The following is a 57,671-nucleotide window of genomic DNA, read 5'->3' on the forward strand; positions in this document are numbered from 1 at the left end:
GCCTGCACCCATCCCGAACGGGTGATCGGCCTGCATTTCTTCTCCCCGGCTCATGTGATGAAATTGCTCGAAGTCGTCCGCACCCGGTTGGCAAGCTCCGTGACACTGGCAACGGCCCTCGCCTTCGCCAAACGCCTTGGCAAGATCGCAGTCCCTTGCGGGGTGTGTGATGGCTTCATCGGCAACCGGATCATGTCGGCCTATCGCAAACATTGCGAATACATGCTCGAAGACGGATCTCTCCCGTCTGACATTGACCGCGCCATGACCAATTTCGGCTTCCCCATGGGCCTGTTTGCCATGCAGGACATGGCCGGGCTCGAAATCTCATGGGCCACCCGCAAACGCCTGGCACCCACCCGCGACCCGAATGAACGCTATGTCGCGCTTGGGGATTACCTCTGTGAAATGGGGCGTTTCGGGCGCAAGAATGGCCTTGGGTGGTATCGCTATGATGAACATGGCAAAGCTTTCCTTGATCCTGTTGTCGATGAACTGGTGATCGCTGAATCGGCGAAAAAGGGCATCAAACGCCGCCCGTTTTCCGATGCCGAAATCATCGAAACCATCCTGTCTGCCATGCAGGCAGAAGGCGAAAAAATCCTCGCTGAGGGCATCGCGCACAGCTCTGACGCCATCGATGTCGTGATGGTCAACGGCTACGGCTTCCCCCGCCACAAGGGCGGGCCGATGCACCTTAAAAACACCGCCTGAACACCTGAAATCCGGGGCTTTCACGGCCCCGGAAAGGTGCCCGAACCCGGCCCTTCTCCAACATCACCCCGACCCACGCAGCGGCACAAACTTGGCACAAACCGGGCGCAACTCGGGCATAAAGCCCCCCAAATGACGCTCAACTGGCGCTCAAACGGCCTGCAAACCGGGCGCAACTCTCCCGCTTGGCCGCCTTTGACTGCTTTTGACTGCCGTTTGCCCCCCATTTGTCCGCCAGCAAGACGGCCAAAATCGCCGCCCGTGGCCTTAAATACCGACCCGACGAACCGCCAATCTGGCTGCCCGCCGCACACCACATACCGCCAAAACAAAAACGCCCGCCGGGAAATTCCCGACGGGCGCAATTCTGGTGTTGACTTGGTTCTTGTATCAGACAGAAAAGAACAAATCAAGAACTTTTTGATAGGGGTGGCGATTTTTTTCGCTTACCCGACCAGAACTTCCTTGCCAGTCGAAAGCGATTCAAGTGCTGCATCGGCCAGAATCAACGCTTTCAGGCCATCTGCACCGCTGGGATAATTGGTGGTTTTACCCGCCACCACATCACAGAAAGTCGTCAGCTCGATCCGATATGCATCGGCATAACGCGACATGAAGAAATCCATCAACGGTTCGGCGGTATATCCCGATCCGTTCGCCACCGTCACCGACGTGGTGCGATGGTTTCCGGCCTCGACAAGGCCCTTTGAGCCATGCACTTCGATGCGCTGGTCATAGCCATATGTCGCACGGCGCGAATTGGTGATCACCGCCATCCGGCCGCTTTTGGTCCGAAGGGTTGCAGCCGCACTATCGACATCACCCGTCGCCTTGATTGCCGGATCGGTCAGGACCGCACCGGTGGCATAGACCGATACAATCTCCTCGCCCAGAAGGAAGCGCGCCATATCAAGGTCATGGATCATCATATCGCGGAAAAGCCCGCCCGACCGTTTGATGTAATCAACCGGCGGCGCGGACGGATCACGCGACGTGATCTGCACCATTTCAACATCGCCAATCGCGCCCGCGTCAATTTCGGCCCGAAGGCGCGCAAAACTGGGGTCAAAACGACGGTTGAAACCAACCATCAGAACCGCACCGGTTTCCTCGACCACTTTCAGGCAATCGCGCACCCGCCCGGCATCCAGATCGACCGGTTTTTCACAGAAAATCGCCTTGCCCGCCCGCGCGGCCAGTTCGATCTGATCGGCATGAAGGTCGGTTGGGGTCGCAATGATAACGGCGTGAATATTGCCATCCGCCATGATTTCCTCGACCGTCGCACGGGTGGCCCCGGTAAGGGCAATCGCGTTTTCCGCTGCGGCATCGACCGGGTCGAAAACCTTGGCGATTTTGGCATTTGGCAGGGCCTGAACGGCTTTGGCGTGGGTGATGCCGATACGGCCAGCACCAAGAAGTCCGATATTAAGCATGTTTGACATCCTGAAAGGACAAATGTTGCGAAGACGGGAATACGGAAAACGGGTTTATTTGCTGTCGCGCTGGAAAATCCAGTCGTGATCGGGATGGTTCTGGAACCGCCATTTGCGCATCGGTCCAGCCATGACATTCAGGTAATACATCTCATAGCCATAAGGACTGCCGCACGGGTGATGCCCCTTGGGCACCAGCACCACATCGCCATCTGAAACCGCCATGGTTTCGTCAAGCTCCCCATCCTCGGTAAACACCCGCTGGAAACCAAAGCCCTGCTTGGGGTTAAGCCGGTGATAATAGGTTTCCTCAAGGTATGTCATGTCGGGATAATTATCCTCGTCATGGCGGTGCGGCGGATAGCTTGACCAGTTGCCCGACGGCGTGAAAACCTCGGTCACGAGAAGACTGTCGGCAATATCCTTTTCCTCCATCGCAATCGGATGGATGTACCGGGTATTAGCGCCCTTGCCACGTTCGACCATCTCGATATCGCTGATCACGCGGGCTGGATAATTGCCCTTTCCCGGTGCGGTACAGACCGCCAAAACGCAATCAGTCGTGGCCTTGGCGGTCCAGTTGGCATCGTTGGGCGCATAAACACAGGCAGGCGGGATACGTTCAAACACGCTCATGCGTTTGCCCAATTCCCCAAAATTCTGATCGCCCACCGCGATTTCGGCCTTGCCTTCGACAAGAACCAGAATCACCTCGCGGTCGCCCGTCGGCTCGGCTGCACTTTCACCGGCTTTCAGGTGATAAAGTCCGAACCCGACATAGCCCCAATTGGCACTTTGGGCGGTAATGTCATGAACCTTTCCACAGGTCCCCGACGGTTTTCTCAGCAGATCGGCCATCAGGCTTCTCCCTTATCCAGTCCGGTTTTCTGCGCCATCGCACGCAGCGCCTTAAGCCCCATCGACTGATATTTGAACGGGTTGCGCACAACCGGGTCCTGTTCTGCCTCAATCACCAGCCAGCCGGAATAATCATGCTCGGCCGCGATTTTCAGAACCGGTTCAAAATCAACAATGCCTTCCTCGTCACCGGGCACGGTAAACACCCCACGACGCACCCCTTCAAGGAAGCTCAGATGCTGATTACGGACCTGCTCGGCGATTTTCGGGCGCACGTTTTTGCAATGGATATGGGCGACCCGCCCCATATAACGGCTTGCCAGTTCTTCGGGATTTGCCCCGCCAAACCATGCGTGCCCGGTATCCAGCAACAGGTGTGTTTTCGGGCCGGTATGGGCCATGAATTGATGAATTTCATCGGCCGTTTCAACAATCGTCCCCATATGGTGATGATACACCAATGTCACGCCCTGTTCGGCGCAATAGGCGGCAATCGCCTCAACATCCGCACCAAATTTCGCCCATTTGTCCGCTGGCAAAACCGGGCTATCAGACAGGGCCGCATTGTCATTGCCGTGGATCGCATTGCTGGTTTCGCACACGATGCACACCTTGCATCCCATGGCTTTCAGCAAATCCAGATGCGGCTGGATCGCCTTTTTCTCGTCCTCGACCGAATGGGTCAGAAGGTTAAGCGAATGCCAGCCCGACACGAATTTAAGCCCGTTGGGATCAAGCTTGGCCTTCAGTGCCGCCGGTTCGGTCGGCATCTTGTGGCCTTTTTCAATCCCGTCAAAACCGATTTCGCCTGCTTCGGACAAACAGGTTTCGAGGCTGATTTCAGCACCCAGCGTCTGATCATCGTCATTGGACCAGGCAATCGGGTTGGTACCGTAAAGGATCATTTTCTCAATCTCCGGGGCGCTGTTGTTTAAGCGCAGCTTCGTAATTTTTGCGTGCTTCATTCACCGTTGGCCGCACCGAAACTTCCGGCACGGCAACATCCCACCAATGGCCACCGGCATCGGTGCTTGGCAGGGGATCGGTATCAATGACAATGGCATAGGAACGGTCTGCCTTCCGGGCACGTTCCATCGCCGCTTCCAGTTCGCTGATCGACGATACCTTTTCGGCAATCGCCCCCATCGATCCGGCATGGGCGGTGAAATCAATCGCGGACGGCACCACATGGCGCGCGGTATCAAGAAGGTTGTTAAAACTCTCCCCGCCGGTTGCCATCTGCAGCCGGTTGATGCAGCCAAAGCCGCGGTTATCAAGGATCACGGTGATGATCTTGTGGCCCAGCATCACACTGGTCGCCAGTTCGGAATTCATCATCATATATGATCCGTCACCGACCGTCACCACGACCTCGCGGTCGGGCTGTGCCATCTTGACCCCAAGCCCGCCGGCAATTTCATATCCCATGCAGGAAAAGCCATATTCAACGTGATAACCATTGGGTTTTGCCGCCTTCCAAAGCTTGTGCAACTCGCCGGGCAGACCACCCGCCGCACAGACGACAATCGCATCGTCATCGACACTTCGCTGAACCGCACCAATCACCTGTGCATCGGTCGGGAGGGCATTGCCCGTCGGCGTTGCCGTTACCTTGTCCACCGCCGCAATCCAGTCGGATTTAAGCCCGGCATCAATCGCCGGTGCCCGGTAATCGCCCAGCATCCCGCCGATTTCGGCCAAGGTCACCCTGGCATCACCCGTTACCGCAATCGCATTGTGTTTGGCCGCGTCATAGGACGCGACATTGATCGACAGGATGCGCCGCTCCGGATGCTTGAACAGCGCCCAGCTTCCGGTGGTGAAATCCTGCAATCGTGTGCCGACCGCGATGATCAGATCGGATTTTTCGGCAATCGCGTTGGCACTACTGGCCCCCGTGACACCAATGGAACCAAGGTTAAGCTCATCATCCCACGGCATGGCGGATTTACCCGCCTGCGTTTCCCCGACCGGGATATTGTGACGATGGGCGAACTCGGCCAAGGCACCACACGCCCCGGCATAATGCACCCCGCCACCGGCAATGATCATCGGTTGCTTGGCCGCCTTGATCGCCGCCACCGCCGCGTCAAGCTGATCCAGATCGGCACGCGGACGCCGGGTTTTCCAGATTTTGGTATCAAAGAAACTTTCGGGCCAATCAAACGCCTCGGCCTGCACATCCTGACAGAATGCCAATGTCACCGGCCCGCAATCGGCCGGATCGGTCAGGGTCGCCATCGCACGCGGCAGGGCGGTCAAAAGCTGCTCGGCGCGCATGATGCGATCAAAATAACGGCTGACCGGCTTGAAACAATCATTGGCCGAAATCGTGCCATCGCCGAAATCCTCGACCTGCTGCAACACCGGATCAGGTGCGCGATTGGCAAACACGTCACCGGGCACAAACAGAACCGGCAGGCGGTTGACATGCGCCAAGGCCGCGGCGGTCACCATATTGGTAGCACCCGGCCCGATCGATGTCGTGACCGTCATGGCACGCTTGCGGTTCGATGCCTTGGCATATGCAATGGCGGCATGGGCCATGCCCTGCTCGTTATGGCCGCGCCATGTCGGGAAATCATCACCTATGCCATGCAATGCCTCGCCAATCCCGGCGACATTACCATGACCGAAAATCGCCCAGCACCCGCCGAAAAACGGTACACCGTCTTCGTTCTGCTGTTTGCTCAGATACCGCACCATCGCTTGGGCGGCGGTTAGTCGAACGGTTTTCATGCCGCTCCTCCCGATTTTTTGCGTGCCGCGTCCCATGTGGTGCAAAGCGCGCGATATTTTTCCGCCATCTGTGCAACGGCTGTTTGATCGTCAATGTTACCCGCAAGCCAGTCGCGCGCAACCCCGGCAAAGATCGTCCGCCCGACGGCAAATCCCTTGACCATGTCATGCTTGGCGGCAACTTCGAAACTTGCCACCAGTTCGGCTTCGGGCGCTTCAAGGCCCAGAACGACGATGCCCCGGCAATACGGATCATGGCGCGAAATCATGTCACAGGCATGACGCCATGCCGTGTCCGATTTCATCGGCTCCAGCTTCCACCAATCGGGATACACCCCGATTTCATAGAACCGCTGGATGATCTTTGCCGTCGTCTGATCATCACAGGCCGCAACCTTGGACGGGATGATTTCCAGAAGGAATTCAAGCCTGTTGGCCCGTGCCCCATCTGCCAGACGTTTGATGGTTTCTTCCTGATCGGCCTTCATCGCCGCGTCGTCATCGGGGTGATAGAAACACAGCACCTTGACGACATGCTCGACCGGCCATTCGGCAAGCTTGCTGCCAATATCAGGGCCGATTTCCAACCGTAACGGACGCGATCCCGGCAATTCAACCGGCCGCCCGATCCAAAGCCGGGTACCGGCTGCGGCATAAAGCGCATCACGGCCAAGGCGCGGTTCGCACAGGATGCCATAACCCGATTTGTCGCCCGCTACATCGCGCACCGAACGCAGACAAAGCTCCTTGAACGGCCCGATCCGGTCGCGCGAAACGCCAACCTCATCGGCCAGGTCTTCAAGCTGCATGCGGTGATCAAATGCAAAAACCCGCATTTCCGGCCAGTCACCAATCCGGTTCGTCGACCAATGGATCTGCTCCAGCTCCGCATCATGACGCAACGACGGGTTCTTGATCCCCCGCTTGAAAAAGAACTGCAATTCTTCCCAACTGGGATAGGCCGGCGTGCAGCCATGCCGCGACACCGCAAACGCCCCGCAGGCATTGGCATATTTAAGCGACGTTTCCCAATCCTGATCCGTCAGCCAGCCCTTGAGCAGGCCGGACATAAACCCGTCGCCAGCGCCCAGAACGTTAAACACCTCAACCGGGAAACCAGGGCCGGAAATACCGTCATCAAGCTTCGCACCAATCTTGCCGGTAAAGGCAACCGCCCCCATCGGCCCGCGTTTGCACACCAGCGTCGCATGCGACGTAACCCGCACATTTTCAAGCGCCTCAAGCGTATCGGTCGTGCCACCGGCAATGTGAAATTCTTCCTCGGTCCCGACAATCAGGTCAAACAGATGCAGGGTCGATTGCAGCTCCTTGGTGACTTTGTCCGATGCAATGAAGCGGTTTTCACCGTCCCCATGCCCCGACAATCCCCAAAGATTGGGCCGGTAATCGATATCAAGTGCTGTTTTGGCCCCATTTTCCCGCGCCAGTTTCAACGCCTTCAGAACCGCTCCCCGCGTGCGCGGATGCGATAAATGCGTCCCTGTCACCGTAACGCACCGCGCATCGGCGATGAATTCGGGATCAATGTCATCCTCGCACAACGCCATATCGGCACAGTTTTCGCGATAGAAAATCAACGGAAACTGTTCCTGATCGCGCACGCCCAAAAGGACAAGGGCCGTCAGACGTTCGGGGTCGGTAATCACCCCGCGCACATCCACCCCTTCGGCCACAAGCTGTTCACGGATGAAACGGCCCATATGCTCGTCCCCGACCCGCGTAATCAGGGCTGATTTCAGGCCAAGCCGCGCGGTTCCGCACGCCATATTGGTGGGCGATCCGCCGATATATTTGCTAAAGGATGCCATATCCTCAAGTCGGCCGCCGATCTGCGCGCCATAAAGATCGACCGATGATCTTCCGATGGTAATGACATCAAGCTTTTTCATCAGATCGTCCCCCCAAGCGATCCTTCAAGCTCGGCCAGTTCCTGACCGCCCGCCATCAGATCCTGCAATTCTTCGGGTTTGATTTCGCCCCGCTTTGCCGTGCCATGCGTCTGCCCGCGGTTCAAAACCGTGAAACGGTCGCCTACCGCCATGGCATGGCGCACGTTATGGGTAATGAAAATCACCCCGATGCCCGATTTGCGCACACGGTCGATGGTCGCAAGGACATTGGATGTCTGCCGCACGCCAAGGGCCGATGTCGGCTCGTCCAGAATAAGGACCTTGGCCCCGAAATAGACCGCACGCGCAATCGCCACCGTCTGCCGCTCGCCCCCCGAAAGGGTGCCAACCGCCTGTTCGGGTTCACGCAGATTGATGCCCATACGGGCCATTTCGTTCAGCGTGACGGAATTGGCATGATCGAAATCGATCCATTTGAACGGGCCGAAACTTTTGCGCGGTTCACGCCCCATCCAGAAATTGCGCGTCACCGACATCAACGGGATCATCGCCAGATCCTGATAAACGGTGGCAATGCCGCTTTCCATGGCGTCACGCGGGCTATCAAATGTGATTTCCTTGCCGCTGACCTTCATCGTCCCCTTGGTCGGTTTATGCACACCCGACATGGTCTTGATAAAGGTCGATTTGCCCGCACCATTATCGCCCAGAAGACAATGGCACTCGCCTTCCATCACATCGAACGACACCCCGCCCAGCGCAATCACCGGACCAAAATGCTTTTCGATATTGTTCATTTCAATCAATGGCGTGCTCATCACCGTTCTCCCGTGATCATGCGGCGGATATAGGTGTTCATGATGACGGCAAGGATCAGGATACCGCCCAGGAACACACGGAACAGCGAACTTTCAGCCCCGGCAAAAAACAGCCCCTGCTGAACCACACCGAAAATCAGCGCGCCAAGTGCCGCCCCGATGACCGAACCATATCCCCCGGTCAAAAGCGCGCCACCGATCACCACACAGATGATCGCTTCAAACTCTTTCAAAAGCCCGCGGTCGGCTGCCGCCGAACCGAATTCCATCACCTGACAGGTGGCGAAAACCGTGGCACAGAACGCGGTAAACATGAACATCAGGATTTTGACCCGATTAACCGGCACCCCGACATAGCGTGCTGCCTGCGCATCCCCGCCGGATGCGAAAATCCAGTTCCCGAAACGGGTTTTGGTCAAAAGCCAGTGCCCGAAAATCACCAGAGCCAGCGCCCAGACCACCAGCATCGGCAGGCCTTCAACAACCGGCTGACCGGCACGCGAACCGCGCGTAAAGGTATCAAGCAGCCCCAGATCGGCAAACCACTGGAACAGGTCCTTGAAAATCACCCCGCCAAACAGGAAAGCCAGCGGATCACCCTCTGCGGCTTCCTTGACCCCGCCAATAATCGTCTGGCGCGTGGTCAGGATGGATAACCAGATGGTCAGACCGCGCAGGATATAAAGAAACGCCAGCGTGACGATAAAGCTCGGCAGTCCGGTCTTGATCACAAGGAACCCGTTTAGCGCACCAAGGGCGACGCAAACGACGAAGGCCGCAATGATCGACAGCCACACCGGCCATCCCATATGCACCGACAGAATGGCAATCACCACCCCGGCAAAGCCGATCATCGATCCAACCGACAGATCAAATTCGCCAGCAATCATCAAAAGACAGGCGCCAACGGCGATAATGGCAAACTGCGCAGAAACCACGCCCCAGTTCTGGACCCCTTCGGGCGAGAACATGCCGCTATCGCCCGCGATCATGAAGAAGAAAACAAAGACCAGGATCGTGCCGCAAATAGCACCCAGTTCCGGTCGGATCATGGCACGTCGAAGGGTTGAGACTTGCTTGAGCCGCTCGTCCGTCATGACATCACTCTTTTATCTGGCAGGTGAATTTTGCCAGGGGGCGGCCAGATGCCAGCCCCCTGACGGGAGGTAACACTTAACGGAATTCGCCAGCGTATTTTTCAACAAGCGCGATATTGTCCTTGGTAATGAAACCAGGACCGGAATTGATGTTGCCGGATGGCAGAACACCATATCGTGCATAGTTGGTCAGGATAACGACCGGCAGATACCCCTGAAGGTAAGGCTGCTGATCGATGGCAAAGTTGATTTCGTCCTTTTTGATCGCTTCGGCGATTTCGCTGGAAAGATCGAACGTGCCAAACATGATCTGACCGGCAAGACCGGCATCACGAACGGCGGCCAGGGTCGGGTGCGCAGAGTTCGGACCAAGGGTCAGGATCGCATCCACATCCGGGTTGGAATTAAGATACGCCGCAACCTTGTTCTTCACTTCCGACGGGTCCATGCCGCTATCGATCATCTGGCTGCCAAGTTCGACACCCAGCGCATCGGCAAAGCCACGGCAACGTTCAACCGATGCCGGGTTGGTGATGTAATGGTTCACACAGACAAATGATTTCGCACCGGCGGCTGCGGCCCGTTTGCCTGCGCCGAAACCGGCATCATATTCCGGCTGACCGACATGCATCAGCGCGCCAAGCTCGGCGGACTGTTCAACCGTGCCGGAATTGATGGTGATCACCGGAATACCGCGATCAACCGCATCCATGATCGGGCCTTTAAGCACGTTGAAATCGGCGATGGTAACGATAATGCCGTCCGGGTTGGTGGCAGCCGCCTGTTCAACGATACGGGCCATATCGGCCAGATCGCCGGTCGGCGGGTTACGGTAATCAACCGTGACTTCCATCTGGTCGCCTGCGACCTTGATGGCATTCTTGATGGTGTTCCACCAGCTGTCCGAGTCCGGTGCATGGCTGATCAGAACGAATTTTTCGTCTTCTGCCGAAGCAGTCCCGGTCAATCCGGCAAAGGCAATGGCAGCGGCCGCAATTGCGGTCAAAGTCTTCTTCATCGTTAGCCTCCCTAGTGGCTTTGAAACGGGGCCGCATGTTGCGCCCCGATGCGTCGACTGAATGTTCAGTGAGCGGTCCGGCCTGTGATTTCTTGAGGCGTCACTTTTTACCGGGCCTCGCTTGCGGGCGTTAGGAACCCCAAATGCGATGAATGGAATTTTTATTCCATTTTTATTTTGATGCAACAAATTTTTTCTATTGCGCAGCCTGATCGCGCTTCGCCCCGATCGCAACCGCCAGCGAAATTGCCAGAGAAAGCGTGGCCGACAGCGCCCTGAACGCACCCACATCGACTTCGGACACCGCAAGTGTCAGGGCATCAATCCGCCGAAGCGGGCTGGTCATGGTATCGGTAATCGCCACCACCGGGTTGCCGAGTCCCCGTGCATAGGCCGCCAGATCGATGGTTTCCTGCGAATAGGGGGCAAAGGTAATGGCAATCATGACATCGCCCTTGCGGATGGCGTGGCGCGGGTTAAGCTTCCCCACCCCGTCATGCAGCACTGCCGGGATGTCCATTTTTTCAAACGCATAGGATAAATAACTCGCGACCGGGAATGCCCGCCTGAATCCGACAATATGGATCATCGGGGCTGCGGCCAGCACATCAACCGCCTCTTCAAGCGACCCTGCATCAATCGACGATGCCAGATTTTCCAGTGACAGCCGCCCGGCCTCGACAAACTCGGCCAAAAGCGCGCTTGGGCTATCGGCCCCGCTTGCCCGCAGATTTTCCAATCGCGTCGCGTAATCGGGCCATTTCTGGGCATATGTTTCGCGAAACATCTTCTGCATTTCGGAAAAACCCGAAAAGCCCAGCAACTGACAGAACCGCATGAAGGCCGATGGCTGTACCCCCGCCCCGGCGGACAGCTCCGCCACGGTCGAAACCGCAATACGGTCTGTATTCTGGGCAACGAATTCGGCGCATTGCCTCAATCTTTTGGGCATTGCCTCCGATATTTCAGCAAGACGATGATTGAATTCCTCAAGCGAGACCGGCGCGGTTTGGTCCGTCATGGCGTACGGGTTTCCTGTTTTTGTTTTTGCTTGACGCTGGATGTATTCCATGATCATCCATTTTATAGAATAAAAATTCTATTTTGATATCGGCAGGGAGTCCAGCGAAATGGCATCAATCGGAATTGGCCTGATCGGCACCGGTTTCATGGGCAAAGCGCATGCGCTTGCATTTGGCGCGGTGCGCGCTGTGATGGGCGATGTCCCCGATGTGCGGCTTGAACTGCTATGCGACACCCCGGCGGATAAGGCCCAAACCATGGCCGATCAGTTCGGCTTTGCGCGTGCTACTGACGACTGGAAGGCCCTGATTTCCGATCCGGCGGTCGATATCGTATCGATCACCACCCCCAATATGCTGCATTTTGACATGGCACTGGCCGCAATTGCGGCGGGCAAGCATGTCTATTGCGAAAAGCCGCTGGCCCTGACACTTGATCAGGCGCGCGCGATGCGCGATGCGGCGCGCAATGCCGCGGTCAAAACCATGGTCGGCTACAATTACATCAAAAACCCCGCCTTCACCCATGCCTGTAAATTGCTCCGCGAGGGTGCGATTGGCGATATCGTGCATTTCCGCGGCTGGGTGGACGAGGATTATCAGGCCAATCCCGAACTGCCATGGACCTGGCGCAGCACGATTGCCGATGCCGGATTGGGGGCGCTTGGCGATATGGGATGCCATCTGGTGTCAATGACCTATGGCCTTGTCGGCCCGATCGACAGCCTGATTGCCGACATGCAGACCGTTCACGATACACGCCCGCTGGCCGATGGATCAGGCCGGGCAAAGGTCGAAAACGAGGACACGGCAACCGCCCTTGTCCGCTTTGCCAGCGGTGTTCAGGGCAGCATTTCAACATCGCGTTCGGCATGGGGCCGCAAAAGCCGACTGGCGTGGGAGGTCCATGGCACCAAGGGCATGCTGTGCTTTGATCAGGAACGCATGAACGAATTGCAGCTTTACCGCAACGAAGGCCCGGCAGCAAAACAGGGCTTCACCACCATCCTGACCGGCCCGGAACATCCGCCTTATGGCAATTTCTGCCCCGCACCGGGTCATCAGCTCGGCTTTAACGACCTCAAAGTGATCGAAGCCGCCGCCCTTCTGCGCGCCATCCGCGACAATCACGCCGCCTATCCGGGCTTTGATGATGCGTTTGAATTCGAAAAAGTCATCCACGCGGTTGCCCTCTCGGCCCGCGAGGAACGGCGCGTAAAAATCGACGACCTTTAAACCCACGGCTTTATCGGAAGGGCTCAGAAGTCCGACTTATGTTCGGGCTTGCCCTTCCGCTTGCCCGATGCCAGCTCTTCAAGCTCCGCTTCGGACATGGTTTCTTCCATCTCTTTCGCAGCACCTTTAAGCTCGCTTTTCTTCTTCTCGCCCCGTTTGACCGAAAGCGCCAAACCGGCCGCCATCTGCTGTGCTTTGGATTTCGCAGGCATTGTCTCGTCCCTGTTTTGGATGTTTGCCCTGATTGTCAAACATCCAAAACAGGCCGGAAGTTCCAAAAAACGTTAAACCAGTTCATTGGAAAGGCCGTGATTTCAAATCGTCGGTACGACACCAATCTGTATGTACCACATCATATCACAGGAAGGTTTCCTCCATCGGGATGCCTTATTCGCTCGACGCACGACGATCCTTCGTTGCCGGTCACATTTCACGAATCGTACGCGCCGCACGCGACCATTTTGTTCTGGATCGATCCGGCTGATCAATCTTCACCGGCAATTTGCCGGTCGGGCGATGTATATCCTGCCTTTTACCGAACCCGGTCATCAATAGATGCAAGTAATTCAATACTATACGTTTGGTGTTGGTATCGAAGGCCTACAGGGGATTCTGATAAAGATATTTAACGTTCTGGGGCTGACACAAACCCAACCTTTGGCTGCATTTTCATTTATTTAACATACAATTTTTCACGACAGTCTCTTGCAAAACAGGGCCGATCACGGCCATATTCTTTCAGATATGGTTGGGGGAAACAGCCAATTGTGATGCGGTCGCGTGAATAACCTGGCGAACAGGAACACCAGGCCTGTCACAATATGGCGATAACAACGTTTGGAAGGTCAGACGTTGCACAAGCAAGCAGACACGTTTGCGCCGGGGACAGAACGGCAGGGAGCACCACTTACAACGCCGCAGGCAAGCATATGGCTTGACTGGGCCAAAGGGGATGATTGCGCAAATTACAATATTTGCAGCGTCATTCGCTTTGACGGCGATCTTGATATTCCTGCCCTTCACAAGGCCATCGTCCAAACCGATCAGGAAAACGACGCCCTTCGCCTGCGCTTTGGATCCGAAGGCGGCAATCCCTTCCAGTTCTTCGCCGATACCTGCCGCGAAACCGATTTCAGCGTCACCGATTTAAGTTTTGCCGACGACCCGGTTCTGATCGCCCATCACGAAGTAGAAGAAATCCGCCGCCGTCCGCTTGATCCGGAAAACGGGCACCATTGCCGTCACCGTCTGTTGCAACTGGGCAAAGGGCGTTTCTGGTGGGTCCGGGTGTATCATCATCTTGTCTGCGACGGATATGCAGGCCATCTGATGGCAATGCGCGCAGCAGAAATATACAGTGCGCTTAAAACCGCTACCCCCGTGCCCGAAAGCACATTCGGGTCTTATCTCGATTTTATCACCGCCGATACGACCTATCCCGAAACACCGGCCTTCCAACGCGACCTTGCCTATTGGCAGGAACGCCTGAAAGACGATCACACAATTACGCGGTTTTCATCCGACAAACCGTCGGGAGAACTGGTTCAGGCCCGGCTTGAACAAACCCTGGATGGTCAGGAACTCGCCAGACTGACCCAGACAGCCAAAGCCTGCGGCACATCGCCGACCGCCATTGTCATGGCCGCCTATTTCATCCTGCTTGGTCAGATCACCCATAACAAACACCCGACCGTCACCATGCCGCTTCTGAACCGGTTGGGACGGGCCGAACGCCAGACGCCGGGGGCATTTTCCTATATCGTGCCCTTCGATGCCGATTTGGGTCAACATGCGCGGTTTTCAGATCTGGCCCGTGATATCTTTGCCCGGGCGCGGCGCGATGTCCGGCATATGCGCCTTGGTGCGCCGCGCATGCGCGCGGCACGGCTGGGAGCCAGGGGCCTGTCGGGCAATGGTGCCTTTTTCAACAGCCTGGACGGGGCAGAACCCTTATCTTTTGCCGGGCTCGATACACGCCGGGTCAATATCTATAACGGCCCGGTCACCGACCTTGGCCTGATCTATATGATGCAGGCCCTAAGCCCGGACAGGCAGGAAGCCGAAATCATCTGGCAATATGATACCGCTTGCCATGATGTTAAATCCGTTACCCGCATCGCCGAACGTTTCCGTTATTTCCTGTCCCGCGCACTGGACGACCCGGAACAGGATATCGCGGCCATCGCCGCACCGCCGATGAACGAGCTTGCCATTATCCGCACGCTTGAAACCGGCCCGACATTCACAAGGTCGGCTCCAGAACGGCTCATTCCCGAACGCATCGATCATGCCATTGCATCACGCCCCGGCGATGTCGCGCTGATCACCGATGATGGCCGCGAAGTCACCTTTGCAACGCTGGGCCACATGGCCAATGCCGTTGCGCATCACCTGCACCAAAGCGGGATTGCAGCGGGTGACTTTGTCGGCATGAATGTTTCGCCGAGCGCGCAGCAAATTGCCACTGTGATCGGCATCCTGAAATGCGGGGCAGTCTGCGTGCAGCTCGACCCGTTGCAGCCCGTCGCACGTAATGCGTCGATGACACGTCATCTTGATTGTCGACTGGTTTTAAGTGACAGCGCCGACGCATGGCGCGAGATCGGCAACACCACCATCACGGTGAAGGATATCAACGCCGTGCCGGGCATTGACGGCAGAACCGTCTTGGAAGATATCCGTGCCGATATTTGCGGTGACGATATCGCCTTTGTCTTCCATACGTCGGGGTCAACCGGGCAACCAAAACCGGTTCCGGTTCATCACCAATCCCTTGCCGACAAGATCGACGTCGCCATTGCCCAATTCGGCATCGGATCACATGAAAACGGCAATCCTGAAACTATGGGACTTTTCCCATCGCTCGGATTTGATCCGTGGATGCATCAATTCTGTGTCGGATTGATCTGCGGCCATCGTATGTGGCTGATGACCCATGCGATACTCAGCGACGGGCATAAATTCTGGAACGGTGTAGCGCGACACCATGTCACCCACCTTATGTCGGTGCCATCATTTTATGAAAGTGTGATTGATGCCATTCCGGCAGATGACAATTTCAAATTGCGCCGAATAATCATTGGCGGCGAGGTCCTGCAACCAACACTTTCCCGGCGGCTTCATTCCGTTTTCGAGTTTGCCGATATCTGGAACTGCTATGGCCCGACCGAAGCCACAATCCATGCCACCACCCATCTGGTCCCAAGGGACATCAAAACCAAAAACATCCCGCTTGGCCACGTCGACAAGGGTTCGTTTATCCGGATACTTGATGAGGACGGGAAACGGGTACCACTTGGCGTCCCGGGCGAGATTTACCTCGGCGGGACAGGACTTAATCGCGGCTATATCAATATGCCTGCTGTGACCGCCGAAAAATTTGTCAAAGACCCGACCAGCGAAACGGATGAAACCTTCTATCGCAGTGGCGATCTGGCTTCCTGGGGCGAAGACGGGCTACTTTATTATCACGGGCGTACCGACGAACAGGTCAAAATCCGCGGGCAGCGTATCGAAATCGGAGAAATCGAATACCAGCTTTCGCGCGTACCCGGCGTCGGGCAGGGTGCAGTCTTGTACGTCAAAAACAATCATGGCGGCGAACTGATCGGCTATCTTTTGCCGGACGGAAGCCATTCGAAACGGCCTGATATCGCAACCGTGCGCAGCGAACTGGCGCGCCATCTGTCCGATGCGGCCGTTCCAACCCGCCTTGAGTGGGTGGAAACGCTTCCTTTGCTACCGTCTGGCAAAATCGACCGCAAGGCACTTGCCCAATTTGCTCAGGCTCCGGGCGGCAAACAGCCTGTTGCACAAGAAACGCCGCTCCCCGCATCCCGCAAACCCGATCAGATGCGCATTCATCAAATGGCCGAAAAAATTGCCAAAATCTGGATGGATCTGATCGAAACCGACGAAATTGAATTCGATACCAACCTGTTTGAAGCTGGCGCCCATTCATTGCTGGTACCGCGTGCACAGTTTGCCCTGTCAAAACTCGCCGGGCGCAACATTGCGTCTGTGGAAATATTCCAGCACCCGACGATCAATTCCTTTGCCCTTCACCTGTGTGCCGATAACCAGACAGTTCCCGAAACCGCAAAGGCCGAACCGGTAAAGACCCAACGCAATGTGTCTGAAAATCATGACATTGCAATTATCGGCATGGCGATGCGCCTGCCCGGTGCGGATGACCGCGACACCTTCTGGTCGATGCTTGAAAACGGCGTTGATCAGATAAAGGACGTTGATATTTCCCGCCTGCGCACGCTGGGTGGTGATCCATCAGCACTGGAAGATGCCGATTTTGTCGCGCGCCACGGTATTCTTGACGATATCGATATGTTCGATCCCGCGCCCTTTGCCATGACTGCGGGCGAAACCATCGAAACCGATCCGCAGCAACGCCTGCTGCTTGAAGTCGCCCTTGGTGCCCTTGAAGACGGCTCTTGCGATCCGGCGCGTGATGGCGCGGTTGGGGCTTATGTCGGGGTTGGTTTCCCGACCTATCTGGTCGACAGCCTGCGTAATCGCCTGCGCGACCGCCCCGATGCGATCCGCTATGGCATGACACTCGGCAATGACAAGGATTTTGCCGCAACACGGCTTGCCTACAAGCTGAACCTGACCGGCCCTGCCATCGCATCCTCGACCGCCTGTTCGACCGGCCTTGTCAATATTGCGCTTGCCGTCGAAGCATTGCGATCCGGCCAGTGCCGTGTCGCCCTTGCCGGTGGTGCGGCCCTTGGGCTTAGCCCGGCCGGGGGATATTACTTCACGCAGGGCGGCATCGGATCGCGAAGCGGTGTCTGTCGCCCGTTCGACAGCAAGGCAGACGGCGTTGTCGGCGGCAGCGGTGCGGCCATTGTCCTTCTGAAACGTCTTGATGATGCCACCGCCGACAGGGACACCATCCATGCAGTGATCAAGGGCGTCGGCATGAACAATGACGGATCGGCGAAGGCTGCCTTTACCGCGCCTTCTGTCGATGGACAGGCAAAGGCCATTCAAACCGCCCTTAAGGATGCCCAAATCGATCCCGTCACCATCCGCTTTGTCGAAGGCCACGGAACCGCAACCGCCCTTGGCGACCCGATAGAAATAGCCGCACTCAACAAGGCATATGCAAAAATCGGTACATCCCCAACGCATCCGATCTGGCTTGGTTCGGTCAAGGGCAATATCGGCCATCTGGACAGTGCCGCCGGAATTGCCGGTCTGATCAAGGCCGTACTGGCAATCCATCACCGGGCATTCCCGCCGACCTGCCATTTCAATCAGCCAAATGAAAATCTTGGCCTGGATCAGGGACCATTTCGGGTGAACAGCATTGTTCAACCATTATCAAGTGGCGGCGATGAACCGCTGCGCGGTGGAATCAGCAGTTTCGGGGTTGGCGGCACCAATGCACATATCATTATCGAAGAAGCCCCACGTACCGATAAACCGGCATCACCTACGCCCAAAAACGATATTCCCCACGTTCTGCCCTTCTCAGCGGCAAGCGAAGCCGCCTTGCAGAAGCTGCTGACCAATACCGCAAGCTGGCTTGAGCGAAACGGGTCAGGCATATCGATATCCGATGTTGCAAACAGCCTATCACGGCGGCACGCTTACCGGTTTCGGACCGCGATCGTTGCCACAAACATCAACACGGCGATTTCGGCCTTGGCAAACCCGAAATCGCCCGCCCGTCATCAGGCCGTCGCCCAACGCAACACCCCGTCCATCACTTTCCTTTTCCCCGGTCAGGGATCACAACGACCGGGCATGGCCGCCGACCTTTATGAAGCGGATCAAACTTCGGCGGTGCTGATCCGCAATGCCTGCCAGCAGGTCGCAAAGATCGGCGGTCCTGACGATCTTCTTGAATTGCTGACCGTTCCTGATGAAAGTCCGGCAACATCAAGCCGCATGGCACGTACCGAAATCGCCCAGCCCGCCCTGTTCATTTATGAATATGCACTGGCAAGCTGGCTGATCGAAAGCGGCATTTCACCCGCCGCGCTGGCCGGGCACAGCATTGGCGAATATGTCGCAGCCTGCATTGGCGGGGTCGTGTCCTTTGACGATGCGCTTCGCCTTGTGGTCACGCGCGGTCGTCTGATGGGACAAACCGAACCGGGATCAATGTTTGCCCTGTCCATGACCGAGGCCGAAGTCGGGGATCTGCTGGCGGCCTTTGGCCCCGATCTGTCGATGGCGGCTATCAACGGCCCGCGTCAATGCGTGGTGGCTGGCAGCAACGACTGCATCGACGCACTTGAACAACACATCAAATCACAGGGCAAATCCGGCCGTCGACTTGTGGTTTCGCATGCCTTCCATTCACGCATGATGGAACCGGTTCTGGACGAATTCCGCAATTTGGTCGCCAAAATCAGGCTGAACGTACCAACCGTTCCGATCCAGTCCAACCTGACAGGTAATTGGCTGACACCCGAAGACGCGACCAATCCCGATTACTGGGTTCAACATCTGCGTAATGCGGTGCGCTTTGGCGATAACATCAAGGGACTTTTGGCCGGAATGCCCGAAACAATCATGGTCGAATGCGGTTTTGGCAACACGGCAAGCCGCCTTGCCATCGTCAACGGCACGCCGACCGGCAACAGCATTGCCCTGCAACCGGCCCCCGGTCCCGACACTGCCCGAAATGCAAATGCCACGATCACCGGATCAAATGCATTGGCCGCGACGATCGCCCGGCTTTGGGTGATGGGAACCTCGCCCGACTGGGACCGGGTGAACCAAACCAAATATGCCCGCCGCATTCCGTTGCCAACCTATGCCTTTGACCGGCGCCGGTTCTGGCCGGACAAGGCAATCACCACGACCGCCGATCCGAAACCTTTCGCCGTTCCCGCCGCCCCGGCAGAGGCCACAATGCCCACGGCACAGAATGCGCCGGATATCCAATCCGACACACAGGCGCAATTCACCATCTTGGCGATCTGGCGCGATATGTTTGGCGATCCGGCAATCGGCCCGGACGACGATTTCTTTGAACTTGGCGGCGACTCATTATTTGCCGTGCGGATCGCGACACGTCTTTCCGAAGTCCTGAATGCCGAAATTCCCGCTGCCGTAATGTTTGAAGGCCGCACTGCTTCGGGTGTTGCCAACCTGATTGCATCCTTTGATAAAGATAGCGCGCCTACCAATACTCCGCCTGCGCCAGCAGCACCCCTTTCGACACGCGAACAGGGAGTGCTGTAATGAATACCGATCAGTTGTTACGCCGCACACAAACCGCACGCGACCTGCTTGATAAACTCCGTCAGCGCGACATCGTGCTAAGCCTGCATGCCAACGGGCGCGATCTTTGTTTTGATGCACCGACTGGTGCGTTTGACGATGACCTGAAATCCGAAACCCGTGACCTGAAGGCTGAAATCATCAGCTTGCTATGCGCACCAGTCGAACCGGAAAATAAGGGTACCTCGGCAGGACCGATCCTCAAATCCTTCCCGGCCCATCCCGCCATCGAAGGCCAATGGATTGCAAGGCGCGATCAGCCGATAAACGCCAATTACCACATCGTTACCGGCTTCCCCCTCCCGGAAGGAACCGGTTTCAGCGCCGTCCGTGATGCGATTGACGCCATTGTGAAACGCCATGATGCCCTCCGGTCCACCTTTGTTGAACAGGACGGCCAACTGATCCAGCGTGTGCATGCCCACATGCCGGTAACGGTGCGCAAGATAGAAACTACCCGTGAAATCCGTCATGGTCTTTTTGATCTCGCAACCGGTCCTCTGGCCCGGTTTGGCTATATCGAACAGGACGACGGACAAGCCCCGCAACTGATCATTGCAATTGATCATCTGTGCTTTGATGGCCAGTCGGTCATGTTGCTGCAAAAAGAGCTTCGTGGCATTCTTGCCGGAGACACCCCCGGAAACATCCCCGATATCGAAGAACTTGTGCGCAATGCGCATCGTAATCTGGATCGGGAACGCGGCGAAATCGCACGGAAATTCTGGTCGGCACGAACCGATAGACTGCTATCCGCCGGGCTGCCTGATGACCCGTCAGCGGATCGGAACGGTGGTGGCAAACGGCTTTTGATCGAGCTGACAGGCGCTGACGCCGACGCTTTCGCAAAGCTTGCCAGCCATACCCGCAAAACGACCCAGACCACACTCTGGGCGTCGCTCACCATCGCCGTGATCGCCCGGCACAAGGAAAACGGCACAGCCATAATCGGGCTGCCCTTTGCCGGCCGCAGGGATAAGGAAACCATGCAGTCGATGGGCTGCTTTGTGAATGTCCTGCCCGTCGCGATCAAACCGGATATGGCAGATAACCTTGATGCCCTGACCAGACAGGTCGGGCACGAGGTCCTGTCCATACTCGATGTGCAGGATTATCCCCTGTCGCGTCTGGTGCACGATCTGACAAAGGCGGCACAGGGCCCGACCGGCCAGCCGTTCGATGCCGTCCACGTAATGGAAATCAGTGACAGCCCCTTCGTGATCGAAGATCTCGACTTCGGGGCAGGCAAATTCCCCCTGATGGTCGGCATGACGAAAAACGGCGCGGAAACATCTTTGGCCGTCGAGTATCAAAGCAACATCTATGGCGAAGCATGGATCGAACGTTTTGCAAAACGTTTCCTGACCTTTGCGCGTGCGCTTGCCCAAAACCCGGAAATGCCGCTTGGTCTTGTGGATATTCTTCCCGAAGACGAACGCGATCAACTATCCATCTCGCTCAACGATACCGCATCGGATTACCCACGCGACTGCGGCCTTGGCGAATTGCTCGCCCGGCAGATCACAAACCCGGCCAACGCGGGCAAGATCGCCCTGCAGGATCGCGATCAGAAAATCACCTATAGTGCTTTGGGGCAGCGGGTCGCCGCCATTTCTGCCGGGCTCGATGCTCTTGATGTTACGCCCGGCTCAATCGTCGCCCTTGCAGCGGATCGTTCGCTTGATGCGATTATCACCCTTCTTGGCATTGCCTGGCACGGTGTGGCTTATCTGCCGATTGATAAATCGCTGCCTGCCGATGCCATTGCGACCCTGATGGAAGAATGCGGTGCCAACGATCTTTTGTGTGACAACACCGAATTTGATCGCCTGTCGGGCATTTCTGATCGCGTTCGCATCGCACATCTTCCCGACGCCAACGCAACATCAAATGCATCCTTTGCCAAACGTGCGGGCGATGATCTGGCCTATGTCATGTTCACATCGGGCTCGACCGGTGCACCCAAAGGGGTGCTGATCCCCAACCGGGCTGTCGCCCGTCTGGCTGTGAACAATCGGGCGCTTGCATTTGATGACACCGATGTCATGGCACAGGCCGCATCGCTTGGTTTTGATGCCGCAACTCTTGAAATCTGGGCACCGCTTCTGAATGGCGGCAAACTGGTTCTGATCGATAACGAAACCCTGTTTGATCCAGCCGCCCTTCGCAATGCCCTTGAAGATGGCGGTGTCACCACCATGTGGCTGACCGCAAGCCTGTTTAACCGTATCGCCGATGATGCCCCGGGTTGCTTTGCCCCGCTCAAAAGACTGCTTTCCGGGGGCGAGGCGCTAAGCCCCACCCACCTGCAAAAAGTCATGACCGCCTGCCCGGACCTTGCCCTGATCAACGGCTATGGCCCGACGGAAAATACCACCTTCACCTGTATCCACCCGATCACGCCGCAGGATGTGAAATCGGCAAACATTCCGATTGGTCGGCCGATTGGCAATACGCGCACCTATATTCTTGATGCCGGCGGGCAACCGGTTCCGACCGGGGTCTGGGGTGAACTTTATGCCGCGGGCGACGGGCTGGCTCTCGGATATTCCGGCGCGCCCGAACGCACCGCCAAGGCATTCGTCACGTTCGATCATTTACCCGAAACCCGCCTTTACAAAACCGGCGACCGCGCGCGCTGGCGGGCGGATGGCATGATTGAATTTGGTGGCCGTCGTGACGGGCAAGTCAAAATTCGCGGGCACCGGATTGAAACCGCCGCCATTGAAAAACGACTGAGCCAGATTGATGGCATTCGCAATGCCTGCGTGATGCCGGTCGGCAGTGGTGCCGATGCCTTCGTTGGTGCCGCCATCGCCGCCGATCAGGATAACAGCAGTGTCTGGATGCAAATCCTTGGCCGCAATCTGCCCGATTACATGATCCCCGAACGGTTTGCCGTGCTGGATCATCTGCCGGTCAATGTGAATGGCAAGGTAGATCGCAAACAGCTTCTTGGTGCCCTGACCAATATGGCACCACTTGCTCCCCAAACCGGCACCGCCGCTACCAGCAACGAACTGGAACAGATCGTCGCCAATCATTTCAAATCCCTGTTTGGCAACCGCGACATCACCGCATCGTCGGATTTCTTTACATTGGGCGGACACAGCCTTGTCGCCATGCGCCTTGCCGGGTTTCTCGAAAAATCCACCGGCATCCGCCCGAAACTTCAGGATATCTTTGTCGCCCGCACAGTCGGCGGGATCGCAACCCTGCTTGCCGACCATAAACAGGATGGCAGGCAATTCCTGATCCCCAAGGCAGACGGTCCGAAATTCCCGCTTTCAAGCGGACAGGCCCGTCTTTGGGTCCTGCAACGCATGCAGCCCGACATGGCGGTTTATTCCGTCCCGGCCGCGTTTGAAATCAATGGGCCGATTGATGCCAATGCCCTGCAGGTCGCCCTGCACAAATTGGAAGAACGGCAACATGCGCTGCGTCTGCGTTTCAAATCCGATCCGCATCATCCCGATGGCGTCAGCCAGTATCTGGCACCTGCCGGTTCATGGATGCTTGGGCGCCACCAAATGGACGAAGGCCCCGCCCGCCTGTTCATCGCGCGCGAAACCGTCCGTCCCTTCGACCTTGAAAACAAACCATTGGCAAGGGCCGACCTGATCACGCTCGCCCCCAACCGTCACTGGATGCTGGTTTCCCTGCATCATGCGATTTGCGATGGCTGGTCGATGCCGACATTGCTGCGCGATCTTGCCGCCCTTTATGCCGAAGAAACCGGAACAGCCACCCCTTCGTTGCCATTGCTTGATCGCCATTACGAGGATTTTGCAAGCTGGCAGCATGGCTATTTAAACTCAGCCGATGGCAAGGATTTGCTGGCCCGCTGGAAAAAACGGCTGTTGCCCCTGCCCGAACCGCTGGCCCTACCAACGGACCGACGCCGGCCAAAAATCCGTCGTTTCGCCGGTGATTTCCATGAAACGGCCTTTGGCGAAGACACCGCGCGTCTGATCAATGATGCGGCGGATCGGCGTGGTACAACCGCGTTTTCCATTCTGACCGCCTTGGTCCAAATCCTGATGTACCGGCAATCCGGGCAGACAGATATCCCGCTTGGCATGCTGGTGGCGGGCCGTGAACAGACTGCCCTTGATGACGTGATTGGCTTCTTTGTGAACACCGTCGTTCTGCGTCAGAATGTCGATCCGGATGCCGGGTTTGACGACCATCTGACCCAAACCGGCAAAACCATCATTGATGCCCTGTCCGATCAGGCCGCCCCGTTCGAGGATGTGGTTGCCGCCGTCAATGCCCCGCGCGATCCCGCACGCAATCCGCTGTTTGATGTTCTGGTCGCCTGGCAGGACAGCATCCCCGACCTTGGCAAGCTTGGCGATGCCGATCTCTCGCTTCTGAAAACCGAATTTCCGTTCTCGAAATTCGATCTTGCGTTCTATTTCAGCAAACGGAACGACGCCCTGCTGTGCCAGATCGAATTTGATACCGACCTGTTTGACAAATCCACCATTCAGGCAATTTTCAACCGGCTTGAAATCCTTGCCTGCGCCGCCCTGTCCAAACCATCGACAATCAAAATCGCCGAATTGCCAATCCTGCCGGCGGACGAACGCGCCCGGATCGATCAATTCAATGTCACCGATCTTGACCTTGCGATTGAACGCAGCATTTCCGAACCGTTCCTTGATCAGGTCCGCGCCACGCCAACCACACCGGCGGTTATCGGAACATCTGAAACCCTAAGCTACGAACAATTCACCCGTCGTGCGGCCGGGATTGCCGCAAAACTGCGCGCGGCGTCAATTGGTCAGGGCGATGTGATCGGTGTTGCCGTGCGGCGGTCGGTCGATATGCTGGCCGCCATTCACGGGATACTTCTATGTGGTGCGGCATATAGCCCCCTTGACCCGGATCACCCCGAACAGCGCCGCAAGGATATGCTTGATGATCTTGGATATCCGCGTGTCATCACCACCGGCGATCTCGCCCATCTGTTTGACGTCGACAATGTCCTGATCATCGATGGCACCGAAGATGCCGATATCCCTGATGCGATCAACGCACCCGATGACCTTGCCTATGTGCTGTTCACATCCGGCTCAACCGGTCGCCCGAAAGGTGTCGAAATCGCCCATCGCGGCGTTCTGAACCGTATCCTATGGATGCAGGACGCCTTCCCGATTGGCCCTGATGACGTCATTTTGCAGAAAACCCCGATCACATTCGATGTGTCGGTCTGGGAACTGTTCTGGTGGTCATGGACCGGCGCGCGCGTTGTCCTGCCCGATCCAGGCGTTGAACGTGATCCGCAACAACTGGCCCAAACCATTCGCGATCATGGTGTCACCACCATGCATTTCGTGCCTTCGATGCTGGCAAGTTTCCTGTTCTCGGTCGAACACGGGCTGGTCGATATCGAAAACCTTGGCAGCCTCAAACGCGTTTTCGCCAGTGGCGAGGCACTTGATCCCGCACTGGTAAAACGCTTCAACGATCTGCTGTTTGATCGCTTCGGGACCGAACTGCATAACCTTTACGGCCCGACCGAGGCGACGGTGGATGTCACCTGGCATGCCTGCTCGCCGCTTGATAATCCCGATATCGTTCCCATCGGCAAACCGATTGCCAACACCATCATTCGCATCCTTGATGACAAACTGGGCGACATGCCGATTGGCGTCACAGGTGAAATCGTGCTTGGCGGCCCACAGATCGCGCGCGGCTATCGCAACCGTCCGGAACTGAGTGCCGAAAAGTTCCCCGATGATCCCCGCAATCCGGGCCATAAACTGTATCGCACTGGTGATCTGGGCCGCTTCCTTGCCGACGGGTCGGTCGAATATCTTGGCCGGATCGATCATCAGGTCAAAATTCGCGGCTTCCGCATCGAATGCGGCGAAGTCGAAACCACGATTGAAAGCCACGATCTGGTTGAACGCGCCCTGGTCAAGGCGGTGCGGGTTGGCGACCTTGATGAATTGCATGCCTTTGTACTGGGTGACGGTGAACTGACCATTGGTGTCCTGCGCGATCATCTGCGCACCCGCCTGCCCGAATATATGATCCCGGCACGTTTCTTTGCCCTTGATCACCTGCCTCTCACCAGCAGCGGCAAGGTCGACCGAAAGGCCCTTTCGGGGACACCGATGGCAGGGTCGCCAAAAGTCACCAACCGGAAACCAAAACCGGCTATCGCGGCAAAGTCGGATACCGACAACCATGACCTGGCAAATCTGGAACGCGTTCTGCAACGGCTGTGGCAGGAAATCCTGCCCGGTGTGATGGCGGATCGAGAAGACGGTTTCTTTGATGTCGGCGGCAATTCGCTTTTGCTCCTGCGCCTGCATGAAAAAATCAATACCCGCTGGCCCGGAAAGGTCAGCATCGCCGATCTGTTCGCCAGTGCCACCATCGCACGTCAGGCCGAACTTCTGGCCGGACTTGATATCGCAACCGACGATCTTGCAACGGCACAAGGTGCCCAGCTTGCCACCGACGAACCGATTGCGGTGATCGGCATCGGTCTTCAGCTTGCCGGGTCGGACGATATCGAAACATTCTGGTCGGACGTCGCCCGCGGCACGGATCACGTGCGTCCGCTTCCGCCCGAACGCGATCATGAAACCCGCGACATGATGACCGCCATCGGCCGTCCTATTCCGAAAAACTTCCGCGAAGCCGCCTATCTTGACCGCATCTTTGACTTTGATCCGGGCCGTTTCCGCATGGCACCCGCAGATGCCGCCCTGATTGACCCGGAACAACGCCTGTTTATCGAAACCGCCCTGATGGCGATGGAAAATGCCGGTTATGGTGGGCAGGCCCTGCGCGGTAAAAAGGTCGGCATTTTTGCCGGTGGCGGGGCAAACCCGGCATGGCGCGTTGCCATGGAACATGTCGCACGTGACAGGGCCGAACAGGTCTTTGCCCTTAACGTGCCCTCGAACATGGTCACACGCCTGTCCTTCCTAAAAGACTGGCACGGTCCGGCAAATATCATCGATACCGCCTGCTCGTCATCCTTGGTCGCCGTCCATCAGGCCTGCCAGAATTTGCGAAGCGGCACATGCTCCATCGCCCTTGCCGGCGGTGCAAAACTGATCCCCTGCCCGCCCGATGCCGATGGTGGCTTTACGATTGATTCTTCCACCGCACGCACCCGCGCCTTTGACGACGCCGCCGATGGCACCGGCATGGGCGAAGGCAGCGTTGTCTTTGTCCTCAAACCGCTTGGCAACGCCATCGCCGATGGCGATCCCGTCCATGCCATCATCCGCGGCAGTGCCGTCAATCAGGACGGCGCCTCAAGCGGGGCGGCCGCCCCCAACCCGGCCATGCAGGCCGATGTCATCCGGCAGGCGGCCCGAACGGCCGACATCGAACTGGGATCACTATCGTATATCGAAGCCCATGGCACCGGCACGTCGCTTGGCGATCCGATTGAAATTGATGGCCTGACCCGTGCCTTCGCCGGAAGCACGGATGAACATGGCTTCGCGCTAATCGGCTCAGCCAAGGGCAATTACGGGCATCTTGATGGTGCCGCAGGGGCGCTTGGTCTTGCACGCGCCATTATGGCATTGCGCTTTGATCAGGCCCCGCCACAACCCTTCTTTGAAACGCCCAACAGCCGGATTGATTTTACCCACGCCCCGGTGCGTCCGACCAACCGCCTTGAACCCTTGGCGGACCGTGGCGCACCAAGACGTGCCGGTGTCAGTTCCTTCGGGCTAAGTGGTATCAACGCCCATGTGATCCTTGAAGCCGCCCCAAAACACGGGGCAAATGCACAAGATGAAACCGCGCAAAACGGGACCTTCATCCTTACCCTGTCTGCCGCCACCGAGGCCGCATTAATCGATTATGCCACCAAGCTGCATCGCGCCATCGCCAAGGACACCGGCCTTGCTATTCGTGACATCTGCCACACGCTAGCAACCGGGCGCGACCAGCTAAGGCATCGCTTCGCCGTTGCCGTGTCGGATCGCGACAGCGTTCTTAACGCTCTTGCCGGATTGATCGCCGGTGACACAACCCATTGCGCGGCCCCCAAACCCGCCACCGGTGCATCATCCGTTTCTGCGGTTTCGGGCAATCTCGCCGATGCCATGGTCAATGCACGCCAATGGCTCGAAGGTGCCAATCTTGTCTGGCCCGACGACATTCACGCGCGCCGCCTATCCCTGCCCCACGCGCCATTTGCAAAAATCGTCTGCAAACCGGTCTTTGGCGGTAACCGGGCACCGGATATAGCCATCATGACCGGTCCGGTCGAAACCGAAAGAGGCCGCTGCTTTGCCATTCCGGTTGGCACGCCGTCCTTCTGGCCGACGGGCGAACATCATCTGAACGGACAACCGACACTGGTCGGCATGGCTGTTCCTGCCATGATCGCCACCGCCATCCGCAATGGCACGGGCGATCCGGCTGTGCGGATTTCCGACCTGAAATGGCAAAAAACCCTTCTTCCCAATGCCCTGCCCGATGGTACGGCAACGCTTTTGCTTGGAAATGATGGTCTTGTCGAACTGGGTGGCCGCCTGAAAAACGGCAAATGGTCGGTCTTTGCCACCGCGTCCTGGGCCAATGATGCACCGGAAAGCAGTCATCACGATAATTTGCCGTCGCTCGACCATGCGCGCGCAAAATGTACCCTTGCGGCCAATATCGCCCCCTACGCCGCCCAGATCGGGCCGATCACGATCAGCGACCGTTGGGATTGCCGGGTGTCCATGCAATACAGCGCGGACGAAACCATGGCGATGATGCATCTGAAACTGAAACCGCAATATCATGCCGACCTGCGTGACTGGGTCATTCATCCCGCCATGGCCGATATTGCATGCAGCATGATCCTGACGGCAGAGGATAATGGTTCCATTCCTGTCGGCGTTGACGAAATCACACTTCATGCGCCCTTTACCGACGACATCCTTGTCTGTACCGAACGCCATAAACCGGGACAGGCCGACTTCTCCTTCTTTGATGCCCAAAGCCAGAAGCTGCTTCTGACCATACGCGGCATCCGCTTCTCGCGGCATGGCAGCGGCACGGCATCATCCACCGTATCCGCCATGCCGGAACTGCTCGAAATCGACTGGCTGCCGGAAAGCGTTGAAACGCAACCGGTTCCTGAAAACACAATCATGATTGCCGATGGTGATTTCTGGCCAATGCCGGCTACCTGCCAGCGCACCCATCCCGACACCATCAGCAAGGATATGCTGGCAACGGCGCAAAACGTCATTCTGGTCTTGCAACCAGGCGAAGATATCGCCCTTCGCACCGCCCGCTGCCTGCGCAATGTCCTGCGTGGCATGCGCGGACGGATGCGGCTTGTCGTGACCGGATGTGGCGCCTATCAGATCGATAGCGACACCATCCCCACCGATCCGGATCAAAGTGCCGCGGCCGGTGTTGCCATCGCCGCAAGCACGGAAGAACCCCGACTTGTCTTGAGCTTTGCCGATATCGCACCTACTGATTTCATCACGCTTATTGGTGGTGAACTGGCAGCCGAACCGCGCCGCGATCCGGTTTCGGTTTATCGTAATCAGATGCGTTATCGCCGCAAACTCCGCCCGGCTTCCGGTGCGGGCAATCTGGCAAAGGCCAACTGGCCCGATCACGGCGTCTGCGTCGTGACCGGCGGCACCGGCGGTTTTGCCATGGCCCTTGCCGAAGAAATGGCGATGGGTGGCAAACTCGCGCTCGCCCTTCTGGGACGTCGGGGCGAAACCGGCCTTGATGCGGTTGCGCAGTCAAAACTTGCCGACCTTGGCGCCAAGGGCATTAAGGTATCAATCCACGCATGCGACGTTGCCGATAAAAACGCCCTGTCCGATACGCTTGCCAAGATCCGAAATACCCTTGGCCCGATCACGGCCATCGCCCATGCCGCCGGGCTTGCCGATGGCGGATTCCTGGCCGTGCGGGACATGGACGCGTTCGAGGGCATCATGGCCGCCAAGATCAATGGTGCGCGTCATCTTGACGCCCTGACCCTGAACGACCCCGTGCAGGCCTTTGTCATGTTCGGCAGCCTGACGGCCATCGTCGGTGTGCCCGGTCAGGCCGCCTATAGTGCTGCCAACGCCTTCCTTGACGGTTTTGCCCGTTACCGCAGGTCACAGGGCCGCGCGGCCCTGACCATCGACTGGTGCGCCCTTGCCGAGCAGGGCATGGCCGCGCGTCATAATGTACCGCTTCAGGATGGGGCCAGCGTCACCCCGCAACAGGCCCCGATCTTCTGGCGCGATGCCATGCATAACACCGCGGCACAGCTTGTCGTTCTTGATCCCGCCCTTGCCGGTGAAACAACCGCACAACCGGCAAAGCCCGTTTCCGCACTGGTATCTCCATCCGTAGCGACACAGCCATCTGTACCGGCATCTGCACCGGCCTCCGCGCCGGATATCCCGCAAAGGATCGCCGCCATCTGGGCCGAAACGCTTGGTTATGATGCCGTCGCCCCGGATGATGACTTCTTTGCCCTTGGCGGCGATTTCATCACCGGCATGCAGATCGTCGACCGCATCAATGCCGAACTGAAACTGTCACTGGCAATTTCGGACCTTTTTGCCGCACCGACGGTGTCCGACCTGTCCGCGCAATTTGCCCCGTCAATTGCGCAAACGCCAGACCTTCATGAAACAGCCGGGGCAACACACACCCCGACAGACAGGATTGCAAAAATCTGGGCCGAAATCCTTGGCTATGACACCATCGACCCGGACGAGGATTTCTATGCTTTGGGCGGGGATTCCATCACCGGCATGCAGATCGTTGATCGCATGAATGCCGAACTTGCCTGCAATATCGGTCTTGCCGATCTGTTTGAAACCCCGACGATCACGGCACTGGCCACAAAGATATCGCCATCCGTTGAAACAGCGACACCATCGCCCGTTTCCCTGCCGCCGGCACCAGAACCGGCTCAGACCAAAACCGAGGTCGAGGTCGAAACCGATCCGCGCCGCGCACCGGAAATGGAATTCTATCCGTTGGCCCCGGAACAGGTTTCGGTTCTGCATGCCGAACAAAGCGGCAATCTCGGCACGGCCTTTAACCTGCCGCATGCCTTCATGCTGGATGATAATGTTGATCTTGATCGCCTGCGCGATGCCATCACCCACCTGACCGAACGTCATGAAATCCTGCGCACCCGCTTGATCGCCAATGGCGATGACTGGGTCATGAAAATTCTGCCACTTAACGAAGCCCTGCCCGATCTGACGCTGATCGAACTTGATGCTTCCGTATCGCTTGACGATGCCGGTGTAGAGCTTGTCATGCCGTTCGATCTGGCAACGGAAATTCCCGCGCGCTGGCGTCTGCTATGTGCGGCCGACGGTCAAAAGGCACTGTTCTTTGATATCCATCACACGGTTTGCGATGGCTTTACCATTGAAATGCTGCTCTCGGAATTGCTGGCGATTTATCGCAGGCAGGCCTTGCCCCCGCTCCCCTATCAGCTTCGCGATTATGCGTACTGGAGCCAGCAACCCGAAAGCCTGAAGCGGCTTGAAACCGCACGTGATTACTGGCTTTCCCTTTATCAGGGACCGCTTCCGAAACTGGATCTGCCGTCTGATCGCAGGCGCCCGGCCATCCACAGTTTCACCGGCGAAATCGTCGCGTTTGATATTGATCTAGCGGTGCTGAAATCGGCGCGCAAATTCGCATCCGACCAACGCGTCACCATGTTCTCGCTCATGATGGCGACGTGGTTTGCCGTGCTTGGCAGGATCACCGCAACCGACGATCTGGTGATCAGCGTCCCGGTCAATCAGCGCGATGGTGCTGGTTTCCGCAATGTGCCGGGCATGATGGTTTCCCTTCTGCCGCTCCGCATGCAGATTGCCGATGATGAAACTTTCGCATCCCTTCTGCACAAGGTGCAAAACCATCATATCGATGCCCTGCGCCATCGGGCCTATTTCCTTGATCTGCTGCTGGATGAACTTTCGCCACCGGCCGAGCCCGAACGCACCCTGCTATCGGAAGTATCCCTGTCTTACATGAACTATGCGCAGGGCGATTACGGGCCGGATGATCAGGCCAAATCCATGCGCCCCATCGGCCTTGGACGGCAGCAATGCAAAAACGATCTGGCGATATTTGTCCGCGACCTGCCGGAACGAATGGTCATCTCGTTTGACTATTATGCCGATATGTTCGATCGCGACCGCATGATCGAACTCGGTCACATCTTCACGAAAACCCTGCAAAAGCTGGTTGCGGCGGACACCGCAAGCACGGCCCCGATTGCGTCCCTTGATCTTCTGCCAGATGATCAGAAAACCAATATCAAAATCTGGGAACAGGGATCAGAACCCGACACCCGCCTTGATGCGGATGCGCATGCCGGGATCTTTGCGATATTCGCCAGACAGGCATCCATCACCCCCGATGCCCCTGCCATCCGCGATACCAACGGCACATGGACCTTTGGGGAACTGCGTGCCAATGCGTGCGCCATTGCCCATTGCCTGCAAACCGCAGGGATCGAACCGGGTGATCTGGTTGCACTGCATATTGAACGCGGTCGCCCGGCCATTGCCGCCATTCTAGGGATTACCGCCATCGGTGCGGGATATGTCCCGCTTGATCCGGCCTATCCGGCGGCACGCAATCAATTCATCCTTGCCGACAGCGGTGCCAAACTGGTTCTGGTTGATGAAGCCGGTCATGACGCGCTGGGTGCGTTGGGTGCCTTGTCCGAAACCGGCACCTCATCCCCGCAACGGATCAATATCGCGGGCATCGCTCCGGCACCGGCGGACTTCACCCTGCCCGAACTGACCAACGCGGACAGTTTGCCTGCCTATATCATGTATACCTCCGGCTCGACCGGAAAGCCCAAGGGGGTTCTGATCGAACAGGGTGCCGTGCGTCGGCTGGTACTTGGGGCGGATTACGCCAAAATCGTTGCCTCTGATGCGGTGGCACAGGCGGGCCCGCTGGCATTTGATGCCTCGACCTTTGAAATCTGGGTGACCCTGCTGCGCGGTGCCGAAATCGCCGTCATTGATCGTAATGATCTGCTTGATCCGGCCAGGCTCGGCGATGCCCTGTCGCAATTTGGCGTTACGAAAATGTTCATGAGTGTCGGCCTGTTTAACCGCCAGGTCGACCATGATCCCCAAACCCTTGCCGGGCTTGATATCCTGATGATCGGCGGGGATGCGATCAGCAAACAGCATGTCAGAAACTTTATCAACGCCTGCCCGCACGTCACGGTTTTGAACGGTTATGGCCCGACCGAAAGCACGACCTTCGCCGTTGTCGGCCCGATCACCGAAAATGATCTGTCGGGTGATACCGATGCCACCATCATTGGCAAACCCATCGCCCATACCAAAACCCTGATCCTTGATCAGAACGGTCAACGCGCGCCCGTCGGGGTCTGGGGCGAATTGATGATTGGCGGGACGCGGCTGGCACGTGAATACTGGCAACGTCCCGACCTGACCGGCGAACGGTTCATCCCCGATCCCGATCAGCCCAGCCAACGGCTTTATCGCACCGGCGACCTTGCCCGCTGGACCCGCGATGGCCGGATCGAATTTGGCGGTCGCCATGACAATCAGATCAAATTGCGTGGCTTCCGCATCGAACTGGATGAAATCGAACAGCAGCTTCAATCCGCACCCGGCATCAAAAATGCCGTTGCCCTGTTTGATGCCAACGCGCCTGACGGCGGTACCATCATCGGCTGCATTCAGACGACACAGGATCAGGATGTCGATATCCCTGCCCTGATGACGTGGCTTGGCACACATCTGCCCGGCTACATGATCCCGGCGAAATGGCATATCGTCGATACCATCCCGATCACCGCCAATGGCAAGGTGGATCGCAGGGCGCTACTCGAAACGGTGCGCACGCAATCAAATGCGATGGCGCTTGACGGCGGCACCGACACCCCGCCCGCCAACCCGGCAGAAGAACTGGTTTGCGATGTCTTTACCGAGGTTTTCGCAACCCCAATTCGTAACCGACACGCCAGCTTCACCCAGCTTGGCGGTCACAGCCTGATGGCGATCCGGATCGTAAACCGCCTTGCGGACCGGACCGGCAAACGCATCAGTATGGCCGACTTCTTTGCCGATCCCACGGTCATCGGGCTTGCCCGCCATATCGACAATGCCACCATCAATATCCACGCCACCGGCAATGGCCAAATCCCGGCCGCACCGGCAATGGAATATTACCCGGCCAGCCACGCGCAAAAGCGGCTTTATCTTCTTTCAAAAATGGATGGCAACAGCGGTGCCTATGGCATGCTTTATGTCTTCCGCTGCACCGGTGATTTGCGCGCCGATATCCTGCAATCGGCCCTGACCCGGCTGGTGGACCGTCATGAAACATTGCGTACCGGCTTTGCCGAGCATGACGGCACGATCACACAGAAAATCCACGCCACCACCCCGCCCGCCGTCACGTTTGATGATCTTGCGGATCATGCCGATCCGGCCCGCGAAGCCCTGCGCCTGACACGGCTTGAGGCCGCAACACCGATCATCCTTGATCAGCCGCCATTGATCCGCGGGCGTGTGATCCGGGTTGCCGCCAATGAAAGCCTGATGATCCTGATGACCCATCACATCGTCGGCGATGGCTGGTCTTCGCGCATCCTGATCAACGAACTTGGCGCGCTTTATGATGCCGTTCTTCATGAACGGAACAATGCCCTGCCACCACTTCCGATCACGTATAAGGATTTCGCCCATTGGCAATCCGGGCAGGATTGGGCAGATGCCGCCGATTACTGGCGTCAGCAGCTTGCCAATGCCCCGGAACAGATCAATCTGCCAACCGATCGGCCGGTGCCCGAAAAACAATCCTTCCGCGGGGCGCATGTGCATCTTGCCCTGCCTGATGATGTTTTATCAGGCCTGCACCAGCTTGCCAGCCAGAACAAAACAACCCTGTCATCGGTGGGCCTGTCGCTGTTTTCCGCAATGCTCTATCGCCTGACGCGCCAACGCGACATGGTGATCGGCATGGGCGTTGCCGGGCGCGAACGCATCGAAACCGAAGGCCTGATCGGCTTCTTTGTCAATGTCCTGCCAATCCGTATGCAGCTTGACGACGATACCGATCTTGTCGATCTGATCCGTGCCACCCATGTCAATATTGCCGATGCGCTGGACCGGCAGGATTTCCCGTTTGATGAACTGGTCCGGGCCGTCGCGCCAAAACGCAAATCCAACCGTCAGCCACTGGTCAATGTGGTGTTCGAATATCAGCGCTTCGAAGCCGTAAGCGGATTGGCGCAAAACGGCTGGGCTCAATCCGGCCTGCCGTTGCTTGCCCCCGATGCTGCGGGCATCCTGCCATCCAATATGGATGCCTTTGTCGATAACACGACGGCCAAACATGACATCATTCTGTTCCTGACCGAAGAAGCCGGTCAGGCGCGCTTTACGCTTGAATATGACACCGATCTGTTTGATGCGGAAACCATGCAGCGCTGGTTGGCCTTCCTTGGCAAATTCGCCGCTGCCGCCTCACAAAACGCCCAAAAGGACGCATAATGAAAATCGCCGATTTCGATTTTGAAACCCTCGATACGCCAACGCCCGGTATGGATGGCATACCCGATGTTCCGCCATCGGCAACAACCGGCAGCATCATCGACCGGTTTGCGTCAATTGCGGCGTCTTACCCGCATCGCATCGCAACCCGCGATGAAACCGGCGAAATCAGCTATGCTGACCTTGATCGTCAAAGCAATCGTATCGCGCATTTCATTGCCGGTCTCGCCCTGCAGACCGAATCTCTTGTCGGCGTGATGACCGGGCGTAACCGCCATTACATCGCGGCAAGCCTTGGCGTTCTCAAGGCCGGTCTTGCCTTTGTGCCGCTTGATCCGAATGTGCCGCTGATCCGGCGCACCACACTGGTCCGCAATGCCGCACTGCCACTGATCATTTCCGAAGCCACCCATATCGGTGATCTCCACCAGTTGCAGTGGCGCTGCAAAACCGTCACCAACATTCTGTGTCTTGACCGTGACGATATCGATACCCTGACGGAAAATCACGGTTCCCTGATGTCGGTCGAACTGTGGGATCATCTGGCGGGTGACGATGCCGACAACATTCTGGCTGGCGGCTGGAAAAGTGCCTTTACCGGGCAACCGATTGCACAAAGTGCGATGGATGCCTTCGGGGCCAATGCGCGCAACAAGGTCGCCGATCTGGTATCGCGCAATGCCCGGGTGCTTGAAATCGGCTGCGCGTCCGGCTTCACCATGAAACACGTCGCCCCGGTGGTCGGCACCTATGTCGCGACCGATCTGTCGCGCCGTAACGTCGAACGGACCGAGGCCCTGGCGATCAATCTTGGCATGACGCATGTCATCGGTCGGCAGCTTGGCGCGCATGATATCGATGTTTACGAACCCGGTTCGTTCGATCTGATCATCATGAACAGCGTCATCGAAAACTTCCCCGGTTACGGTTATCTGCGCACGGTCCTGACAAAGGCAAAAACCCTGCTCGCGCCGGGCGGGGCGATTTATCTTGGCAATGTATGGGATGCGGATCGCCGCGATGATTACCTTGCCGATCTAGCCCGGTTTGCCCGCGAGACGGTGGGCAAGGGTTACAACACCCGCCTTGATTTCCTCGAAGACCTGTTTGTCCCGCAATGCTTTCTTGAAGACTGGGCCCGCGAACAGGGCGGCTTTGCCGCCAGCCGATCCGCCATCAATGCCGACGGGTTTGATCCCGCGCCCTACACATTCGATTTCGTCCTGACATCGGATGCGGCAAAACACCCCGTCGCACCGAAGAAGCACCGCCACGATCTGGCTGCGCTCAACGCCGCAAACGATCAACACCCTGCAACCGTGACATCGGCAAACGATCTTGCCTATGTCCTGTTCACCAGCGGCACCACCGGCACGCCCAAGGGGGTGATGATCGAACATGGATCGGTTGTGAACCTCGCCCAGTCGGTACTTGATACGCAGTTAAAACAGATCGGTGCCGATGATCCCGACCGCGCCCTTAATCTGACCTGTATCGCGCCCTTTGCCTTTGACGGCTCCATCGTTCAGATTTTTGCGGCCATCCTGAACGGGCATTGCCTGAACATCACCGGATCGGCCACACGAAGCGACCCCGAAGCCCTGCATGACCTGATGGTCACCAACGCCATTGATCAGCTTGACGCAACGCCAAGCCTGTTTTCCCTGCTGCTGGATTACTGGGAAGAAAACCGGCTTTCCTGCCCGGCACGGATGGTGGTTCTGGGCGGCGAAGCTGTTTCCACCCGACTGGTCGAACGTTTCTTTGCCCTGCCCGGTCAGACCGACCGCAAACTGGTCAATGCCTATGGCCCGACGGAATGCTGCGTTTCATCGGCCCAGTATGTGATGACCGCCCACAACCACAAACAAATCCTGCCACCCCCGATTGGCCGCGCCATTCAGGGTGTTTATCTGGAAATCTGCGATGATATGGGCCGCCCGTTGCCCGATGGTGTTCCGGGTGAAATCCGCATTGGCGGGGCCGGTGTTGCACGTGGTTATCTGAACGATCCGATCCTGACCGCGCAGAAATTTGTGACCGACCCCAACGGCAACCGTGTCTATCGCACTGGTGATATGGGGCGGCGGCGCAGTGATGGCGAAATCATTTTCCTGGGCCGCGAAGACGGTCAGATCAAGGTTCGCGGCAACCGCATCGAACTGGGCGAAGTCGAACATGCCCTGCTGACACATCCCCATATCCGCCGCGCGGCCGTGGTCGCCCATGACCGCCATCAGAACGGCAATGTTGTTCTGGTCGCTTACGTCGTCACCGATGACGATGCCCATGCCTGTTTCGACATATCTGCATGCAGGGCAAAACTTGAACAGGCCCTGCCGAACTATATGGTGCCCAGCCACCTGATCACGATGGATGACCTGCCGCTGACCGTAAATGGCAAGATTGATCTTTCACGCCTTCCCGTCCCCGAAAACACCGATCAGGTCACAGGCGTCACTGCCAAGCCGCTTGGCAGTGACCATGAAAAAACCGTCGCCCGCCTGATGGGCGAAATCCTTGATTGCACCATCGATGACGCCACCGCCGATTTCTTTGAACTCGGCGGCCACAGCGTCCTTGCGGTTCAGTTCCTGTCAAAAATCAACAAACTCACCAACGTCAAAATCCCGCTGGGTGATCTGTTCACCTGCGCCTCGGTCGAAAAACTTGCGGCCCGCATCTCCGAGCGTGAAAACGCCAGGCATGTCAAAAGCCCGATTGTCACCGTCAATGCATCGGGAACCAAACCGCCAATGGTCTGCTTCCATCCGGTCGGCGGCAATGTTCTGTGCTATCAAAACCTTGCCCGTGAATTCGGCCCCGATCAGCCACTTTACATGGTCGAGGCACAGGGCCTTGAAGAAGGCCAGAATTTGCAGCCCACGGTCGAGGAAATGGTCGCCGCCTACATGCCCGCCATCCGTCAGACCGTCCCCGGCGGGCCAATCCATGTCATCGGCTGGAGCTTCGGCGGATTGCTGGCGTTCGAAGCCGCCTTCCGCATGCAGCAGGCCGGCATTGATGTGCGCAATATCATCCTGCTTGATGCGATTGCCGTGCCCGATGCGGTCCGCGCCATATTGCGCAAGGGCGAGGCCGAATATCTTGCCGATATATTTGCCGAACTGGGCCTGGTCACGGTTGACGAATTGCGTCCGTTAACCCCCGAAGAACGCATCGACCTGTTACTCGAACGCGGCAAGAATTGCGATCTTCTGCCCGACGAGGCAGATCGCGGTACCATGCGCCGCCTGCTTGCGGTGTTCCAGAATAACGCACTGGCCGCCGTCCATTATGTCCCACCGAAAATTGACGGTATTGATGTCCTGCTGCTGCGTCCGACAACCGAAACCCGCGCCGCACCCAGCATCGAAGGCGATCAATATAGCGGCTGGCAAAGGGTCGCGGGTAATGCCCTGACCCTTGAATGGGTGGGCGGCACCCACGGCTCGATGATGTTCGATCCCCATGTGATCGAAGTCGCCGAACGCATTCGCCGACATCTTGAAAAATCGAAATGATGGACTGAAAACTCAGTCCCAGGGCAGGCTTGCCGGATCGAACCGCGTTTGATCCGGCAATGTCAGGCCAAGCCACCCCTGCGCACCGGGCCAGATGATGGTGCGATACTGCCCGAAATTGGCGTACCGCACCTCAAAGCAGCCCCGGTTACACTCGATTGATGACGGCGCGTAAAGTTCAAGCGGCGTCATCATCCCCGTGGTAATGGTCTTGGCAAGGCTTTCGCGCGCCACCCAAAGCAGGCAGGCCGCCCCATGATCATCCAAATCATGGGCGCGGATCATCGTCTGTATATCTGGCGCGATCCCGTCCAGAATTGCGGGCACATCCCTCATCACCGGCAGATCAACATCAATGCCCAGCGGATGGGCACGATGAAACACAAGCGCCACCGCAAACCGGTCCGAATGCGACAGCGAAACCGACATGCCCTGCACATCTTCGCCGCCGCCAACAATCATTGGCTGATCAAAAACCCCTGATCCGATTTCAATCAATTGCGGATCAATCCCCGGTAAATGGGCCGCCAACGCGGCCTTCGCCGCCAACCGCCCGCTGATAAAACTTTTCCGGCGGCGATCATGCCGAAACCCCGACAGCCGGGCTTTTTCGGCGGCATGCAACTGGCTTTCTGCCAGTTTGTTACACCCGGCATCGTCCATATCCCCAAGATCAAAAACCGCCAGCGTCGCCCGCAGGATATCGGACGACACAAATGTGCCGGTGCCCTTCGGGCGCTCGAACACAAGGCGATGGGTTTTGATCGGGGGCATGCGGTGGCCTTTTATGCGTCATTGCAAACAGACAAAAAAGAATGCCCAAAGCATGCTTTGGGCATTCCCGAAATACAATCTGAAAACCTGATGATCAATCAGGCCTTGGCGGTCGTCGCACCTGCTGCCGGTTTGGCAGTGGTTTTGCCGCCTTTGACAAATTCGGACGCCTTGCGTTTGCCGTCTTCGAATTCGTCCTTGAAACGACCTTTCATTTCATCGGCGTCGAAATCGGCAACCGTTCCGCCCTTGGCAAAGTGCCAGGCGAAAACACGACCCAACGCATAGGTGCAGGCACCGGCAAAGGTCGGCATGGCGACAACGCCAAAGATCGTGCCGACAACCGGAACCTTGCGCACCAGTGCCGCCGTTGCATAACCGACACCGGTCATCGGCAGAACCGTTGCAACCAGGGTCGAAATCGAATTCTTGATCGCGTTCTCGGAGAACGGAACACCGTAAATGTCGCAAAGTTTTGCAAGCATCCGCAGCTGGATGGTGCTGCTGGTGGCCATTTCAAGGAACGGGATCGGAACAAGACCACCAACCGCAGCATAAACGCTATGGCGATGGATGCAGTCACGGGACTGGGCACGAATTTCATCCGCCTTCGCGACGGCCACTTCTTCAGTCTCTTCGATGGTTTCTGCTTCGCTCATTATCGCCTCTTGAATGTCTACCTTCAGGTTGATGATCTGCACGCAAAATTTATTCTTCAACTTTACCTGAACTAACCCGAAGTAGCAACGTGCAACACCCTTTATTTGCTACCGGTTTTTGAAATTTCAGGCTGCCCTGCACTCTCGTGTGTCGCGACCGGTTCCATGTCGCTCTGTTTAACGACACCGCCCCCGCTACCACTGGATTGATCAAAGACCGGCGCAATCGATTTCAAAACATCTCCGGCGGTTTTACCCGCTGTTGAAACATCTTCTGACGCCCCTGCTGCCGGGCCTGTCGGGGCGGCCGGTTTCGTCGGGGGTGTGACCGGCTGCGTGTTCGAATTTGCCGCCGCAGGCCGTGCGCGTTTGCCTGACGGATCAGCAGGTTCGCGAACGCCGGGCGAAATCGCATTTTGCGGCGCGATTTCCTGCGACCGCGCATTAAGCGCCCCGGCATTCGGCAGGCTTTCGGCCGTATCGTTCACAAGCTCCGCCCCCGAACCGGAATCCGCACTGCTGGCCGTCGGTGCATCCGCGGTATTGAGGATCACGGGCAGGCCATCCTTGCCGCCAATGATGATCGTCTTGCTGTTTTTCGATGTCGCAAGCGTCATGGTCGCTTCGATACCGCGCAGGCGCAGATATTCCTCGGTGATCGTTTTGGCGACGATATCCTGGAATTCACGAATACCTTCCGCCTCGATCTTCTTGCGCTGCTTTTCCTTTTCCTCTCGCGCCAGACGGAAATCATATTCCAGCATCGCCTGATACTGTTCGGCCTTGCGTTCAATCGCATCCGCCACGCGTTCCGGCAGTGTCACGGACCGGATCAGAACGTCTTCAACCGTCACCAGCCGCCCCTGGAAGCTTTGATTGACCAGCGACGATCCAAGTTCGTTGACCATGCGTTCAAGGATTTCCGCCTGAATGAAGGCACGGGTTTCGGTATAAAGCTGTTCAGGGGTGTAACGCGAAATCAGTTCACGCGCGTGCGATCCGATTTCCGGATATACAAGGACTTCGGCATAATTCGGCCCGACCAGCTTGTGCAGCATCCCGACCGCTTCGCGGTTGATGCGATAACGCACCGCGATGTCGACTTCCATCGACAGGCCATTCGATGAAATCGTGTCATAAACGCGCGCCTGATTTTGCAGGCGGGCGTCATAGATATACATTTCATCCCACGGGAAGATCATGTGAATACCTTCGCCGTAGCTTTTATCAACGACCGTCCCGCCAAAGAACCGGTACCACATCACCGCAACATGCCCCGCAGGCACGGTAATGAAAATCTGCGGCGCCAACGCGAAAATCGCGACCAGCAGGAACAGAAGACCGATCAGAAAAGCCGTGCGCAACCGCCGCAGGCGTACGCCAGCACTAATGAAAAAGCGCCGCCAAAAGATCGACCATCGCCCTCTTTTGCGGGCGGTTCCGTTTTCGTCTGGTGCACCGGGTGCGACTGTCGCGCTATCAACCATTCATCATCTCGTCGTCGGGTGTATCGTGACGCATGCTGATCGCCCGTCAGTCATCATCTTAATCATAATCAAGGTCTTTAAGCTTTTCACGAAGCTCCCGCGACGGGCGCGCAACGATCTGAACCAGAAAATCGCCAATCGGGGTAATCACAATCGCCAGCAGGAAATGCCCCAGAAACCCGAACGATGTCCGGCGTCCCAGCATGCCGCAAACAATGCAGGCCAATAGATAAATTACAATCAAAATCAAATGCATCGTTTCGCCACCCGAATTCCTGTTATTGCGCGATTACGCGTTCTTCACGCCGTTTTCCCGTCCTGATCGAATTTCAGGCCATCCTTGAATTTCTGGCGGAACTCGGCCTCCGCCTTCTTGGCGTCAAAATCCGCCATCGTCCCGCCTGCGGCGTAATGCTGCTGAAAAACCCGGCCAAGCGCATAGGTAAATGCCGCATTGAAACCCGGCATGGTCACGATGCTCAGTGCCGATCCGACAACCGGCATCACCTTGGCAAGATTGGCAAATATCCCCGTCCCCAAAAGAGCCCGCCCCAAAACGCCGCTGGTAATGCACGCCGTTAAGGCCGCGATCACGGATTTGCCGCTGCTCTTGTTGAACGCAACACCGTAAACATCGCTCAGTTCCGCCAGCATTTTAAGCTGCACGGCAACCGTGGCCGCAGAATCGACAACAGGGATTGGAACAAAACCGGTCGTGGCCGCCCAAAGGGTATTGCGTTGCACAACACCACTTGCAAGACGGTGCTGTTTGCGCCGTTTCAGCACTTCAAGCGTTTCAGCCCCCATCACGTCCCCCGGTTTATTGTCCCGCGGCAAATCATAATCGCTAACTATCGGCACTGCAAACCGAATCAAGGTTTTATACAGCCTTGACCCAACCCCCGATGCAATCAACCATATGGTTTGTGAAAGCGGGTTTCTGAGGATATAACCGGCTTAACAGGACTGTGTTTTGAAAATATTTTGAAAATATATGTCGCCGGAGACACGTTTTGAAGCTGTCTACCAAGATCGGGCTGGCCCTTTTCCTTGTGCTTGCAAGCGCCCTAAGCATGACCACGGTCCTGAACTATCTGCGATTCGACCAGACCCTGCACACCCTTCTGGCCCAGCGGATGACCGTGATCCTCAATGAAACCAGTCAGGATATCGTGGCCGGTATCGATCTGGGTTTGCGGCTGGAAAACATGGAAAACCTGCAACCAATCCTGAACCGGCGTCTGGATATGTCCAACGATATCCGCAATGTCGCCGTTCTTGATTGTGATGGCACCATCATCAGCAACGCCGCGCGATCCCCCAATGATCAGGCGCTCTCTGGCGCGGCAATCGCCCAACAGGCCCGCGATGAGTGGATCGATTTCACACCGGGCATCGCCACCGCCGGGCAGGTCCTGCGCGACAGCCTCGGCCAATGCGCAGGGCAGGTCGTCATTACGGCAAGCGCCGAAACCTCCGAAGCCAAGCTTGCCAATGCCTTCTCCGAAATGTGGAAATCGGCGGCCTTGGGCATGGGCATGATTATCCCCATTCTTGGCGTTCTGTTCATTCTTATGCGCCGCCGCCATCGCGTTTTCGAAGAACTGCACGAAGATCTGGCGCGCGCGGTTGCGGGCAAGGCCCCCAATATCCGCCCCCATGATGGCGATGTCCTGACCCAAAGCGAAATCGAACTGATTTCCCTGTACCGCGAAATCCGCGATCAGTTGCCGCACGAAACAAAAAAGGGCAGCACCAGACGCCAATCGGAAACCTCGGCGGAGCCGCTGAAATGACCCTCTCTGCCAATCCCGATACCAAACCTGACACTCCGACCTCCCCTCATGGTGGCAATATCCGAAGCCGCCTGTTCCCCAAGGGCACGATCTGGATTCTGCTGCTGTTCAGCACAATCTCGCTTTGCATCGCACTGGTCGGGATTTCGTGGCGCGCCGCCGAGCTGGCGCGCGCCGATCTGCAAACCGAAATCCGTGAAAAGGCCGGGATCGAAGCCCGGGTTCTTGGCGAAAAGATCGAAAACGCCCTGCGACTTGGCATTCCGCTGCGCGAAATTGTCGGTTTTGAAACCGTGGTCTACCAGCTTCGCAATGGCGATCCCGATCTGGTTTTTGCCGCCATCACCGACAAGGCCGGCGACATCCTGCATGCAGGCGGTCTGTCATCGGATGAAATCGCCACCGCCCTTAAGGCACCGTCGGGCAATGATACCGCCTATATCGTCACCCGTCTGGACCTGCCCCGCGCCGAAGGGCAGGACGATATCGAAGTCGTCCTTGGGCATGCCCGTGCGGCCCTGATGCGCCCGGTGACGGATAATCTTTATGACATTGCGATCATTTTCATCATCACGCTCGCCCTGTCGTTCGAGCTGATGTTGCTGGTGTTAACCGTCAATGTCGCCCTGCCGGTAAGGGTCGCGCGCAAGGTTCTGGACAATGTGCGCGACCGCAAATTCACCCTGCTGCATGGCCAAAGCACCCATGACGAAATCGGCCAGTTCATGGAACGGATCAATTCCCTGATCAACACCACCGCCAAAAAGGTCGGAACCCATCCCCAGCGCGAACGCGAGGTAAAGCTGATCGGTGTCCGCATGCTGGCCTTCATGTTCGTCCTTGCCGAAGAACTGGCCCGGCCAATCATGCCCGCCTTCTTTAGCCAGGTCACATCCCACAGCATCGACGGGCAGCTTGGTGCTGGCGTGGTCATGGCGGTTCATCTTCTGATGGTTGCCCTTGCCATGCCGATCTGCAGCCTGTTTCAGGAACAGGTCGGGTCACTTCGCATGTATCTGTGCGGCGCGTTTCTGGCGACACTTGGCCTGATCGGTACCGCCTTTGCCGGGGGCATATGGGATCTTGTACTGTGGCGGGCATTGTCGGGGATCGGTTACGCCACCACCTTTGTCGCCTGTCAGTCCTATGTCCTTGATGCCACCAATGACAGCAACCGCACACAGGGTACTGCCATGATGGTCAGCGGCATCATGCTGGCCGATATCTGCGGCCCGGCAATTGGCGGGATTGTTGCGGGCCATTTCGGGCCGGACATGACCTTTATCGCCGGTGCGACCATTGCGTTTCTCGCAGTCCTTCTGGCCTTCTTCCTGATGGATAACATGGTGCGCGGCAAAACCCCGCCACCGATCCCCACACGTGCCGCCCTTCGCGCCATGCTCGGCAATCGCCGTTTGCAGGTCCTGATCCTGTTCGCCGCCATTCCCGCCAAACTGATCCTCAGCGGCTTTTTATATTACCTGACCCCGATGATCCTGCTGCAATCGGGTGCGACCACGGCTGAAACCGGGCGGGTGATCATGCTTTATGGGCTGGTCGCGATCCTGACCGGCTGGGCAGCGGCAAAATGGACCGACAAGAACCAGAACGAAACCCGCGCGGTCGGCATTGGTGGCGGGCTAACAGCAGCAGGCTTGTTGCTGGCGGGCTGGCTTCCGGAATATGCCCTGTTTGCGGTTGCCGTCGCCCTGCTTGGTCTGGCGCAGGCGACCTCAATCCCCGCACAGCTTTCCGCCAGCTTGAAACTCAGCAAGGATTTCACCAAGGATCACGGCACCGGCCCGGTTCTTGCCGTCCTGCGTCTTGCCGAACGGCTGGGCGGGGCTGCAGGTCCGTTGCTTGCCGCCGGTCTGACCCTTCTGGTCGGAACAACACACGCGGTTCTGATCTTCGGGGCCTTTGCTGCTGTTTCGGTTCTGTGCTTTGAACTTCTGATCGGCCATGTGCCCCCAGAACAGAAAAACGAGGGAGGAACGAAATGACCTTTTCCCTTCTCCCCGCCTTTCGTCTGTTGGGCATTCTTGTGGCCATCGCCGTCTCAATCTTTGCTCCGGCGGCATATGCACAATCGCAACCGGACCCGCTTAAAATCGCCATGGTCCTGTGGCGCGGCGAAACCAATGTCGAACAGGGATTTCGCGCCTATTTCGATGAAAACAGCATTGCCGTCGACCTGACCATTTATGACACTGCGCGCGATCTGTCGCGCGTGCCTGCCATCATCGATCAGATCCGTAAAGACCCGCCCGATCTGGTTTACACATGGGGCACCGGGATCACGTCAGCTGTGGTTGGCAAATATGATGCCGTCGATCCGGTACAAAACATTACCGATCTGCCGGTGGTTTATGTGATGGTTTCATCGCCATGGAAAACCGGCATTGCCGCCCCTGCGGGCCAAAGCCGCCCCAATGTCACGGGTGCCGCCCACATCGCCCCGCTTCCCGCTCAGATCAATGCCATCCGCGCCTATCGCCCGATGGACAAACTTGGTGTGGTCTATAACAGCCGCGAAGACAATTCCGTTTCCAACGTCGCCGATCTGACCGAACTGGGCCGCGAAATGGGCTTCGAAGTCCTGGCCGCTCCGCTCGGCAGCAATGGCGAACCCTCACAGGATGACATTCCCCCTGCCGTCGCCGAACTCGCCCGCAAGGGGGCCGACATCCTGTATATCGGACCGGACAATTTCATCGGCAATTATCGCGATACCCTGACCGATGCCGGTTTTGCCAACGGGCTTGCCGCCTTTAGCGCGACCGAACTTGAAGTCCGCGACGGCCACGCCATGCTGGGCCTTGTCAGCCGTTATGAACTTGTCGGCCGCCTTGCCGCCAGCAAGGTCGAACAGATCCTGATCGATGGCATATCGCCGGCTGATATCCCGGTCGAAACGCTTGACCGGTTTTCCTATCTGATCCGGCTGTCATCGGCGCGCAAGCTTAAACTCTATCCGCCGCTGTCGCTGCTTGATTACGCGGAAGTCATCGAATGAGCACCCTGACCCGGCTTGATCCATCCCACCTTCCGGCCATCATCGCCCTGCATCACAGGGTGATCGCCGATCTGCCGCCGGGCAATGCCGCCACCGAAACCGATCAGTTCTTTGCCGATCATCTTGATGCCTGCGGGCAAATCTTTGGCGTCTTTGACGATGATCGTCTGATGGCCTATTGCGTGCTGGGATTGCCGCGTGATGGTGATCCCAATTTCGGCACCGACCATCACCTGCCCCCCGATCTGCTGGGCCAGGTCGCCCATATCGACGGGGTCGCCGTTGATCCAAATTGGCGCGGACAGGGATGGCAACGCAAAATGGTTGAATACCGGATCGAAATGGCCCGGAAATTCGGACGAACCATCGCGCTCAGCACCGTCGCCCCGACCAATTTTCCAAGCCTGATCAGCACCGTATCAACCGGCCTTGCCATTCATGGCTTGATCGCAAAATTTGGCGGAAACCGGTTCTTGCTGCGACGGGATATCGGCCCCGATCAGGATGCAAAATCCGCCCGCGCCCCTGATACAGCCATCTGGTGCGCCAGCGACGATCTTGCGACCTGTCGAAAATTGCTTGATGACGGGTTTATCGGCCAGTTTTGCCAGTCATCGGGCCGCGGAACCGCCCCGCGCATCGGCTGGGCGCCGCTTCCGTCCGCTTAATATCGCGGCTTACTGCTGATAGGTATAATTCCATTTGCGCTGCCCTTTCGGGTCGGCCTGCTGATAATAGGGCTGCCAGTCGCAGGCATGCGCATCGGTTTCCCAATAACACGCCGCCCCCTTATGGAACGGCAGGAAATTGCCCTTTTTGAACATGTCATCAGCAACGACACTCCGGAATGTCGGATACATTTCCTTCATCCGGTCGATATTTTCATGCACGATCCGCGTGATCCAGTACACCACATACGGATCAGCCGGTTCATAGGCAATCAGCGACGCCTTGAAGCCATAGGATGAAATCGCTTCTTCCTGTGCACTATATGTCTTTGCTGGCAAAACCTGATTAAAGAAATACTGGTTTGCCTTGACCATTTCATCGGTCAAAGGCCCGCCCATGCCAACAACCCGCGCCCCGCAGCCAAGCGTATCTTCGATCAGCGACGCCGGATGCCCGATCCAAAGACCGAACGCATCGATATAATTCTCGCAGATGCCAAGCTCGTTATAATCCTGCGCAACGCCGTAAACCGTATCAAGATCGTCCAGCGTCAATTTGTATCGCGACAGAAGTTCAAGCCACAATTCCCGCGATGCCGATCCTTCCGGTCCGATATTGATGCGTTTGCCGCGCAGATCGGCGATCGATTCAATATCGGAATCATTGCGCACCACCAGCAATCCCATTTCGTCATGCAACGACATCACCGACCGCGCACCGGGGATCGGCGCAATGCCTTTCTGCGCTTCCCAATTATTGTTCGACTGCACGATGGCAAGCTGCACCCGCCCTTCTTTCATCAGGCGGATATTGCTGCCGACCCCCTGGGATCGCAACGGCACGCAATGCACCCGATGGCGTTCAAAGGTCCGGCTCATCATGTCGCAAATCTGGGCGGCAACCTTGAAATACACGCCACTCGTACTGCCGCTGTAAATGGCCGCGTAATAGGATCGTTCCGTCTGGCCATCACCGGCAATCACATCGACATTGCTTAACGCCGCCAGACTTTCCGGGTCGGTTGCGCGGCGGCGATACTGCGACAGCGGAATGGCATCGGGCTTGTAAATCAGGCCGTCGATCAGATCGGGATTGGTTTTTGCCGGGTCGATGATGGCATCGTCATAAGTATCGACATCGATATCAGGCAGGACATCAACCGGGGACATATCGGCATTTGCGTCCTCGGCAACGGTACCGCTTCCCTGTGCATGGGCACCCACGGCCCCCGCTGACAACAGCATCGCCAGCATACCGGTCGCAATCATTCTCATGCCGAGCTCAAAACGCAAAACCGTCCACTCATCGTTAGTGATGAATCAATCCCCGCATCCCAATGACCATATCCTAATGGATCATCGGGAAACCCGTCGAGAGCGAAGATGAATTAATATCCCTATTCTCAGCGATTTAACACAATCATCTTCACGACAACCCTGCACGATCGTTGATATTCAGATTGTGTTTGACGCAACATCATACGCCCCTCATAAACCAGAAGAACATATAACAGAAAACCGGACCACGGCCAGATTTCGGAGAAATCGATGACGTCCATCATCGCCCTTGATCCCGGGCGCAACGATATTTATCAGGCGTTCGACCTGATATCCTCCTGGCCGGAATATCGCCAAAGCCCGCTGATCCGCGCCAACGGCCTTGCCCGCGAACTGGGTCTTGGGACCGTCTGGATCAAGGATGAAAGCAAACGGTTCGGTCTGGGCGGGGTCAAGGCCCTTGGCGCCCCCTATGGCCTGAAACAGCAGCTTTTGAAACGCGGCCTGACACCCGGAAGCCCCCAATGCGCGGACTATACCGCCGTTGCCGCAACCGATGGCAATCACGGCCTTGCCGTTGCATGGGCGGCCCGGAAATTCGGCTGTCACGCGCGGATTTATGTCGGATCCGAAGTCGATCAGGCCCGCATCACGCGCATCATTGATAACGGCGCTGAAATCGTCCGGATCGACGGCACCTATGATGATGCGGTCCTTGCCGCCGAACATGCCGCGCAATCGCCCGATATCCTTCTGATCACCGATACCGACTATGGTCACGAACTCGACGTCACCCGCGACATCATGGCGGGTTACGCGGTTCTGGGGATCGAATGCGCCCGGCAGCTTCAGGCTGAAAACATCACCCCCGATCATGTTTTCCTGCAATGCGGGGTTGGCGGCATGGCGGCGGGTTGCGCCATCGGGCTCTGGCATGAAAGCGGCCAGAAACCGAATGTCTGCACGGTCGAGGCAACAAACGCCGCCTGCATTCAGGCAAGCCTCGCAACCGGCGAACTGACATCGGTTCCGGGCAAACTCCTGACCCGCATGATCGGGCTGTCGTGTGGCAAACCGAGTCTCCCGGCATTTGAAATCCTGCGCGAAGTCTCCACCCAAAGCATCGCGATTGACGATGATGTCGCCCTTATCGTTCAGAACGCGCTTTCCGCCGGGATCAATGGCGACGCCCCGCTTGAAACATGGGATACCGGCATTGCCGGAATTGCCGGGCTTTGGCATGTCGCAAAAAACAACGATCTTCGTGCCCGTTTTGGTCTGAATGCCCAAAGCAACGTGCTTGTGATCAACAGCGAAGGCCCCATTCCGCTGCCCTACCGCGCAACGATCTGAATTCTTTCGACGCGAAAAAGGCTTTCGGTTATGCCCCCAACTGGACAGCGACTGGACAGCCCTGCCGGGCACCGGTACAGTCGCGGACAAACACCCGCGTCGGGTTCTATGGGGACTGCAAACAGATGAAATTGCTCGAACTGTTGTCTTGGGGAGATAACAGACTGATGGCCCGGCTTGCCTTTGCCGGTGCGCTATCGGGTGCGGGCAGTGCGGTCCTGCTGGGGCTCGTCAATACCGCCGCCGAAGGCATCGCCGAAAACGGCGTGGACCGGGTTGACTGGCTTCTGGCAGGCGGCTTCATCGCCCTTGCCGTGGTCTATTTCCTGGCCGAAGTTTTCCTGCTTGCCAATATCTCGACCCAGATCGAACAGGGCATAGACAAGGTGCGTCACAAACTTCTGGGTCAGATTGCGCATGCCGACTTCGCCCAGCTTGAAACCTTTGGTCAGGCCCGCCTGTTTGACAGCATAACCCAAAGCACACAGGTCATTTCGCAAAACTCGCACATGATCGGCATGTCGTTCCGATCCCTTCTGCTGGTTGTTGCGGTGATGTGCTATGTTTTCTGGCTCTCCACGCTGGCCTTTTTCCTGATCGTGCTGGTGATCGGGGCCGGGATCGTCATTTACCTGCGCATGGGCAAAGAGCTCGGCATGTGGTTTGGCAAACTCCATCACGCCGAAAATGCCCTGTTTGGCAAGATCGCCGATCTGTTTTCCGGCATCCGCGAAGTCCGGATGTGGTCGTCGCGCAGCAGCACCCTTTTCAATGCCTTTTCGGCAAATTCACTGCAAAAGGAACAGATCACCACTGAAACCCACAGCCTCATGTTCCGGCAGATGATCATGGGTATGACGGCCTTTTATGTCCTGCTGGCCGTGATCGTCTTTATCGTGCCGGTCTATACCGATAATTTTGGCTCCACGGTTTCCAAGGTCAGCACCGCCGTCCTGTTCATGATCGGCCCGATCAGCACGGTGGTGCAGGCAATGGCGGTACTGGGTTCGGCGGAACAGGCTGCTGCGCGTATGGTCACCCTGTCACAGGATTTGCGCGCGATTGCCGAACCGGTTGAAGAAAACGGCACCACACTGCCCGATACATTTTCAAACATCGCGTTCGAGGATGTCTGCTTTACCTATCCCAACCGCGACCCGCGCCACGGCTTCATGCTTGGCCCGATCAGCCTCTCGGTCAAAAAGGGCGAACTGATCTTTATTACCGGCGGCAACGGGGCGGGAAAATCGACCCTGATCAAGCTTCTGACAGCCCTTTATCGGCCGGTATCCGGAGCCATCCGGTTTGATGATATCCAGCTTGGCGCGCAAACCATCGCCTCCTTCCGTCACAAGATCGCCACCGTGTTTTCCGATTTCCACCTGTTTTCCGAATTGCACGGATCGGCCGAAATTGATCCCGACGAAGCCACCCACTGGCTGAACCTGTTTGAGCTGTCACATGTGACGGGCATTCGCGATGGCAAATTCGTTTCCACCGCCCTGTCGGCCGGGCAACGCAAACGGCTGGGCCTGATCACCGCCCTGCTCGAACATCGCCCGATCCTTGTTCTCGATGAATGGGCCGCCGATCAGGACCCGTATTTCCGTAAAAAATTCTATTACGAAATCCTGCCACAGATAAAGGCACGCGGTACGACCATCATCGCCGTCACCCATGACGACCATTATTTCGATGCTGCCGACCGCCGCCTGCATCTCGAAGCTGGCACCCTGCACGAAATTGACCGCAACGACCCGCGTGGAAGGATCTGATCATGCTGCTTATTGATCTTCTGCGATCCCGAACCCGCATCGATCTGCGGCTTGCCGTTGGCCTACTGTCACTGGCATCGATTGCCACCACCATGGTGCTGATCATCGTCAACCTGGCCGCCGAACAGGCCGAAGACGGCGTTGCCAGCATGCGCTATCTCGGCATGATGGGCCTGTCGCTGATCGGCTATATCTGGGCCCAGAAGAAATCCAGCGACATGATCGCCGCCGAGGTCGAACACATCCTCCATCAGCTCCGCCTTGGCATGTTTGATCGCGTGCGAAAAGCCGCCCCCGATACCCTGTCCAGGGTCGGACAGGGTGCGGTTCAAACCGCGCTGACCCAGGAAATGCAAACCGTATCCGCCGCCCTGCCCCTGATGCTGAACGGCGTGCAGCAGGTGGTCCTGATCATCTGTGTCGCGGCCTATCTTGCGTGGCTGTCGACCTTTGCCTTTGTGATGATTTCGGTTCTCGCCATCGTGGTTTCGACCATCCACCTGCAACGCATCCGTAAAATCAACGATGCGACCCGGGATGCGATTGATGATGAAAACCTGCTGTTTGGCGGGTTGTCCGATCTGCTGCATGGCTTCAAGGAAGTCAAAATGAACAGTCGGCGTCGTGCCGCACTTCTGGGTGCGCTCAATGACCGATCCATTCGGGCACGCGATACCAAATCCGTGGTCAAGGCCCAGTGGTCACGCGAATTCGCCCTGATCCAGTTGGCCTTCTACGGCATGATGGCGGCCATGGTGTTCATCGTTCCGATCTTCACATCGGACTATCATGACGTTGCCGTGCAAACCACGACCGCGGCCCTGTTCATGATCGGCCCGATCGGGGCGGTGGTTGCCGCCGTGCCCAGCTTTACTGATTCCGATGTGGCGCTCCGCAAGATCAAGGATATCGATGATCAGCTCGAAGACGCCCTTGACGCCCAGCACGCTCAGGAGGCCACGAACGGCACATCATCGCCCGAAACCCTTGAAAAATTCCAGGATGCCCTTGGCAATATCGCCGAAATCAGCCTGCGTGACGTTCGTTTCTCCTATCCCGGCACATCGGACAGTCCGGGTTTTGCCGTCGGCCCGATCAATGCCACCTTCAAAAAGGGTGAAATCACCTTCATTACCGGTGGCAATGGGGCGGGAAAATCGACGATCATCGCCGTTCTGACCGGCCTTCGCCCGGCGGCAGGCGGATCAATCATGGTCAATGACTGCCCCGTGCCGACCGACGCCCTGCAGCTTTATCGCGATCATTTCGCGACCGTGCTTTCAGACTATCACCTGTTTCGCGAACTCTACGGCATTGATGATATCGACCCGAAGCGGGTCGAAACACTGCTCAAACAGATGGAAATCGACGACAAGGTCGAACTGGATGATAACGCCTTTTCAACGACCTCGCTGTCACAGGGGCAACGCAAACGCCTTGCCCTGATCGCGGCTCTGCTCGAAGAAAAGCCGGTTCTTGTCCTTGATGAATGGGCCGCCGATCAGGACCCGCATTTCCGCTCGGTCTTCTATGAAAAAATCCTGCCCTCCTTACGCAAACAGGGCAAGATCATCATCTGTGTGACCCATGATGATCGTTGGTTTGATACCGCCGATACGATCTATCATGTCCGCGATGGCGAATTTGTCGACGGACGTCAAACCACCCAAGCCTGATCCATCACGCAATCAGCGCATCCTTGACCACGCGCACGATATCATCCCCGGCATCACGCAGGAAAAAATGCCCGCCGGGCAAAACATGCTTGGCAAAGTCTCCCGTGGTTGCCGCCCCCCAGTCATCCAGTTCATCCGGCACCGGGTTCGGATCATCCGCCCCGCCAAAGGCGGTAATCGGGCAGGACAGTTTGGGCAATCCGGTCGAAACCGCGGTTTCCGACAATCTGAAATCCGCCCTAAGGCTGGGCTCAAACAGGGCGCGATATTCCGCATTTTCCAGAATTTCCGCAGGCGTCCCGCCATAATTGGCAATCCCCCGCCAGAACTCATCCGATGACAGATGATGCAACGGCGCCCGATGCCCGGCCACATTCGGCCCCCGCCTTGCGGCAACAAACAGATGAAACGGCACAGCCATCCCCGCCTGTTGCAGATGACACGCCAGATGATGGGAAATCAGCGCCCCCATCGAATAACCGAAAAACGCAAACGGCTGATCCATAAAGGGCTTTAATCCCGCGGCGACGGCCTCAACCATCGCCGGAAGATCATCAATCACCGGATCACCAAACCGCTGCTCACGCCCCGGCAGATTGACCGGCACCACATCGATATCATCGGGGAATTGTGTCAGCCATGGCCGATAGGCCAACGCCCCACCCCCGGCAAACGGAAAACAGAACAGCCGCAACCGGGCACCAGCGGTTGCATGATCATTGACCCAAACGTTTCGCACAATATTTCCCGATATTCAGCCATCTCAAACACATGTCGGCTTCCCGACCGATGCAGGTTACGGGGCGAATGAATAATGTGCAACTTCCGACAAATCCGGAATTTCGTCCCGCAACCAATATATTATCCAAGGTTTTTGGATATCCAGGCAGATAGCCCCCCCAACTATCTGGCTAAAAAATCCAGTCTTTCCGCTAACCACAAAATATCCCAAAATCTTCACCAATATAAGAAAGCCGGAACAGCATTTCTGCTATTCCGGCTTTCATCATTCAGGAGCCGACGGGAGGTCTCGGCTCCCTCACTGACTAATCGGCAATTCCGCCCGGTCGCCCTTAAGCGTCCAGTCCATCGGATCAAGCGTCCTGCCTTCGGCCGTGATAACGCCGCTCTGATGGAACGACACCGTGCCATATTGCGTATCTTCGATACGATATGTGCCATCGGTATCAACATGAACATCAAGCGCATGGCTATCGGCAAATTTCGCCAAATCACGGCTATGGCCCAGCCGGACAACCCAGATGCTATCGCGTCCGGAAAGACGCAATTCATGCCCGGCAGAGCCGCCTGTTTGCACAAGCTCCAGCGGACCGGAAGCTGATACAATCAACGCCCCCTCGCCCGAACGTGCCCACGCCCGATATCCATCGACATGCCATTCATCAAACGCCAATGTCGGGAACCATGCATGGGTAAAGTCAGGTTGCGGCGCCACACCTTCAAACCGGACAATCGCAAGATCGCGATATTGTTGAACGCGCGGAACACTCGCCGACCCGCCCCAGAATGACGGGCGCCCGAAACCGGACTGGACGATCTCACCAGGGTGGTTGATGAATATCTGTGCGCCCGGTTCGCGACCGATCCGCGCCTGAAGAAGCGTTTCCTGATATCCCCAGTCCCGCCACCGGTAAAGTGCGGCACTTCCCATCGCGGTTTCACTGGTTTTGTAATGATACAGTCGGCAAAACGCATTTTCGCCTTGCCAGAAAGTCCATTCCTGCGCGGTATCGCGTTTCTCCCAGCAGGCAATGTCGGCAAGATCAGGCAATTCAAGCCCATGATCACGCAACGCCAAAGCCATCTGGGCCAAGCAATTCACATGTGCGCCAAACTGGCCTTTGCCCCACAACAATCTGGCAAGACCGTTCAGTTCCAATGTGTCGGCAACGCAAAGTGAATGTTCGTAGCTACGGCCCTGCGCCCCGGTAATAACGCCATGATGCGCCGAATTGGCAATCATGGTGATCAGTCGGATAATGGCCCCAGATGCCCGCTTTCGAATGACTTCGTCGGGTGCAAGCGCAAACAGGGCCGCCAAACCTTTAAGATCAATCGGGAAATAGGTGCCAGAATTGAATTCCGCCATTTCGGCTGCTTCGAAATGATCGAACCACGCCATCAGGCGCTCATAACCGGCCTGCTTCTGGGCGATGCCATTACGATCTGCGCGTCGGAAATGTGACTGCGGCAACAGGTTTCCGGCCAGATAGGCAGAAGTATGGAACAACAATGCATGGTTTTCCGAGAAATACCATTGAACATCGTTGCCCGGCTCATCCATCCAGTAACGGAATTCCAGAATGGCCGCATCGATACGCGCGACCAAAGATACCGTGAGCCGATCCGCAAACACAATGCGTGTCCACAAAAGCGGAACCAGCGCAAAATCAGCACAGTCATAACACTGCTCGATCCCCGGCAAAGCCGTGTTGATGATTGCCTCGGCACGTGCCAAGGCCTCCTCATTTCCGACGGCCGCACAGGCAAGTGCGGTTTCGGTATCGGTTTCACCGTTCTTTGCAATCCATGCAAGGCTTTCGGCAATGCGCGCCTCAAGACTTTCCGGTGCTGGCCCGGTTACAGAACGCCAACTGACCTCCGCGCCAAGCCGCGCTTCGGTTGCAAAATCACCGCACTCGAACGTAAATCCGAAATACCGGTAATCTGCGGGAAAATCATTCGAAGACGCCAGCCGCACGCGATCGGCACCCGCAGGAATTTCAAAAACCACATCATCATGGTCATGCGACATGAAATGACCGGCAACCCGGATCCGGCCACTAACCTTGTCCGGAAACGGCACAGGCATGACAAGCCAGATATCATCACTGTCATAGAATTTACGATCAAGATGCATGGCATCAACAGCCGCCTCGACCGCATATACGCTCTCAGGTTCCGCCGGAAAACAATTCCCCGCATCTGCCTTTGGGCCGTCAATCCAGACAAGCGCAATACGGATAACCGCATCACGCTCGCACAGATCTTCAAACTGGACGGTAACCTCATTGTGGCCCTGTTTCAGATTGGCCTCAAACTCGACCTCGTCCATGGCGTTGCGGGTCGCGGGCGAAAGCCACGCAACCGCCCGCCCGTTCACATACACACGCGCGGCACCACAAATGCCCAATCGCAACCGCGCTGGGCCTGCATCCACGGCATGGATCGCCGTTCTCGCCCACCCCTGAATATGGGTTGCCCGGAACCAGAACCCCGAAAGATCAAGAAACGGTGATCCACCTGGCAAAATATTTCTTGCCTTCCGCCAGTCAGGGAACGGTAGTTCGGCAATTTCTTTGCCCCGGCGTTCGGCAATATAGGCTGTCCGGCAGGGATAGGTATGCGGGATGAAATTCTTTTCCTTTGTCAGGAAAAAGGTTGAATCCATCTCGCCTTCCATCGGCATATCCGCCACATCATATGCCCGTTCTTCAAGCGACGTGACCTGCCAGTAAGGAACGGATGCTCCGGATTTAAGCAGCATGACTTAACGCAGCTCCTTAATGGCAACCGGCGAAACATCGGTATATTCCTGATTTTCCCCGGTCATGCCCCACACAAAACCATACGGCCCGGTACCGGCCCCCATATGAATGGACCAGGCTGGCGACAGGACGACATCGCCATTTGCCACAACCAGATGGCGGGTATTGTCCGGGCGCCCCATGAAATGCATAACCCGGTCTTCATCCGAAAGATCGAAATAGCAATAGGCCTCCATGCGGCGCTCATGCAGGTGCGGCGGCATGGTGTTCCAGACAGAACCTTTCGCCGGATCGGTAATCCCCATCAACAACAGACAGGATGGCGCGACCTCTGGATGAATATACATCGCCAGGGAACGGCGATTGCTTTTCTCGGCATCTCCCATCTCAAGGATTTTCGATTCCGCACGCGTGATCAGACGCGTCGGCACGGAATGCCCCGCCGGAACAGAATTCATATAAAACCGTGCCGGGCTTTTGGCATCATCACTGCCCAGCGAAACGGTTTTAGCACCACGGCCGATATAGAGAACATCGCGGTTTGCAAGCTCATACCGCGTTCCGTCCAC

31 protein-coding genes (2 of these 31 running past the window's edge) are annotated in these 57,671 nt (G+C 57.1%); 12 read left to right on the forward strand and 19 right to left on the reverse strand.

Going from position 1 to position 57,671, the window contains the following annotated elements; all coding sequences use genetic code 11:
• On the forward strand, positions 1-714 hold the 3' portion of the coding sequence (locus tag R1T41_RS01660) for a 3-hydroxyacyl-CoA dehydrogenase NAD-binding domain-containing protein (RefSeq protein ID WP_297208112.1). It extends 1,254 nt beyond the left edge of the window; the window shows 714 of its 1,968 coding nt (coding positions 1,255-1,968); its start codon lies off the left edge, out of view; it ends in the stop codon at positions 712-714.
• 446 nt (positions 715-1,160) lie between these two features.
• Here the strand turns inward: R1T41_RS01660 and iolG are convergent, their stop codons facing one another.
• The 9 genes from iolG to R1T41_RS01705 form a co-directional block, all read right to left on the reverse strand.
• Positions 1,161-2,150, reverse strand: coding sequence for an inositol 2-dehydrogenase (gene iolG, locus R1T41_RS01665; protein WP_317339502.1), 990 nt, complete (start codon positions 2,148-2,150; stop codon positions 1,161-1,163).
• 54 nt (positions 2,151-2,204) lie between these two features.
• Positions 2,205-3,008 carry a 5-deoxy-glucuronate isomerase gene (gene iolB / locus R1T41_RS01670; protein WP_297208115.1) on the reverse strand — a complete coding sequence of 268 codons (804 nt, stop codon included), beginning with the start codon at positions 3,006-3,008 and terminating at the stop codon, positions 2,205-2,207.
• Positions 3,008-3,913, reverse strand: a complete 906-nt coding sequence (gene iolE / locus R1T41_RS01675; RefSeq protein ID WP_317339504.1) for a myo-inosose-2 dehydratase — start codon at positions 3,911-3,913, stop codon at positions 3,008-3,010. The genes iolB and iolE overlap by 1 nt, the downstream gene beginning before the upstream one ends.
• A 4-nt stretch (positions 3,914-3,917) precedes the next feature.
• Positions 3,918-5,747 (reverse strand): 3D-(3,5/4)-trihydroxycyclohexane-1,2-dione acylhydrolase (decyclizing), encoded by a 1,830-nt coding sequence (gene iolD / locus R1T41_RS01680; protein WP_317339505.1) that lies wholly within the window; start codon positions 5,745-5,747, stop codon positions 3,918-3,920.
• Positions 5,744-7,657: a bifunctional 5-dehydro-2-deoxygluconokinase/5-dehydro-2-deoxyphosphogluconate aldolase gene (locus tag R1T41_RS01685; protein ID WP_317339507.1), complete on the reverse strand. Its 1,914-nt coding sequence runs from the start codon at positions 7,655-7,657 to the stop codon at positions 5,744-5,746. The genes iolD and R1T41_RS01685 overlap by 4 nt, the downstream gene beginning before the upstream one ends.
• Complete coding sequence (locus tag R1T41_RS01690) at positions 7,657-8,436, reverse strand: ATP-binding cassette domain-containing protein (protein WP_317339509.1); 780 nt, start codon at positions 8,434-8,436, stop codon at positions 7,657-7,659. The genes R1T41_RS01685 and R1T41_RS01690 overlap by 1 nt, the downstream gene beginning before the upstream one ends.
• Positions 8,436-9,533: an ABC transporter permease gene (locus R1T41_RS01695; RefSeq protein WP_062953502.1), complete on the reverse strand. Its 1,098-nt coding sequence runs from the start codon at positions 9,531-9,533 to the stop codon at positions 8,436-8,438. Before R1T41_RS01695 ends, R1T41_RS01690 begins: the two co-directional genes overlap by 1 nt.
• 76 nt (positions 9,534-9,609) lie before the next feature.
• Positions 9,610-10,551, reverse strand: a complete 942-nt coding sequence (locus R1T41_RS01700; protein WP_317339512.1) for a sugar ABC transporter substrate-binding protein — start codon at positions 10,549-10,551, stop codon at positions 9,610-9,612.
• 196 nt (positions 10,552-10,747) lie between these two features.
• Positions 10,748-11,572: a MurR/RpiR family transcriptional regulator gene (locus R1T41_RS01705; protein ID WP_062953500.1), complete on the reverse strand. Its 825-nt coding sequence runs from the start codon at positions 11,570-11,572 to the stop codon at positions 10,748-10,750.
• A gap of 109 nt (positions 11,573-11,681) precedes the next feature.
• Between R1T41_RS01705 and R1T41_RS01710 the strand changes: the two genes are divergently transcribed.
• Complete coding sequence (locus R1T41_RS01710; RefSeq protein ID WP_317339514.1) at positions 11,682-12,809, forward strand: Gfo/Idh/MocA family oxidoreductase; 1,128 nt, start codon at positions 11,682-11,684, stop codon at positions 12,807-12,809.
• A gap of 23 nt (positions 12,810-12,832) precedes the next feature.
• On the opposite strand, the gene R1T41_RS01715 is transcribed toward R1T41_RS01710, so the two are convergent.
• On the reverse strand, positions 12,833-13,021 hold the full coding sequence (locus R1T41_RS01715; protein WP_317339516.1) for a DUF3008 family protein: 189 nt from the start codon (positions 13,019-13,021) through the stop codon (positions 12,833-12,835).
• A 640-nt stretch (positions 13,022-13,661) separates the two neighbouring features.
• Between R1T41_RS01715 and R1T41_RS01720 the strand changes: the two genes are divergently transcribed.
• From R1T41_RS01720 to R1T41_RS01730, 3 genes are read left to right on the forward strand one after another with little or no spacing between them, the layout of a single operon-like run.
• On the forward strand, positions 13,662-20,027 hold the full coding sequence (locus tag R1T41_RS01720) for a non-ribosomal peptide synthetase/type I polyketide synthase (RefSeq protein ID WP_317339518.1): 6,366 nt from the start codon (positions 13,662-13,664) through the stop codon (positions 20,025-20,027).
• Positions 20,027-35,587, forward strand: a complete 15,561-nt coding sequence (locus R1T41_RS01725; RefSeq protein WP_317339520.1) for a non-ribosomal peptide synthetase — start codon at positions 20,027-20,029, stop codon at positions 35,585-35,587. Before R1T41_RS01720 ends, R1T41_RS01725 begins: the two co-directional genes overlap by 1 nt.
• Positions 35,587-39,111: an alpha/beta fold hydrolase gene (locus tag R1T41_RS01730; RefSeq protein WP_317339522.1), complete on the forward strand. Its 3,525-nt coding sequence runs from the start codon at positions 35,587-35,589 to the stop codon at positions 39,109-39,111. Before R1T41_RS01725 ends, R1T41_RS01730 begins: the two co-directional genes overlap by 1 nt.
• A gap of 12 nt (positions 39,112-39,123) precedes the next feature.
• On the opposite strand, the gene R1T41_RS01735 is transcribed toward R1T41_RS01730, so the two are convergent.
• The 5 genes from R1T41_RS01735 to R1T41_RS01755 form a co-directional block, all read right to left on the reverse strand.
• Positions 39,124-39,885: a hypothetical protein gene (locus R1T41_RS01735; protein WP_317339524.1), complete on the reverse strand. Its 762-nt coding sequence runs from the start codon at positions 39,883-39,885 to the stop codon at positions 39,124-39,126.
• Between the two features lie 98 nt (positions 39,886-39,983).
• Positions 39,984-40,544: a YcjF family protein gene (locus R1T41_RS01740; protein ID WP_062953554.1), complete on the reverse strand. Its 561-nt coding sequence runs from the start codon at positions 40,542-40,544 to the stop codon at positions 39,984-39,986.
• A 101-nt stretch (positions 40,545-40,645) separates the two neighbouring features.
• Complete coding sequence (locus R1T41_RS01745; protein ID WP_317339527.1) at positions 40,646-42,031, reverse strand: prohibitin family protein; 1,386 nt, start codon at positions 42,029-42,031, stop codon at positions 40,646-40,648.
• 58 nt (positions 42,032-42,089) lie between these two features.
• On the reverse strand, positions 42,090-42,287 hold the full coding sequence (locus tag R1T41_RS01750) for a hypothetical protein (protein WP_062953552.1): 198 nt from the start codon (positions 42,285-42,287) through the stop codon (positions 42,090-42,092).
• Positions 42,288-42,331: 44 nt separating this feature from the next.
• Entirely contained in the window at positions 42,332-42,838 is a 507-nt protein-coding gene (locus tag R1T41_RS01755; RefSeq protein WP_062959061.1) for a YcjF family protein, read from the reverse strand.
• Positions 42,839-43,044: 206 nt separating this feature from the next.
• On the opposite strand from R1T41_RS01755, the gene R1T41_RS01760 reads away from it, so the two are divergent.
• The 4 genes from R1T41_RS01760 to R1T41_RS01775 are packed head-to-tail and all read left to right on the forward strand — an operon-like array spanning position 43,045 to position 47,511.
• Positions 43,045-43,827 (forward strand): hypothetical protein, encoded by a 783-nt coding sequence (locus R1T41_RS01760; protein ID WP_317339531.1) that lies wholly within the window; start codon positions 43,045-43,047, stop codon positions 43,825-43,827.
• Positions 43,824-45,830: an MFS transporter gene (locus tag R1T41_RS01765; RefSeq protein WP_317339533.1), complete on the forward strand. Its 2,007-nt coding sequence runs from the start codon at positions 43,824-43,826 to the stop codon at positions 45,828-45,830. Before R1T41_RS01760 ends, R1T41_RS01765 begins: the two co-directional genes overlap by 4 nt.
• Positions 45,827-46,843 (forward strand): ABC transporter substrate-binding protein, encoded by a 1,017-nt coding sequence (locus R1T41_RS01770; protein WP_317339535.1) that lies wholly within the window; start codon positions 45,827-45,829, stop codon positions 46,841-46,843. Before R1T41_RS01765 ends, R1T41_RS01770 begins: the two co-directional genes overlap by 4 nt.
• Positions 46,840-47,511: a GNAT family N-acetyltransferase gene (locus tag R1T41_RS01775; protein WP_317339537.1), complete on the forward strand. Its 672-nt coding sequence runs from the start codon at positions 46,840-46,842 to the stop codon at positions 47,509-47,511. The genes R1T41_RS01770 and R1T41_RS01775 overlap by 4 nt, the downstream gene beginning before the upstream one ends.
• 9 nt (positions 47,512-47,520) lie before the next feature.
• Here R1T41_RS01775 and R1T41_RS01780 read toward each other — a convergent pair whose 3' ends face one another.
• A complete protein-coding gene (locus tag R1T41_RS01780) occupies positions 47,521-48,786 on the reverse strand; it encodes a TAXI family TRAP transporter solute-binding subunit (protein ID WP_097053441.1) in 1,266 nt (421 codons plus the stop codon).
• A gap of 273 nt (positions 48,787-49,059) precedes the next feature.
• Here R1T41_RS01780 and R1T41_RS01785 point away from each other — a divergent pair, with 273 nt between their 5' ends.
• From R1T41_RS01785 to R1T41_RS01795, 3 genes are all read left to right on the forward strand, one after another.
• Positions 49,060-50,142, forward strand: a complete 1,083-nt coding sequence (locus R1T41_RS01785) for a diaminopropionate ammonia-lyase (protein ID WP_317339541.1) — start codon at positions 49,060-49,062, stop codon at positions 50,140-50,142.
• Positions 50,143-50,267: 125 nt separating this feature from the next.
• Complete coding sequence (locus tag R1T41_RS01790; RefSeq protein WP_317339544.1) at positions 50,268-51,917, forward strand: cyclic peptide export ABC transporter; 1,650 nt, start codon at positions 50,268-50,270, stop codon at positions 51,915-51,917.
• A 2-nt stretch (positions 51,918-51,919) separates the two neighbouring features.
• Complete coding sequence (locus tag R1T41_RS01795; RefSeq protein WP_317339546.1) at positions 51,920-53,593, forward strand: cyclic peptide export ABC transporter; 1,674 nt, start codon at positions 51,920-51,922, stop codon at positions 53,591-53,593.
• Positions 53,594-53,597: 4 nt separating this feature from the next.
• Here the strand turns inward: R1T41_RS01795 and R1T41_RS01800 are convergent, their stop codons facing one another.
• The 3 genes from R1T41_RS01800 to kduI all read right to left on the reverse strand — a co-directional run.
• Positions 53,598-54,332 (reverse strand): thioesterase II family protein, encoded by a 735-nt coding sequence (locus tag R1T41_RS01800; RefSeq protein WP_317339548.1) that lies wholly within the window; start codon positions 54,330-54,332, stop codon positions 53,598-53,600.
• 300 nt (positions 54,333-54,632) lie between these two features.
• Complete coding sequence (locus R1T41_RS01805) at positions 54,633-57,101, reverse strand: hypothetical protein (RefSeq protein ID WP_317339550.1); 2,469 nt, start codon at positions 57,099-57,101, stop codon at positions 54,633-54,635.
• A 3-nt stretch (positions 57,102-57,104) separates the two neighbouring features.
• Positions 57,105-57,671, reverse strand: partial view of a 5-dehydro-4-deoxy-D-glucuronate isomerase gene (gene kduI / locus R1T41_RS01810; RefSeq protein WP_317341558.1) — the 3' portion only. 264 nt of this gene lie beyond the right edge of the window; the window shows 567 of its 831 coding nt (coding positions 265-831); its start codon lies beyond the right edge, outside the window; it ends in the stop codon at positions 57,105-57,107.

Source organism: Thalassospira lucentensis (assembly GCF_032921865.1).
Classification (GTDB): domain Bacteria; phylum Pseudomonadota; class Alphaproteobacteria; order Rhodospirillales; family Thalassospiraceae; genus Thalassospira; species Thalassospira lucentensis_A.

What these genes read in the sequence shown, in the direction of transcription:
- iolG (WP_317339502.1), bottom strand. Translation starts at nt 2,150, where the DNA reads ATGCTTAATATCGGACTTCTTGGTGCTGGCCGTATCGGCATCACCCAC.
- iolB (WP_297208115.1), bottom strand. Translation starts at nt 3,008, where the DNA reads ATGGCCGATCTGCTGAGAAAACCGTCGGGGACCTGTGGAAAGGTTCAT.
- iolE (WP_317339504.1), bottom strand. Translation starts at nt 3,913, where the DNA reads ATGATCCTTTACGGTACCAACCCGATTGCCTGGTCCAATGACGATGAT.
- iolD (WP_317339505.1), bottom strand. Translation starts at nt 5,747, where the DNA reads ATGAAAACCGTTCGACTAACCGCCGCCCAAGCGATGGTGCGGTATCTG.
- R1T41_RS01685 (WP_317339507.1), bottom strand. Translation starts at nt 7,657, where the DNA reads ATGAAAAAGCTTGATGTCATTACCATCGGAAGATCATCGGTCGATCTT.
- R1T41_RS01690 (WP_317339509.1), bottom strand. Translation starts at nt 8,436, where the DNA reads ATGAGCACGCCATTGATTGAAATGAACAATATCGAAAAGCATTTTGGT.
- R1T41_RS01695 (WP_062953502.1), bottom strand. Translation starts at nt 9,533, where the DNA reads ATGACGGACGAGCGGCTCAAGCAAGTCTCAACCCTTCGACGTGCCATG.
- R1T41_RS01700 (WP_317339512.1), bottom strand. Translation starts at nt 10,551, where the DNA reads ATGAAGAAGACTTTGACCGCAATTGCGGCCGCTGCCATTGCCTTTGCC.
- R1T41_RS01705 (WP_062953500.1), bottom strand. Translation starts at nt 11,572, where the DNA reads ATGACGGACCAAACCGCGCCGGTCTCGCTTGAGGAATTCAATCATCGT.
- R1T41_RS01710 (WP_317339514.1), top strand. Translation starts at nt 11,682, where the DNA reads ATGGCATCAATCGGAATTGGCCTGATCGGCACCGGTTTCATGGGCAAA.
- R1T41_RS01715 (WP_317339516.1), bottom strand. Translation starts at nt 13,021, where the DNA reads ATGCCTGCGAAATCCAAAGCACAGCAGATGGCGGCCGGTTTGGCGCTT.
- R1T41_RS01725 (WP_317339520.1), top strand. Translation starts at nt 20,027, where the DNA reads ATGAATACCGATCAGTTGTTACGCCGCACACAAACCGCACGCGACCTG.
- R1T41_RS01730 (WP_317339522.1), top strand. Translation starts at nt 35,587, where the DNA reads ATGAAAATCGCCGATTTCGATTTTGAAACCCTCGATACGCCAACGCCC.
- R1T41_RS01735 (WP_317339524.1), bottom strand. Translation starts at nt 39,885, where the DNA reads ATGCCCCCGATCAAAACCCATCGCCTTGTGTTCGAGCGCCCGAAGGGC.
- R1T41_RS01740 (WP_062953554.1), bottom strand. Translation starts at nt 40,544, where the DNA reads ATGAGCGAAGCAGAAACCATCGAAGAGACTGAAGAAGTGGCCGTCGCG.
- R1T41_RS01745 (WP_317339527.1), bottom strand. Translation starts at nt 42,031, where the DNA reads ATGGTTGATAGCGCGACAGTCGCACCCGGTGCACCAGACGAAAACGGA.
- R1T41_RS01750 (WP_062953552.1), bottom strand. Translation starts at nt 42,287, where the DNA reads ATGCATTTGATTTTGATTGTAATTTATCTATTGGCCTGCATTGTTTGC.
- R1T41_RS01755 (WP_062959061.1), bottom strand. Translation starts at nt 42,838, where the DNA reads ATGGGGGCTGAAACGCTTGAAGTGCTGAAACGGCGCAAACAGCACCGT.
- R1T41_RS01765 (WP_317339533.1), top strand. Translation starts at nt 43,824, where the DNA reads ATGACCCTCTCTGCCAATCCCGATACCAAACCTGACACTCCGACCTCC.
- R1T41_RS01770 (WP_317339535.1), top strand. Translation starts at nt 45,827, where the DNA reads ATGACCTTTTCCCTTCTCCCCGCCTTTCGTCTGTTGGGCATTCTTGTG.
- R1T41_RS01775 (WP_317339537.1), top strand. Translation starts at nt 46,840, where the DNA reads ATGAGCACCCTGACCCGGCTTGATCCATCCCACCTTCCGGCCATCATC.
- R1T41_RS01780 (WP_097053441.1), bottom strand. Translation starts at nt 48,786, where the DNA reads ATGAGAATGATTGCGACCGGTATGCTGGCGATGCTGTTGTCAGCGGGG.
- R1T41_RS01785 (WP_317339541.1), top strand. Translation starts at nt 49,060, where the DNA reads ATGACGTCCATCATCGCCCTTGATCCCGGGCGCAACGATATTTATCAG.
- R1T41_RS01790 (WP_317339544.1), top strand. Translation starts at nt 50,268, where the DNA reads ATGAAATTGCTCGAACTGTTGTCTTGGGGAGATAACAGACTGATGGCC.
- R1T41_RS01795 (WP_317339546.1), top strand. Translation starts at nt 51,920, where the DNA reads ATGCTGCTTATTGATCTTCTGCGATCCCGAACCCGCATCGATCTGCGG.
- R1T41_RS01805 (WP_317339550.1), bottom strand. Translation starts at nt 57,101, where the DNA reads ATGCTGCTTAAATCCGGAGCATCCGTTCCTTACTGGCAGGTCACGTCG.